Source organism: Acidovorax sp. DMC1 (assembly GCF_056314325.1).
The window spans coordinates 618,384-673,501 of sequence record NZ_JBQUYO010000001.1 but is presented as its reverse complement, the minus strand read 5'-3'; the positions used below and the strand labels follow the sequence as shown (position 1 = coordinate 673,501).

Genomic DNA, 55,118 nt, shown 5'->3' with positions numbered 1-55,118 from the left:
CGTAGCGGGCGAACACCTTGGTCGCCGCCTTCAGGATGTTGTCGCGCGTGGTCTGTGCGGCCTGCTCGCGCACGCCCGTCTTGCGGGCAGAGGCTGCGCGGGGGGACGCGGTCCGGGTCTTGGTGGGAGTGGCAGACATGGCGGGTCCTGGTGGATGACGCGGGCCCCGGGAGTGGAGCCCGCCGGGGATCACTGCTCTGCGAACGCGCGTTCGATCACGAAGTCGCCAGGCTTCGTGGTGTTGCCTTCATTGAAGCCGCGCTCTTCCATCATGTGCTTGAGGTCGCGCAGCATCTCGGGGCTGCCGCAGATCATCACGCGGTCTTCGGCGGGGTTGAGCGCGGGCAGGCCCAGGTCGCGCGCCAGCTGGCCGTTCTCGATGATCGTGGTGACGCGGCCCTGGTGCTTGAAGGCCTCGCGCGTCACGGTGGGGTAGTACTTGAGCTGCTTGCTGACCATCTCGCCCAGGAACTCGTGCTTGGGCAGTTCTTCGGTGATGTAGTCGTGGTAGGCCAGCTCCTTCACCTCGCGCACGCCGTGCACCAGGATGACCTCTTCGAACTTCTCGTACGTCTCGGGGTCGCGGATCAGGCTCAGGAACGGTGCCACGCCCGTGCCGGTGGAGAGCATGTACAGGCGTTTGGCAGGCAGCAGGTAGTCGATCAGCAGGGTGCCCGTGGGCTTTTTGCCGACCACGATGGTGTCACCCACCTTGATGTGCTGCAGGCGCGAGGTCAGCGGGCCGTCGGGCACCTTGATGGACAGGAACTCCAGATGCTCTTCGTAGTTGGGGCTCACGATGCTGTAGGCGCGCAGCAGGGGTTTGCCGTTTTCGCCGCGCAGGCCAATCATCGTGAAATGTCCGTTGGAGAAGCGCAGTGCGGTGTCGCGCGTGGTGGTGAAGGAGAAAAGGCGGTCCGTCCAGTGGTGGACCGTCAGGACGCGTTCGTCAAGAAAGGCGCTCATGGTGCGTTAGATGGAAAAGTTGGAAGCAAATAAGGAATTTGGCTGAAGAGCAGGGCCCCATGCGCTCTACAGCGCAATGTTCAGGCCTGAAAGCTTGTGGCTCACAACCCTCCATTGTTCCGCATCTGGCAAAGCCGCTTTTCTTTTGGTGATTGTGGGTAGCGTGGGCGCCAGCTTTTTGTTGAACTGCAGAAAGATTTCCATGCCTTCGGGCAGGTCGTCTTCGGCATAGATGGCGTTGGCCGGGCACTCCGGAATGCACACCGCGCAGTCGATGCACTCGTCTGGGTCAATGACCAGATATTCCGGCCCCTCCTTGAAGCAATCGACCGGGCACACATCGACGCAGTCGGTGTACTTGCACCGAATGCATGCGTCCGTCACAACGTGCGTCATTTTGGGGCTCCTCGTGCACCGTTTTTGGGGGTGCGAAAACACCATTGCAGAGTCTGTTTGATTCCGCTACATTGACATGAAATGTAGTGTTCACAACATTTAAGTTAAGTGAATGCTACACAAAATGCAAAGCGCGTACAAGCACTTGCAACAATGCAATGAATGGGTCGCCACGATGACTGAACACACCAAGACCGATGGGCTGCCGGGCATGGATGCGCCAGAGTTGCCGCAGGTGCTGGAGCGCGCCCGGCCGCGCAACGAGCGCATGAATGCCGCCAAGGTCGAGTGCAATGCGTGTCCGGTGCTGTGCCAGATTTCCGAAGGCCGCGCAGGCGCTTGCGACCGCTACGCCAACCAGGCGGGCGTGCTGGTGCGGCTGGACCCGGTGGTGTTGCTGCGCAAGACGCTGGAGGCGGGTGAGGCCACGCTGGTGCCGTTTGCGGGCCGCGCCGAGGCTGCAGAAGGTGGAGGGACCGAAGTGGCTCCTGAACCCGCATGGAACGGCGACCTGCTGCTGTCGGAAGAAGTGTTCGTGACAGGCGTGGGCTCATCCACCACCTACCCTGACTACAAGCCTGCGCCCTTCATCGTGGGCTCCCAAACCGACGGCGTGGACATGGTCACAGTGGTCACCGAGGGCATCTTCAGCTACTGCAGCTTCAAGGTGAAGATCGACACCGACCGCTTCCTCGGCTCGGAGCAGGCCAACGTGCGCTGCAAGGGCGAGGTGGTGGGCCATGTGACCACGGCCGAATACGGATCGCAGATGCTGTCGCTGGGTGGTGTGCACCACCTCACGGGCGGCACCAAGAAGGAAGGCCGCATCACCGCCGAGATGATGCAGGCGCTGGGCAACAAGCAGGCGGTGGAGTTCACCATCGACGGTGGCTCGCAGCTTATCATCCAGGCCGGCCGCGCGCCCATCGTCAACGGTGTGGCCGAGCAGCGCATGCGCGTGGGCTGCGGCTCGGCGGCCATCGGCATCTTTGCGCGCCAGTTCTTTGGCCATGCAGACGAGGTGGTGGTGGTGGACGACCACATCACCGGCGTGCTCACCGAGCACCAGGCGGGCCGCTGCCTGGACATGAAGCCCTCGGGCATCCAGATGCGCGGGCGCAAGTCCACGCCGGGCCGCTACTTTCAGGTCGCGAACCCGGGCACCGGCTGGGGCGGCACCGACATTGCCGACCCGCTGTCCATCATCGAGGGCTGGGACGAATCAGTCGCCTGGCCGGGGCTGCGCCTCTTGATGACCTCCACCACCGGAGAGCACGCCTCCTGGTACGTGCTGGACGCGCAACTCCACCCGGTGGAGGCCGAGATGCCCACCGAAGTGCGCCGCATCGTGGACCGCATCGGCGAAAACTGCGAGCCCTCGCTGGCCTCCGTGCTGTTCCTCGGCGGTGCAGGCGGCAGCCTGCGCGCAGGCGTCACCGAGAACCCGGTGCTGCTCACCCGCTCCATCAAGAACGCGCTGGTCAATGTGACCTGTGGCGGTGCCCCGGCCTATGTGTGGCCGGGCGGCGGTATCACCGTGATGGCCGACGTGCTGCGCATGCCCGACAACAGTTTTGGCACCGTGCCCACGCCCGCCATCGTGGCGCCCATCGAGTTCAGCATGCGCCGTGCGGACTACGAAGCGCTGGGCGGGCACATCGAACAGATCCGCAGCCTGCGCGACGTGCTGGAGCGCGGTGCGTGGCACAACGACGGGGCTCCGCAGGCGCGCGTGTGGCAAACCTTGCCCGCGGCCAACCCGTGGCCGCTGGGTCGCCCGCCTCTGCTGGGTTGAGTGGATCGCACCGTGAACGCTTGCCGCAAGCTCCTGTCCGACGGCCGCTGGCATTTTCAGCATGGCCCGATGGACCTCATCCTCCAGGCCGAAGGGGCGCGCGACGCCGTGGCCCTGGCGCACGAGCGTGCGTGGCAGCGTTTTGAAGGGCTGCTGCAGGAGCTGGTGAATGAACTCCCCGGCCTGCGGGCGCCGGTGGGTGCGCACTGCGCGGTGCAGGGCGTGGTGGCGCGTCGCATGTGGGCCGCCTGCAGCCCTTATCGCGCAGGCTTCATCACATCGATGGCGGCGGTGGCGGGCGCGGTGGCGCAGGAGATTCTGGCCTGCTACGAGCAGCCGGGCATAGACCGCGCCTGGGTCAACAACGGCGGCGACATTGCGCTGCACCTGGCGCCCGGCAAGTCGGTCACGGTGGGGGTGTACGCTGACATTGCTGCGCTGAATGCTGCACAGTTGCGCAACGGCCTGGTGCTGGATGGGCAGATCCGCATCGACAGCGCCATGCCGGTGCGCGGTGTGGCCACCAGTGGCTGGCGCGGGCGCAGCCAGTCGCTCGGCATTGCCGACAGCGTGACGGTGCTGGCGCGCACGGCGGCGCAGGCCGATGCAGCGGCAACCATCGTGGCCAACGCGGTGAATGTGGCCGATGCGCGGATTGTCCGCAGGCCCGCGTGGCAGGTGCGGGACGACAGTGACCTGGGTGCCATCCCTGTCACCGTGGATGTCCCTGCCTTGCCCAAAGAGCTGGTGGGCCGGGCCTTGCACCAGGGGCTGCAAAAAGCGCAAGAATTGCAGTCCAGCGGCCTGCTGTGGTTTGCACTGCTGGCGTGCCAGGGGCAGTTTGTGGCGACCTCGGCGCCCCAGGCGCTGGCGGATGCGGTGTGGCCCCGGCATGCAGCGGTGGAATCGGAAGTTGGTTCAGTATTTGCTTAACGAATTGCACAGGTCTACAGAATGATCCAGATACGACGCGTTTTCACCCATCTTGAGGAAATCCGGCACGAATTCGGGCCGGTGGCCGACGTGCCGCTGCTGCGTGGTGCCATCGGTGCGGTGCTGACCAACCCGTTTGCGGGCCGGTACGAGCCCGACATCCTCCCCATGATGGACGCGCTGCAGGATGTGGGGCTGGACATGGCCCAGCGCCTCCTGAAGGCCATGAGCGTGCCCGCCGAGCGCATCGAGACCTATGGCAAGGGTGCCATCGTGGGCGCGGCGGGTGAGCTGGAACACGGCGCGCTGTGGCATGTGCCCGGTGGCTACGCCATGCGCGAACTGCTGGGCTGGAAGGGCGACCGCAACGCCTACGCCAAGGGCCAGGCCGAAGAGAAAACGGGGCAGCCCGCCAACGCGTTGTCCATCGTCCCCTCCACCAAGAAGGTGGGCGGCCCCGGCGCGGCGCTGGATGTGCCGCTGACCCACATCAACGCCAGCTACGTGCGCAGCCATTTCGACGCGATCGAAGTGCGTGTTCCGGGCGCGCCCTCTGCCGATGAGATCGTGTTCATACTCGCCATGACCACGGGCCCGCGCATCCACGCCCGCGTCGGCGGGCTCAAGGCGGCAGACATCAGCCAGTGGAACGGTCTGCGCTGAGCCGCACGCCAGCCCGCACACCCTCGAACAAGACAAGACCCCAAGGAGCCAAAAAATGCCAGCCAAGATTCGAAAGATCATCGTCCAGACCGACGAAGTCCGCGTGGAAATGGGGCGTGATGTTCAGCCCCCGGTGCGCAAGGCGCTGGCCATGGCCGTGATCGAGAACCCCTGCGCAGGCCGCTATGTGGAGAACCTTGACGAACTCATCGCCATCGGTGAGGAGCTGGGCGGCCTTCTGGGCGCTCGCTGCGTGCAGGCCCTGGGCATTGAACCTGGCCAAGCCCAGAGCTACGGCAAGGCCGCCATCGTGGGCGAGGCGGGCGAGCTGGAGCACGCCGCCGCCATCCTGCACCCCAAGCTGGGCGCACCCCTGCGTGTAGCGGTCGAGAAGGGCGCCGCTCTGGTCCCATCCAGCAAGAAAATGGGCGGCCTGGGCACAGCCATCGACGTGCCCCTGGGCCACAAGGACGCCGCCTATGTGCGCAGCCATTTCGACGCCATGGAAGCCCGTGTGGCCGATGCCCCACGAGCCAATGAAATCGTGGTGGCCGTTGTCGTGACGGACAGCGGGCGGCCGTTGCCACGTGTCGGCGGCCTCACGGTCTCTGAAATCAAGGGTGTTGACGGCCTGCGCTGAGCCCGGCGCGCGCACAACACACACCTGTCCTGTCTTACCCCCCGTTCGATCTCTCTCCAACCATCCTTCAGGAGTCTCCCCATGACGATGCGACGAAACCTCATGCGTGCCACGGCTGCGGCTGCATTGGCCCTTACCCTGGCCCCTGTGTTTGCCCAGGGCGTGATCAAGATTGGCGAGGTCAACAGCTACAAGGCACAACCTGCTTTCCTTGAGCCCTACAAGAAGGGCATGGAGCTGGCGGTCGATGAGATCAACGCTGCGGGCGGCGTCAATGGCAAGAAGATCGAACTGATCACGCGCGACGACAATGCCAACCCTGGCGACGCCGTTCGCGTGGCTGAAGAGCTGGTGTCGCGCGAGAAGGTCGATGTGCTGGCGGGCACCTTCCTGTCGAACACCGGCCTGGCGGTGGCCGACTTCGCCAAGCAGAAGAAGTTTTTCTTCCTGGCTGGCGAACCGCTGACCGACAAGATGACCTGGCAAGGTGGCAACCAATACACCTTCCGCCTGCGCCCCGGCACCTACATGCAGGCCGCCATGCTGGTGCCTGAGGCCGCCAAGATGAAGAAAAAGCGCTGGGCCGTGGTCTACCCCAACTACGAATACGGACAGTCTGCCGTGGCGGCGTTCAAGCAACTGCTCAAGGCCGCCCAGCCCGACGTGGAGTTTGTGGCCGAACAAGCCACACCACTGGGTCGGGTAGACGCCGGCAGCGTCGTGCAAGCGCTGTCGGATGCCAAGCCAGACGCTGTCTTCAACGTGCTGTTTGGCGCGGACCTGTCGAAGTTCGTGCGCGAAGGCAACACGCGCGGCCTGTTCAAGGGCATCGAGGTGGTCAGCGTGTTGACGGGCGAGCCCGAATACATGGACCCCCTGAAAGACGAGGCCCCCAACGGCTGGCTGGTGACCGGCTATCCCTGGTATGGCATCAACACCCCCGCACACAAGGCGTTCGAGCAGGCCTACCAGGCCAAGTTCAAGGACTACCCGCGCCTGGGCTCGGTGGTGGGCTACAGCATGATCAAGTCGGCTGCGGCTGGCATTGCGAAGGCCAAGAGCACCGACACCGACAAGCTGGTCGTAGCCTTCAAGGGTCTGCAGGTGGACACCCCATTCGGCAAGATCACCTACCGTCCTGAAGACCACCAGGCCACCATGGGCGCGTTTGTCGGTCGCACCAAGAACGAAGGCGGCAAGGGCGTGATGGTCGACTATGTCTACCTGGATGGCGCCGATGCCAAGTACCAGCCGTCCGCTGCCGACGTGAAGAAGTCACGAAGCGCTGATTGATTCCCTCTGAGGTCTGAGGCGCCTGCCGCGCCTCGGTCCCAGCAGACGCAACCAGCAGTCCGGCACCGTCCGGTTCTGCGGGTGCTGGCTGGTGTTGGCTGGAGCACGGCCGGCTTCTTTCATGGCCTTCGCGCTGGCAACAATGGTGTGAACAGGCCCTACAGGGTGTATCGAACATGAGTTTTTCGGGTTTCATCGTCCAGCTCATCAACGGGTTGGCGAGCGCGTCGTCGCTGTTCCTCGTGGCGGCGGGTCTGTCGCTGATCTTTGGCGTGACGCGCATCGTGAACTTTGCCCATGGCTCGTTCTTCATGGTGGGCATCTACGTCGCGTATTCGCTGGTCGGGCGCCTGAGCGGTGCCCTGGGATTCTGGGTGGCCTTGCCGCTGGCCGCGCTGATCGTTGGTGTGCTGGGGGCGCTGATCGAGGTGGTGCTGCTGCGCCGCATCTACAAGGCACCCGAGCTGTTCCAGCTGCTTGCCACGTTTGCCCTGGTGCTGGTCATCAAAGACGCGGTGCTGTGGCTCTGGGGCCCCGACGAACTGCTGGGCCCGCGCGCGCCGGGCCTCTCGGGGTCCGTGAGCCTGCTGGGGCGGCAGTTCCCCAGCTACGACCTGTTCCTCATCGTGGTCGGTCCGCTGGTGCTGGGCGCCGTCTGGCTGCTGCTCACGCGCACCCGGTTCGGCACGCTGGTGCGTGCCGCCACGCAAGACCGCGAGATGGTGAGCGCCCTGGGCGTCAACCAGGCCTGGTTGTTCACGGCCGTGTTCGCGCTGGGCGCGATGCTGGCCGGACTGGGTGGCGCGCTGCAACTGCCGCGCGAGCCCGCCACGCTGGAGATGGACCTGCACACCATCGGTGCCGCCTTCGTGGTGGTGGTGGTGGGCGGCATGGGTTCCATCCCGGGCGCGTACGCCGCAGCCCTGCTGATCTCCGAGATCAAGGCCATCTGCATCTGGCTGGGTGTGGTTGACGTGTTTGGCCTGAGTGTTTCGTTTTCCAAGCTGACCCTGGTGGTCGATTTTCTGGTGATGGCGGTGGTGCTGGTCTGGCGCCCATGGGGCCTGTTTGGGCGGCCGCAGGCACCCAGCCGCTATGTGGGCATGCAGGAGGAGCCGCTGCGCCGGCCGGGCAAGGCCTACCTGGTGGCGGCCGCGATGCTGGGCCTGCTGCTGGCAGCAGCGCCGGTGCTGACCGCGCAGTCGCCGTACACCACGGTGCTGCTGATTGACCTGCTGATCGCCGCGTTGTTTGCGGGCAGTCTTCACTTCATCATGGGCCCTGCGGGCATGCACTCCTTCGGCCATGCCGCCTACTTCGGGCTGGGCGCCTATGGCGCGGCCCTGTTGGTGCGCTCGCTCGGACTGCCCATGGAGCTCGCACTGGTGGTGGCGCCGCTGGTGGCCGCCGCCGGGGCGTTTGTCTACGGCTGGTTTGCGGTACGGTTGTCGGGTGTGTACCTTGCTATGCTGACGCTGGCCTTTGCCCAGATCACCTGGGCCATCACCTATCAGTGGGACAGTTTCACGGGGGGCAGCAACGGCCTCACAGGCGTGTGGCCTGCGGCCTGGCTGGCAGACAAGCGCATGTACTACTGGCTCACGCTGGCGTTGGTGGGGGCAGGGGTGTGGTGGCTGCGCCGCGTGTTGTTCTCGCCGTTTGGCTATGCGCTGCGCGCAGGCCGCGACTCTGTGCTGCGGGCCGATGCCATCGGCATCGACGTCAAGCGCATGCAGTGGGCGGCGTTTGTGGTGGCGGGCACGGCGGCAGGGTTGGCAGGGGCGCTGTATGCGTTCTCCAAGGGCAGCATTTCGCCAGAGTCGCTGGCCGTGGGCAAGTCGGTGGACGGGCTGGTGATGGTGCTGCTGGGCGGTATCCAGACGCTGGCGGGCCCCGTGGTGGGCGCGGTCACCTTCACCTGGCTGCACGACACCGTGGCGCGCAACACCGACTACTGGCGCGCCATGCTGGGCGCCATCATCCTCATCCTGGTGCTGCTGTTTCCACAGGGTATCGCGGGCACCATCAAGCAGATTTTTGACAACATGCGCAACGCCAAGAACACCAAGGAGGGCACGGCATGAGCCTCCTCAAAGTCACCGGTCTGGGCAAATCGTTTGGCGGCGTCAAGGCGGTGGATGGCATCCACTTCGAACTCGCTGCGGGCGAGCTGCTGGCACTCATCGGCCCCAATGGCGCAGGCAAGTCCACCACCTTCAACATGGTCAACGGTCAGTTGCCCGCTGACGCCGGCTCCATCCAGCTCAACGGCCAGGAGCTGGTGGGCCGCAAGCCGCGCGACATCTGGCGCATGGGCGTAGGCCGCACCTTCCAGATCGCCGAAACCTTTGCATCGCTGACGGTGGTGGAGAACGTGCAGATGGCACTGATTTCCAACGACGGCCTGCTGTTCTCCATGTGGCGCAGGGCTGCCGACCACAAGCGCGAAGAAGCCCTGGCGTTGCTCGACCAGGTAGGCATGAAGTCGCAGGCCGACCGGCCCTGCAGCGTGCTGGCGTATGGCGATGTGAAGCGTGTGGAGCTGGCGATTGCCATGGCCAACTCGCCCAAGCTGCTGCTCATGGACGAGCCCACCGCCGGCATGGCGCCCAAGGAGCGCAACGAGCTGATGGCGCTGACCAAGCAACTGGTGATCGACCGCCATATGGCCGTGCTGTTTACCGAGCACAGCATGGACGTGGTGTTTGCCTATGCCGACCGCATGATCGTGCTGGCGCGCGGGCGCCTGATTGCCGAGGGCAAGCCGCTGGAACTGCGCGACCACCCCAAGGTGCAGGAGGTCTACTTCGGCACCGGCAAAACGTTTGAGAAGAAAGCCGCAGCCCCTGCGGAGGCGGCATGACCATGACGACCCACAACCCCAAAGAACTGCTGCTCCAGGCCAAGGGCCTGCAAGCCTGGTACGGCGCCGCGCAAATCCTGTACGACGTGGACCTGGACGTGCGCCGGGGCGAAGTCGTGGCCCTGATGGGCCGCAACGGTGCGGGCAAATCCACCACGCTCAAGACGCTGATGGGCATGCTGGCCAAGCGCAAGGGCAGCATCCAGTTCATGGGCCGCGACATCTCCAAAACCGACCCGCACGACGCCGCGCGCCTGGGTCTGGGCTTTGTGCCCGAAGACCGCCGCGTGTTCACCGACCTCACGGTGATGGAGAACCTGGAGGTAGGCCGCCAACCCGCCCGCACCTGGCCCGACGGCACGGCTGCCCCGGTGTGGACGCCCGAGCGCTTGTTCAAGCTCTTCCCCAACCTGGGCGAGATGCCCCAGCGCCCTGGCGGCCGCATGAGCGGTGGTGAGCAGCAGATGCTCACCGTGGCCCGCACGCTCATGGGCAACCCCTATCTGGTGCTGCTGGACGAGCCCTCTGAAGGTGTGGCGCCCGTCATCGTGGAGCAGATGGCGCACATGATCCTGGAGCTGAAAGAGCAGGGCGTGAGCATCCTGCTGTCCGAGCAGAACATGCACTTTGCCGAGCTGGTCTCCGACCGCGCCTATGTGCTCGAAAAGGGCCAGATCCGTTACCAGGCCAGCATGGAAGAGCTGGCCGCCAACGAAGAGGTGCGGCGCGCCTACCTCAGCGTGTGAAGCAGAAGTTCCCCGGCCCTGGCCCTACCGGGCCATGGCCGATGTGTCAGTGCGTTCCCAACCGGAGTGTTCACCATGCAAACTGCGCAACGTCGTCGCTTTCTTCTTCAATCGGCCGCGCTCACCGTGGCCGGGGCCAGCTTCCCCGCCAGCTGGGCGGCAGGCAAGATCAAACCCGGTGAGCGAGCGGCGCTCATCGTGGTCGATGTGCAGAACTGTTTTGTCCCTGGCGGCACGCTGCCCGTGGCCAAGGGGGATGAGGTGGTGCCGGTCATCAACCGCATTGCCACAGCGTTTGAAAACGTGGTCGTCACGCAGGACTGGCACACCCAGGGCCACGCCTCTTTTGCCAGTGCTCACGCGGGCAAGAAGCCGTTTGAAACCACCAAGCTGAGTTACGGCCAGCAGGTGCTGTGGCCCGATCATTGCGTGCAGGGCACCGACGATGCCGCCCTGCACAAAGACCTCCAGGTGCCCAAGGCCCAGGTGATCCTGCGCAAGGGCTTTCACCAGCATGTGGACAGCTACTCGGCCTTTGAAGAGGCCGACCGCAAGACCTCCACCGGCCTGGCGGGGTACCTCAAGCAGCGTGGCATCAAGACCGTGTTTGTCACGGGCCTGGCCACTGACTTCTGCGTGGCCTGGACGGCGCTGGACGCCAAACGCCTGGGCTTCGAAACCTATGTGGTCGAAGATGCGACCCGCGCCATCGACCTCAACGGATCGCTCGACGCGGCCTGGAAAAACATGAAGGCCAAGGGTGTCAAACGCATCCAGTCCAGCGACATCGATGTCGCCTGACGGCGCACCGCCCCGGTGCTTCGGCGCCGGGGTTTGACGGATTCACAACACCCCGCAGAAATGGTTGCGCAGCCGCTCCGCTTGCAGGGAAACTTGCGCCTTTGATGTAAGGAGCGTTTCATGAAATGTCGTGGGATGGAGGAGGGCAGCATCGACCGCCGTGTGGTGCTGACGGCCCTGGCCGCCGCTGCTCTGGGGGCCGCGGGCCCGGCGGCTGCCGAGACCGGGGTGACGGACACCCGCATCAAGGTGGGGCAGTCGGCCGTGTTCACCGGTCCGGCCAAGGATTTCGGGGTGGACTACAAGGCGGGCATTGCGCTGGCGTTCGACAAGGTGAACAAGACCGGCGGCGTGCAGGGGCGCACGCTGGAGCTGGTGTCGCACGATGACGCGTACGAGCCCAAGAAGACCGCCGAGAACACGGCCAAGCTCATTGACGAAGACAAGGTCTTCGCCCTGATCGGCTATGTGGCCACCGGCAACCTTATCGCCGCCATGCCCCTGGCAGAGAAGGCGGGCGTGCCCATGTTCGCGCCGCTGGTGGGCACTACCTCGTTTCGCACCACACACAACCGCTACCTGTTCCACGTGCGCGCCAGCTACGAGACCGAGCTGCGCAAGATCGTGGGCCACCTCGCCACGCTGGGCATCAACAACATCGCCGTCATTTACCAGAACAGCGCGTTCGGTAAATCCAACCTCGACACCTGCCTGCAGATCGCCCAGGGCCTGAAGGTCAAGGTGGTCGATTCCGTGCCCATGGAGATCGCCGCCACCGACGCCAAGCCCCAGGTGGCGCAGCTCACCAAGGCCCAGCCGGGCGCAGTGGTGATGATCATGGCGGGCAAGATGGTGGAGGTGTTCCTGCGCGACTACCGGGCGGCGGGCGCGGCGTCGCCGCTGTACACCATCTCGGTGGGCATCACCGACGCACCGGGCTCTGCGCAGCGCCTGAACGGCGGCATCGAAGGGCTGGTCACGGCCAGCATCGTGCCGTCGCCGCAGGCCAGCCGCCTGGCCATCGTGGCCGACTACCGCAAGGACCGCGCGGACGCGGGCGAGAAGATCGACAGCTACACCATGCTGGAGGGCTACATCGCCGCACGCGTGTTTGTGGAAGGTGTCAAACGCGCAGGCAAAGCGCTCACGCGCGAAGGCTTCATCAAGGCCATGGAAGACATGGGCACAACCAAGATCGGCGACTTTCCGCTGGTGTATGGCCCGGGCAACCACAATGGCTCCAACTTTGTGGACCTGGAGATGTACACGCGCAGCGGGTCGCTGCGACGCTGACTGAGAACAACCTACCGAGACATGCACGCGCCCGCTTCACCTTCCCCGGTTGTCGTCAATGGCCAGCCGTGTGCCCTGCCACAGAGCACCTTGGCCAGCGCCACGCTGCTGCACGTGCTGCGCAACGACCTGGCCCTCAACGGCCCCAAATACGGCTGCGGCCTGGGGCAGTGCGGTGCCTGCACGGTGCTGGTCGATGGCATTGCCGCGCGGGCCTGCGTGATCCCGGCGCAGGGCGTGGCAGGCCGTGAGGTGACGACGCTGGAGGGGCTGCCCGGGCGTTGCAGCGTTACCGAGGGACTTCACCCGGTGCAGCAAGCCTTTGTGGATGAACAAGCCGCGCAATGCGGCTATTGCCTCAACGGCATGGTGATGATGGCCGTGGCTTTGCTGGAGCGCAACCCTGACCCCGACGAAGCAGCCGTGCGCCGCGAGCTGTCGGGCAACCTGTGCCGCTGCGGCACGCATGTCGAAATCATCCGCGCTGTACTGCGCGCGGCCCAGCTGATGCGCGAGGCCCAGGCATGAACACGCCTCCATCCCTGCGCGCCCATAGCCCGCTCACCCGCGCCGACTTCCATGCCGCCCAGGGCGTGCTGCTGGTGGTGCGCAACCCACCGCCCGCGCCACCGCCCGTCAAGGGCCAGCCCGCGCTGGTGGCAGGCAACCCGGCCGAGGGCGTGGAGATACTGATCGCCGTGTGGGACGACGGCAGCGTGACCGCGCTCAACGGCCATGTGGACCTGGGCACCGGCATCCGCACCGCGCTCGCACAGATCGTGGCCGAAGAACTCGATGTGCCGCTGGCGCAGGTGAACATGGTGCTGGGCGACACCACCCGCGCGCCCAACCAGGGTGCCACCATCGCGAGTGCATCCATCCAGATCCACGCCAAGCCCCTGCGCACCGCCGCCGCGCAGGCGCGCCACTGGCTGGTGGCGCAGGCCGCAGAGCGGCTGGGCGTGCCGGTGGATCAATTGCAGGTGCGTGCGGGGATCGTGCAGGTCATGGCAGACCCGTCGCGCCACGTGGCCTACGGCGCGCTGCTGGCGGGCGCGCACACCACGCTGGAGCTGGTGGATGCCACGACCACCAAGGCCGTCGCCGACTACACCGTGGTCGGCCAGTCCGTGCCGCGCGTGGACATCCCCGCCAAGGTCAGTGGCGAGCTGGTGTTTGTGCACGACATGCGCGTGCCCGGCATGCTGCACGGCCGCGTGGTGCGCCCGCCGTATGCGGGGGCGGACCATGGCGACTTCATCGGCAACACACTCGAATCGGTGGACCAGCAGTCCATCGCGCACATCCCCGGCATCCGCGCCGTGGTGGTGATCCGCGACTTTGTGGGCATCGTCGCCGAGCGCGAGGAACAGGCCGAGCAGGCGCTGCGCGATTTGAAAGTGCACTGGAAGGACTGGCCCGGCTTCCCGCGCCAGGACAGCACCGAGGCGCTGGAGCAGGCCATCCGCGCCAACCCCGCCACGCAGCGCCGTCTGGTGGACGAAGGCGATGTGGAGGGCGCCCTGGCCGCGCTGTCTGCCAACGGCCGGCCCATGCCGCGCACCTATGTGTGGCCGTACCAGATGCACGGCTCCATCGGCCCATCGTGCGCGGTGGCCGAATGGCGCAGCGATGACAGTACGGGCCGCCCGCGCATGACGGTGTGGGCAGGCACGCAAAACCCCCATGTGCTGCGCGCCGATCTGGCCCGCCTGATGGGGCTGCCCGATGTGGACATCGACCTCATCCGCATGGAGGCCGCAGGCTGCTACGGCCGCAACGGGGCCGACGATGTGGCGGCCGATGCCGCGCTGCTCTCGCGCGCCGTGGGCGCCCCGGTGCGCGTGCAGCTCACGCGCGAGCAGGAGCATTTGTGGGAGCCCAAGGGCACGGCGCAGCTCATGCAGGTGCGCGGTGGGCTCAAGGCCGATGGCACCGTGGCGGCGTATGACTTTGAAACGTCCTACCCCTCCAACGGCGCGCCCACGCTGGCCCTGCTGCTCACCCGCACCATCGAGCCTGTGGCCCAGGCCTACGAGATGGGCGACCGCACCGCGCGCCCGCCCTACCAGTACGACAACCTGCGCGTGGCCGTCAACGACATGCCGCCCATCGTGCGCGCATCGTGGCTGCGGGGCGTGTCGGCCCTGCCCAACTCGTTTGCGCACGAGTCGTATGTGGACGAACTGGCCACGGCGGCAGGTGTGGACCCGGTGCAATTCCGCCTGCAGTTGCTGAACGACCCGCGCGCCGCCGAGCTGGTGCAGGCCACGGCCGAAAAGGCGGGCTGGATTCGCCGCACCGGCCCGCAGCAGCGTGCGCTGGATGGAGATTGGGTGCAAGGCCAGGGCTTTGCCTACGCCCGCTACATCCACAGCAAATGGCCCGGCTTTGGCGCCGCCTGGGCCGCCTGGGTGGCCGATGTGGAGGTCAACAAGAAGACCGGCGAGGTGCATGTGCGCCGCGTGGTCGTGGGGCACGACGCGGGCCTGATGGTCAACCCCGCCGGTGTGGAGCAGCAGGTGCACGGCAACGTGCTGCAGACCACCAGCCGCGCGCTCAAGGAGCAGGTGACGTTCGAGCCCGTCAAGCATGCGGTGGACAACCGCGAATGGGGCAGCTACCCCATCCTGAGCTTTCGCGAAGTGCCCGTCATCGAGGTCATGCACATGCCCCGGCAGGACGATGCGCCACTGGGCTCGGGCGAGTCGTCGTCCGTGCCGGGCACAGCAGCCATTGCCAACGCGATTTTTGATGCGACGGGCGTGCGCTTTCGTGCGCCGCCGTTCACGCCCGAGGTGGTGCGCGCCGGGCTCAACCCCCTGCCTGGTGGCGCGGGCCAGGCGGCCACAGGCAGCACCCCACCCACTGAGCAGGCCGAGGTTTTGCCCACGCTGGAGCTGCCCGCACCCACCGTGCCCGCCAGCGCCACGTGGCCCACCAAACGCAGCCCCTTGGCACGCGCCTTGGCCCTGGTCGCCGGTGGCATCGCCATGGGCGCAGCGTTGCTGGGCTGGCGCCCCTCCATCGCGCCCGTGGTGCAGACGGCGGGCGCGTCGGTCTACAACGCCGCCACCATCGAGCGTGGCCGCCTGCTGGCCGCTGCGGGTGACTGCGCGGTGTGCCACACCGCCCCGGGCGGCACGCCCAACACGGGCGGCCGCGCCATGGAAACGCCGTTCGGCAAGGTCTACACCACCAACCTCACGCCCGACGCCGAGACCGGCATCGGCCAGTGGTCCTTCAGCGCCTTCCAGCGCGCCATGCGCGAAGGCATCTCGCGCGACGGCAAGCACCTGTACCCCGCCTTCCCCTACACCTCGTTCGCCAAGATGAGCGACGACGATCTCACGGCGCTGTACGCCTACCTGATGGCGCAGCCCGCCGTGCGGGCCGAGGTGCCGAAGACCCAGTTGACCTTCCCGTTCAGCGTGCGCCCCCTCATGGCGGGCTGGAACGCGCTGTTCCACGACGCCACGCCGTTCAAGCCAGACCCGCCCCGCCCGCCCGAATGGAACCGGGGCGCTTACCTGGTGCAGGGCGTGGGCCACTGCGGCGCCTGCCACACGCCGCGCAATGCGCTGGGGGCCGAGTTGGGTGGGGCTGCGTTCCTCTCGGGCGCCATGGTCGATGGCTGGGAGGCGCCTGCGCTCACCGGCCTGTCGAAAGCGCCCGTGCCCTGGACGGCCGATGCGCTCTACGCCTACCTGCGCCACGGCCACAGCCCGCAGCACGGCAGCGCCTCGGGCCCCATGGCGCCGGTGGTGCGCGAGCTGGCCCACTTGCCAGACGACGACATCCGCGCCATGGCCAGCTACTTGGCCTCGTTCACCGCTGCGGAAGCCACTACTCAGCCAGCCACACAGCCTGTGTCCGACCCGCAGCGCCGCGCACAAACCGCCGTGGCCCAGGCCGCCGCGCTGGCCCCGCAGCCCGGCCAGGCCCAGCGCCTGTTCGACGGTGCCTGCGCCGCCTGCCACCACGACGGCGACGGCCCCAAACTGCTGGGCGTGAACGTGCCCCTCGCGCTCAACAGCAATCTGCACAGCGACCGGCCCGACAACCTGCTGCAGGTCATCGTGCACGGCATCCGCGAGCCCGCCGCGCGCGACATCGGCTTCATGCCCGGCTTTGGCCACGCGCTCAGCGACGCGCAGATCACCGAGCTGGCGGGCTACATGCGCCAGCGCTACGCCCCCGGCCGCCCGGCGTGGCGCGATGTGCCCGAGGCACTGGCCCGCGTGCGGGCGGGGCCTGCGCATCCTTAGAGCAGCTCTTAGACGGTTCTGACGACCCTCCAAGCCATATCTGGGGGATCGTCAACACGGTTTTGAAGCCTTTTGGTGCTGATGCGCTAGTGGAATATGCGCAATCAGCTATCAAAAATGGAGCAAATGGATCATCCGCAGGCCCCGTGTTCAGCCCGACAATCGCGCTACACCACCGCCCAGACACCATGACACCTGCCGTCCCCTCGCCATCGCACAGCGCCTTGCGCACCACCGACCGGCGCGTGCAGCGCATCGGCGGGGCGGCAACGCTGGCCCTGTGTTGCCTGGCCCTCACGGCCTGTGGGCCGGACGTGCAAGGGTCACCCAAGCCGCCCCCGGCGTTTGGCCCGGTGCAGAGCAGCTGGTTCGGTTGCCCGTCCCTGCAAGGCGTGTACGCCTGGCCGCCGGTCGAGCCTGCGGGTGTGCGGGGCAGCCTGCCGTTTTTTACCGGTTCGGCCGAGATGCAGGTCTGGGTGCAGCAGCAGCGCGGCGAAACCACGCTGCGCACGCGCACCATCAACCGCGCGCACAACGTGCGCACCTCGCTCACCCGGCAGTGGAGCCTGGTCACCTACAGCGGCGCGCAGGCCCGCTGCAGCTCCGGCATGCTCGACCTGGCTCCGCAGACCGCGCCGTCCGGCAATGAGCCCGGGACCTCTGGCAAGCTGCAGGGGTTCCGGCTGGCGCTGCTCAAAGACGGCGGCCTGGCTGTGGGCAAGCGCACGCTCACTACCGGCAACAAGGGCTCGTACTTTTCGTGGGGCGGGCAGTCCTACGGCAGCTACGACGCACCCGATGTGGAGAGCTGGACCTGGTTCAAGCTGGCCCGCACCGCAGCGGGGGACAGCGAGCCGCCGGTCATCGACGCCTACGTGCCCGGGGCCACCTCTCCATAAGCCCCTTGGTTGCAGAGCGGCGCGCGAAAAAAGCCGCGAACTTCCCCGTTTATCGGGCTACCGCCTGCGTTGCCACCTCGGCACAGTGGCATAGGGGCTTGGTCCATGGTGGGGCAGGCCCGGGCGCCCGCCTCTTTGTGTCGTGGCAGGTGCCCATGTCATCGGCCAGCCACGCGGCGGCCGCCCACTGTTGCCGTTCAAGGAGAAGACCATGCCCGCTAGCGAAATTGAAATCCACGCGATCGTGCTGCGACTGCTGCGTGAAGGCTATACCGCCCTGACCGCCGCCCAACGCCGGGTGGTGGACACGTTGATGGCGGTGTGCTGACGCCTGCCTGTGGGCTGTTCGAGGCGTTTTTGAAGCCTTTTGGGCCGGATGCGCTAGTAGAAATTGCCTGAAATGCTATCAAAAATATAGTGATTGCAGCTCGGCCTGCATCGCCTGCGCAATCAGGCGCATGTCGTGGTCGCTGATGGCAAACAGCCCAAAGCGGAACTTGCTGCCCCAGCGCTGGCGGTCGTCCACAAACTCGAAGTCGTCCAGCAGCGGCGCAATTGCCGCCTCACGCGCAGACACATAGGCCACGTCCCGGCGCGAGGGCACAAACCCGCCGCCCATATCAAACGCATACGGAGCGCCTGGCAACACGATGCCGATGGAGACAAACGCCTGCAGCCGGTCCTTGCCTCCCATGGTCACCGTGGGCGCGTAGTAAGCCACACGGTCGCCAGGGCGTATGCGCTGCAGCGGCGCCACCTTGCCATGGCACACCTGCATGTAGCCCGCGCCCGGCGTGTCGCAGCCCCGGCGGGCGTGCTGGGCGCAGGCCACAGCGATCCAGTTGCGGCGGGTGGCGGCTGCAGGGGGCGCTGCCGACACAGGCATGTCGTTGCGCGCAGCCTCGGCTTCCGGCCAAAGGGGGTGTTGCAGCAGGGCGTCGGTCATGAAAAAGCTCCTGGTCAAAGAAGCCACCGATGGTGCGGGCCTGCTGCTGACACCGCAGTGTCAGTACCTTTGCAGCATCCCTGCGCGTAACGCAAAGCCTCAGGCCAGTTGCCCCCACTGCCACAACGCAAACCCTCCCAGCAGCAGGGCCGACGCCCGGTTGATGCGCTGGCGCCAGGCGGGTGTAAAACGCTGCCGCTGGTAGGCAATCGCGCTGGTCAGCAGCAGCCACCAGGCGGCAGAGCCCACCAGCACGCCCGCCACCATCCACAGCGGCGACGGCTGGCTGGGCCGGCCGCCACCCAGCGAGCCAAACACCGCAATGAACGACACGATGGTGGCCGGGTTGGCCAGCGTCAGCGCAAACGTGCCCGCCGCTAGGCCCAGCAGGCCCCGCGCATCGCGCGCGGGGGCGGCGGTGTGGGCCACGGGCGCGTGCCAGGTGCGCAAGGCCAGCACCAGCAACAGTGCGCCGCCGCCCAGCGCCAGCGGCGTCTTGGCTTGCGTCAGCCCATCGATGAGCCAGCGCACGCTGAAAGCGCCCACGGCGCCATACACCGCATCGGCCGCAGCGGCGCCCAGGCCGGTGGCCAGCCCGGCCGCCAGGCCCCGCTCCAGGGTGCGTTGCATGGTCAACAGGCCAATGGGGCCCACAGGGGCCGCGATGAGCACGCCGATGACGGCGGCTTGCAGAAACACGGTGATTGAAGTGAAGTCCATGCACCGATGCTAGGGCGGCGTCTGGCGGTGGAGAATGCAGAAAATTCGGCGAATCCAGAATTGGGTTTCGCTTTTTTCTGTGCCCATCGAGAAAGGCTTGTATGGAAGTCGATGACAAAGCCTGGCGCCTGATCAGCGCGCTGCAGGCCGATGGCCGTGCCTCGCTCAAGGAACTGGCCGAGGCCGTGGGCCTGTCGGTGCCCGCCACGCTGGAGCGCCTGCGCCGCCTGCAAGAGGCGGGCGTGGTGCGTGGCGTGCATGCCGACATCGACCCCACCAAGGTCGGCTACGGCGTGCGCGCCGTGGTGGGCATCAACGTGCCGCAGCCCGGCAAGAAGGCGCTGATCGACAAGCTGCGCCAGTCGCCCCAGGTGCTCGAATGCCACCACGTCAGCGGCAACGACTCGTATGTGATGCAGGTCGTGGCGCGCGACCTGCCCGATCTGGAGCGCTTTCTGAGCGACATCAATGGCTATGGCGAAACACGCACGTCCATCGTGTTCTCCACGCCCATCCCGCTGCGCGGCCTGGCCCGTCCTGAGGCGGGCTGACCCACCCCTCAGAACGTGATCTTTACCGACGCCGCACTGCGTTGCGCGTCGCCATGGAACACGGCCTCGATGTTGTTGCCATCCGGGTCCAGCACAAACGCCGCGTAGTAGCCGGGGTGGTAGGCGCGTTCACCCGGTGCGCCGTTGTCCTTGCCGCCATGGGCCAGGGCCGCCTTGTAGAACGCATCCACCATCGCCCGGTCCTGCGCCTGAAAGGCCAGGTGGTGCCGGCCTGTCAGGTGCCCCTGCGCGGCCACGCTGTCGGCGGTGGAGACAAACAGCTCATCCGCCCAGAAGTAGTCCTCGGCCGTACCGCCCATGGGCACGTTCAGTGCGTCGAACACGGCCGCGTAGAACCTGCGGCTGGCGGCGAGGTCGCGCACGACGAGCTGGATGTGGTCGATCAGCCGGCCTCGGTGCAGTTCCTGTGTTTCCATGGGGGCTCCTTTTGGTGAGAGGGATCGGTGCCAGGGCTCAATCGGGCGCATGCAGCCCGACACGGTTGCCATCCAGGTCATGGATGTGCGCAAAGAACCCCATGCCCGGCGGCAGCGCCTGGCGCGGCAGGGCCACGCGGCCACCTTGGGCCACCGCGCGCTCCAGCGCTGCGTCGAGCGAGGGCGATGCGTCCAGGTACACCAGCGTGCCGTTGCCCGACACCTGGGGCGCCGTGGGGCCCATCATCAGCGCACCGCCCGCGCCATCGGCTTCGGGGTCGTAGGCAAACACGGCGCCTTCGCTCGGGCCCATGTTCTCGCGGCGCATGGGCTGGCCCAGCACGGCCTCGTAAAAGGCCTGGGCGCGGTCCAGCTGGGTGGTGGGGATTTCAAACCAGGCGATGGCGTTTTTCATGAAAGGCTCCTTGTCGTTTAACGGGTGATGGAAAGAAAGAAGCCCCGATGGTGAGCGGGGGCTGCTGACAGCGGCGTGTCAGCAGCCTGTCACGCACCGTCACATCGCCGTGGCGGGCGCCGATGCTGCCACCTGCGCCCGAAACGCACGCGGCGACAGCCCCGCATCGCGCGTGAAGGCGCGGGTGAAGTACGCCGGGTCGGCATAGCCCAGCGTGTAGGCAATGGTGGCCACGCCCAGGTGCGTGTAGGCCAGGTTGCGCCGCGCCTCGCGCATCAGCCGTGCCTCAATCAGCCGCTGGGCCGACACGCCCGTGGCAGCCCGCGCCAGGCGGCTCAGGTGCGTGGGCGACACGGCCAGCGCCCGCGCGTAGTCGGCCACCTGCCAGTGCTCCAGAAAATGCGCATCGATCAGCGCCTCCAGCCGCTGCACCAGGCTGGACTCTGGCGCCGCCGCGTCCCCCGGGCTGTGTTCTTCCATCGCGCGCGCCACCCAGCCCAGCAGCGTGGCGCTCAGGCCCCGCAGCACCAGCGCACGCGCCTTGGCGCGGCCCGAGAACTCCTGCCACACCTGGCCCATGGCCTGGTGCAGCTCTGGCGGCGCAGGCGCCACAGCGGGCCGCGCCAGGTCGCGTCGCACATCGCCCACGCGCACAAAAATCTCGTCCATCAGTTCATCGGCCAGCGTGGCCACCCAGCCCTGCGTGTGCTGCGTAAAGCGAAACGCGTGCACATGCCCCTGCGGCACGTTGATGAGCGCACCGGCAAACAGCGGCACCCGCTCGCCATCCAGGTGCGCCATGCCCCCGCCCGACGTGATCAGCAGCACCTGGTGCAGCCGCGTGTGCCGGTGCGGCGCCAGCTCCCAGTCGTGCAGCGCCGACCGCTCGGCAATCGTCTCGCAGTGCAGCACATCGGGCAGGTGCTGCGACTCGCCGAACAGGCTGTACGAGTGGATGGTTCCGATGTTCGAAAAGTGCATGTTCTGGCTCCATCCGTCCATTCAACGCGGCGACTGTGCCACGTATCTTTGGGTGGTCGTTTTGACCCATGTCATCAACCCAACAGAGCGGCTCACACAACTCAGCGAAGCGCCCTGGCCAGGCGTCCTGCCGCAGACAGTACAAGTAGTACGGCAAGGCGGGACAACAACGCCAGGGGAGTTTTGTGAGTCGCTCGCCACAAAGGAGACACCATGAAAACCCAGGTTTGCATCATCGGCGGAGGCCCCTCGGGCCTCATGCTCTCGCAGCTCTTGCACCTCAAGGGCATCGACACCATCGTGCTGGAGCGCCAAAGCCGTGAATACGTGCTGGGCCGCATCCGCGCCGGCGTGCTGGAGCATGGCTTTGCCGCACTCATGCGCGAGGCCCAGTGCGGCGAGCGCATGGACAAGGAAGGCGAGATCCACGACGGCTTCATCATTGCCCACGACGGCAAGATGGACCGGGTCGATTTGCACAAGTACAGCGGCGGCAGCTCCGTAGTGGTCTACGGCCAGACCGAGCTGACACGCGACCTATACGAAGCGCGCGACCGCATGAACGGCATCGTCATCCACAACGCCGAAGACGTGCAGCCGCACGACCTCAAAAGCGCCAACCCGTATGTGACCTACCGCAGCGGCGACGAGGTGGTGCGCATCGACTGCGACTTCGTCATCGGCGCCGACGGCTTCCACGGCGTGAGCCGCAAGTCCATCCCCCGCGATGTCCTCAAGGAGTATGAAAAGGTCTACCCCTTCGGCTGGCTGGGCGTGCTCTCGCGCACCAAGCCCGTCTCGCCCGAGCTGATCTACGCCAAACACGAGCGCGGCTTTGCGCTGTGCTCGCTGCGCTCGCAGGTGCTGAGCCGCTACTACATCCAGGTGCCGCTGACCGACACCGTGGAAGACTGGTCTGACGAAGCCTTCTGGGCCGAGCTGAAGCGCCGCCTGCCCGCCGAGGTGGCCGCCCAACTCATCACCGGCCCCTCCATCGAAAAGTCCATCGCTCCCCTGCGCTCCTTTGTGGCAGAGCCCATGCGCTATGGCAACCTGTTCCTGGCCGGCGACGCCGCCCACATCGTGCCGCCCACCGGCGCACGGGGCCTGAACAGCGCTGCATCGGACATCTACTACCTGTACCACGCCATGGTCGCTCACTACAAAGATGGCGACAGCACCGGCCTCGACAAATACTCCGAGAAGGCTTTGGCCCGCGTGTGGAAGGCCCAGCGCTTCTCGTGGTGGATGACAACCATGCTGCACACCTTCCCCGAGTCGCTGGCCTACGACCAGAAGCTGCAGGACACGGATCTGGCGTACCTGTTCTCGTCGGAGAAGGCGCTGGGGTCGCTGGCGGAGAATTATGTGGGGTTGCCGTTCTGAGCGCCCGGCAGTAGCACTGCTACCCAATCAAAGGCCTGCATGGGGTTCTCTCATGCAGGCCTTTTTTGTATGTGCCCGGTCAGCGTTGTGTGCAAGCGGTGCTCCGTCTGCTCACGCGGCGCGCCCTACGGCCTGCGCACTGCGGCCCCCTTGCGGGACCCAATGACAAAGCCGCTTTCCATGCAACCGCCCTGCACGGCAATCGCCATCTGCTACGCAAAATTTAGGCGGAACTGATGCTTACGCCCGCATACCAGGCCCGATAGCATCACACCAAGTTTTCAGATCATGTGCCCCGTGCTGTCGATGTGTGATTCGACGATGGCTTGAACACGATGAAGCTGCCGACGCAGCGTTTTGAGGCAGTGCACTTGACGTTAGTGGGTGCCCATCAACAACCAGGAAAGCCATCAACAATGGATTGGGTCCCCATAGTCTTTATCACCTTCAAGGTGCTCGTGTTTGGCACCTGCATGTTCTACGCCATCAAGTGGCACCACGACCAAGGGAAGAAGGCGAAAGAAGAAACCAGCAGATTGCAGACACCGGCTGAACGCACGCCGGGCACGGCGGAGTAGGCAGCTAACGCCCTGCGATGGTCTGCGGTGCATCAGACTTCTAACTGCCTGCACCACACCGTTGTGGTCCGCTACCAGAATGGCGAAAGTACCGGGCGCTACAAATACCGGAGAAGACCCTGGCCCCGCACTAAAAGAGGTCGTCGAGGCCCACAATGCGGAAGTTTTGCGGGTGCAGAAGGCTGGCCGTTTTGCTCTTCACATGAACATCCCCGCTGCACTGAACATATTGCTTTGTGTCATGAGCGATAACAGCGATGTGGTAGTCGTCCTTGCCAAGCTCAATCCGTACCTTTCTATTCAGATCGTCAAACTGAGTGTCTAGCGTGATCGTGCCTGCCTCATCCTCTTTCGGTTTGCTGAGCTTCGTTACGTACCCAGTCAATGTTCGGCCCGTCAAGACGTAGTCATCCTTGAAGTACCCGGAGGCCTTCTCAAGTATCTCGACTTGAGGGGCATCAAACTTGAAGGTGCGAGTCTCCGTTTCGAACATTGAACCTTCTGATGGGCTCACCTTAACTTCGAAGGCCCTGTTCCTCTTGATGCCACTGAAGCCTAGAAGGGCGTCACACATATTTGCGCTTGCCCCCTGAACGATGGTGGTCTCGAATTCCCGCAAGCTCCCAGTTTCCCGATATCGTTCACTAGCCTTTTCAAGAGCTTCCAGGCCGGTGACGAGGTTTAGAGTGACAGCCTTCGCAAGCGGAATTGAGTCCGCTTCTACTGGTGCCATCTTGCCTCCCTGAACTGGCGCGATGACGTTGACGACGTAGCTTCCGATTTCCGTCTGTCCAAGCAGCAAAGTGTCCACGTACTCCTTCGCATCAGGAGCTGGCTTGCCGGTGAAATGCTTACGTTTAGCGAAGATTGATTGTGCGGCCGCAGAAAGCAAGTCCTTGGCCTTGGTGATCAGTAGAACCCCGTCGTTAATCGGTATCGTGCCGTCGTCAGTATCAGCATGGATGACGCGAACGGTTATGACGTTCGCGAACATTCGTCCAATGTCGCTGATGACATCAAGCACCCCGCGCCGTTCAAAAGAGGCGACGGCTGCCAGTGCATCGCGAAGGCGCGGAACATAGTCCTTTACGGAGCGCGAAAGCGGGAGTACAACTTCCGCGTCAAGGTCATCCTGTCGGTTCCAGATGGTCGCCACGCTGCGAAGCTTGCCAGTTTGAACCCAATGCGCATTGCGCAGATACGCCTCCAGTTGTTCAGGCGAGACCTCCTTAGAGCGCTTGACGATTTCAGTCACAGCCACTCCCCCTCGCTGGCGCGATCCATCATGTTCAGCAGCGTGTCGCTTGTCAGGCGCTGATCAAGGGGAACCTCGACAGTGACACTGTGCTCGTTGTCGGTGGGACCATAGTCCCGAAGTGAAACCCAGTAGCAGTTGTTGAAGAGGGCTATGTAGCCGTCGTTATGCTCGATCCATCGGGCTGTGTCCGCTGGCACAAGCAAAACCGCGAGATAGCGGGGCGTGATCACATCGTCACCGCGCAAGTCGTCATAGTTCTTTCGAGGTAGCGGGAACTTAATCACACCGTCCCGTATAAGGTCTTGCGATGTGCACTTCAGCTGAAGCTGGATCTGTGGATTCCGAAACCTTCTCCCTCTGTAACCGACACTCTGGAAAAGGACGTCCACGCTGTCGTTGTCCACACGAAGGTCTCCGCGATTGATCCCGGCGTGGGCGGCCAACGCGGACAGGTATGCGTAGTTGAATTCCTCTTTCTGCTTTTTTGGATCCATACGTCTGACACCCCGCCCTTCTTATCTCGTCATGCTACACGCGAATGCATCCGAACAAGTCTGTAGCTACATGCAGCCTTGCCTTGTCTTGGCGCAGGCGGAAAGGCCCTAAATCCCCTTTTAGCTTTCGCCAGTTGCGGTGGCGCGATATCTTGGGCCGTGCGAACTTCGCAACCATTCACCAGCATCTGTCACAGCACCCTCACATCACACGTCTTGAGAGCAGGAGGTCGATATCGCCCTCTGCTCAACATTCAATGTGAAGGAACTGCTGTATGAATCGCGCTGTCTGGTTCAACGTATCGCCCGAGGGTGCCAAAGCCATCGGGACGCTGCACCACTTCGTCACCCAGGGCACGGGCCTGCCCAGCTTGCTGACGCACCTGGTCTTCCTGCGCGTGTCGCAGATCAACGGGTGCGCGCACTGCATCGACATCCACACGCGTGACCTGCTGGCCGAAGGCATGTCGGTGGAGAAGTTGGTGCTCGTCCCCGTGTGGCATGAGGCGGCGTATCTGTTCTCCGAGCAGGAGCGCGCTGCGCTGGCCTGGGCCGAGGAGGTGACGCGCGTGAGCGAGACCCATGCCTCTGATGAGGCCTATGCGGCCGCGCTGGCCGTGTTTGGCGAGAAGGACCTGGTGGACCTGACGCTCACGATTGCCACCATGAATGCCATCAACCGCATGGGCGTCAGCTTTCGCATGAAGCCTCGCGCCAAGGCGTAAAAGGAAAAAAAGAAGCCCGGCTTGCGCCGGGCTTCCCGCTTTTCAAGCGTTGAACTGATTACTTACAGCTGAAACTGCTTGCGCTTTCCACATCCCCCGTGCCGTTGTAGCGTGCCACCTTGGGGTACACGCACAGCGGCCGGGTGCGGTTGGCGGACCAGCTGGCGGGCAGTTCGGCGTTGACCACATTGGCGCCTGCGCCGCGCACTTTCGCCGTCACACTGTCGGGTGCCTTGCCTTGTTCCACCCAGGCGACCAGCGGGGCCAGCATGTCGAACTGGTCGGTGGCGGGGCCGCCTGAGCAGTGGTTCATGCCAGGCACCAGGAACAGGCGGGCAAAGGCGTCGGCCTTGCCGCTGTGGTTGGCCTGCAGGCGGTCCATCCAGTTGGCGGTGTCCATGGGCGAGAACACGCCGTCGGCCACGCCGTGGAAGACGATCATCTTGGCGCCCCGGTTCTTCAGGGCGCTCAGGTCGGCTTCGTTGGGTGGGGTCATGTACGACCAGGGCGACTCGGTGTAGGTGGTGTTGGTGGCGAACATCTTGGGGTAGTCCGTCTCCATGCTGAAGTTCAGCGCGTACTGCATGCCGGGGATGGCGGTGAACGCTGCCACGGTGGATGGGGGCGAGGTGAAGATGAAGGCCACCGCACCGGCGTCACGCGTGGCGGGCGCGCCAAAGTGCCACGATGCAAAGTTGGCGCCCGCAACGCCGGGGTCCCACCAAGTGCCGGTGTACAGCGCCTCGCCCTTGCTGTTCTTGGGGCCGGCAAAGATGCTGGCCAGCACGCCCTTTTGCTCGCTGGTGATGCAGCTGCCGTCGCGCGCGCCGGTGCAGGTGGGCACGTCGGTTTGCAGGTTGAAGGCGGCCTGGCAGGCGGCCACGTCGTTGACCTGGCCGTCGGCCACGCCGTCCAGTGCGTCGCACTTGGCGACGATCTTGCTGCTGATGAGCTTGAACTCGGCCGGGCTCACGGCGGTGGTCAGGTCGGGCAGGCCGGTGGTGGCGTCTTTGGTGGACACCTTGGCGTATTGCTGGGCCTTCCACAGCTGGGTGGTGGCGGCCTTGGGCAGGTGAAAGCCGGGGTTGCCCGCCAGGATTCCGTCGTATTGGTCGGCATAGCGCGATGCGCCCACCATGGCGTGGCGGCCGCCGTTGGAGCAGCCGGCCAGGTACGAGCGGTCGGGCGCCTTGCCGTAGGCGCTCTTGATGAGGTTCTTGGCCATGGGGGTGAGGGTGCCCACGGCCTGGTAGCCGTAGTCCAGCCGGGCCTGCGGGTCCACGCCAAAGAAGGGCGTGGGTGCGCCATGGCCTGCGTCAGAGCTGAGCACTGCAAAGCCTTGCACCAGGCCGGGTGCCACGGGTGCGGCGCCGCTCACCGAACCCAGCGCGGTGACCACGCTACCGTCCAGGCCGCCGTTGGCCTGGTGCAGAAAGCGGCCGTTCCACTCCACGGGCAGGCGCATTTCAAAACCAATGGCGTAGCTGGCGCCGTCCACGGGGCCGGTGCGCTCTTTCATCTTGCCTTTGACGAGGCAGTGCGCGGGCGCCTGGGTGGTCACGCCCTGCAGCGTCAGCGGGCCGGCGGGCACCTGCTCGGCCGAGGTGATGCGCGTGTCGGGCAACGCCAGGCTGCTGGCCAGCGTGGCGCACGACTGCAGGGTGGCCGGTGTGGCCGCGGAGAGCTGGGGCAGGGCGGCATCGGACGAGCCGCCGCAGCCCATGAGCAAGGCGGCGGCTGCGGCCGAGAGTGCCAGGGGGTGGTGGGCACGCATCCGGTTTCTTCTCATCTTCAAGCGCATGGTGTTGTCTCCAGTGGTTTTTTTGAGGCGCAAGGAACCCCGCAACGTGGCCTCAACACGCTGTGGGTGGGAGATGGATGAAGCTTGTGTTTTGCTACTGAATCAGGAGCTGCCAGTGCATATGAATCATGCGCTTGCGGCCTCCTGCGGCCTGAATTCAAACGCCTGGGCAATGCGCTGGCGCAGGATGGTGGTGCGCAGATCGAACTCGGGCAGCACCCACTGGGCGAAGGCCTGGGCGGGTGTGGTCCAGCGGTCTGTGGTGGCCGTGGATTGTTCCGCGCGGTGGGGGCGGGCGGCGCCGATCTGGGCCCAGGCCCATTCCAGCAGCACCAGCGCCACGGCGCGCAGGTAGTCGTCGGCCACCCAGTAGGGCAGTTCGGGGTCGGACTGGGCGGCAATCGCCAGGGTCTGCGTGATCTCCACCAGGGCATGGCGGCGTGCGCTGGCAGCGGCGCTGGGGGCTGCGCCGGGCAGTGTGGTCAGCAGCGTTGCCAGGCCCTGGCCGCCATCGGCCAGCACCTTGCGCACCAGCAGATCGATGGCCTGGATCTCGTTGGTGCCCTCGTAGATCATGGCCACGCGCGCGTCGCGCACGATCTGCTCGATGCCCCATTCACGTACATAGCCGTGGCCGCCAAACACCTGCAGGCAGGCGCTGGCGCCGTGAAAGGCCTGGTCGGTGAGTGCCGCCTTGAGCACGGGCGTGACCAGCGCGCACCAGCGCTGCGCAGCGGCGCGTTCACCCGCGTCGGTGCTGTGCTTGGCCACATCGAGCTGCAGGGCCGTGTGGTAGGCCAGCACGCGGCCGCCGTCGATCCACGCGCGCTGCGTGTGCAGGATGCGGCGGATGGCGGGGTGGTCTTGAATGAGGCTGGTGTCCTTGGCGCCGGGGGCGCGCATCTGGCGGCGCTCGGCGGCGTAGGCGCTGGCCTTTTGCCACGCGGCCTCCAGCAGGCCAATGCCTTGCAGGCCCACGTGCAGGCGGGCGGCGTTCATCATCACGAACATGGCGTTCAGGCCCTTGTTGGGCTCGCCCACCAGCCAGCCAGTGGCGTCGTCAAAGCGCATCACGCAGGTGGGGCTGCCGTGCAGGCCCATCTTTTCTTCGATGCGTTCGCAGACCACGGCGTTGCGTGTTCCATCCTGAAGCACCTTGGGCACCAGGAACAGCGACAGGCCCTTGGGCCCCGCCGGTGCATCGGGCAGGCGTGCCAGCACCAGGTGCACGATGTTGTCCGTCAGGTCGTGTTCGCCGCCGGAGATAAAAATCTTGCTGCCGTTCACCCGCGCGCTGCCGTCGGGCTGGGGCACACCGCGTGTGCGCACCATTCCCAGGTCGCTGCCGGCGTGGGCTTCGGTCAGGCACATGGTGGCCAGCCATTCGCCGGTGGCGACCTTCTCCAGGTACTGCGCCTTGAGTTCGTCGCTGGCGTGGTGCTTGATGCATTCGTACGCGCCGTGCAGCAGGCCGGGCGCCATGGTCCAGCCGTGGTTGGCACCGGCCAGCCATTCAAACAGCACACACTCCAGCACCGCAGGCAGGCCCTGGCCGCCATCGTCGGGCGCGCAAGACAGCGACGGCCAGCCCGCTTGCCAGAAGGCCTGGTACGCATCGCGAAAACCTGCGGGGGTGTGCACGCGTCCACCGTCAAAGCGGCAGCCTTCTTCGTCGCCGCTGCGCTGCAGCGGGGCGATGGCGCTGTCCACAAACTTGGCCGCCTCGTCGAGCACCTGAGCCGCCAGGTCGCCGTCGGTATCCGCAAACGGCGCCAGGCCCTGCCAGCGCGCGGGCGCCTTCAGCACGGTGGTCAGCAGGTGCTGGATGTCGGCAAGGGTCTGGCGGGCTTGCATGGTTTGCTCTCTTATTGGTAGCTGTTTGCGCTTGATGGTTGGGCGCTAGCGGCTGTTTCTTCTATTTTTTGCCATGCGGCGGCCCGGACTGGGGTGCCAGTCCGGAGCTGCGGCGCAGGAGGAATTAAGACTCTGCGGTGAAGCCGATCTTCTTGATCAGCGGACCCCAGCTGTCGTACTCGGCCTTTTGCCAGCGGGCCTGTTCTTCAGGGGTGGAGCCATGGGGCATCAGGCCCACGATGGCCAGGCTGTCGATGACCGACTTTTCCTTCAGCGCGGCGTTGATGGCGGCGTTGGCCGCAGCGATCACCGGCTTGGGCGTGGCGGCTGGGGCGTAGAAGCCGAACCATTCTTCGGTGGTCAGCTCAGGGAAGCCTTGTTCGGCAAACGTCGGTACGTCGGGCACGTACTGCGAGCGCTTGGGGCCCGAGGTGGCCAGGATGCGCAGCTTGCCGGCCTTGTAGTTGGCGATGAAGTCACCGTGTGGCGTGAACATGGCCGCCACCTGGCCGCCCACCACGTCCGTCACGCCGGGGATGGAGCCACGGTAGGGCACGTGGCGCAGGTCCACACCGCTGTTGATGCCCAGCAGCGCGCCCAGGAAGTGGGGCGTGGAGCCCGCACCGGGCGAGCCGTAGCTGGCGTCCTTGGGATTGGCCTTGGCCCAGGCCAGGAAGTCCTTCACCGTCTTGACGCTGGCGGGCACCATGGGGCCCACGGCCAGGCCGTGGTGCATGATGGCCGCGATCGACACAGGCGCGAAGTCCTTGTCGGTGTAGTTCATCTTGCTGTAAATGTGCGGGTAGTTGGCCAGGGCCGATACCTGCGCCACGGCCAGCACCGAGCCGTCGGCGGGCGCAGCTTTGAGCGTCTCCAGCGCAATGCGGCCGCCTGCGCCGGGCTTGTTTTCCACCACGCCAGGGTTCTTGCTGAACGCGCTGCCGGCCCATTTCTCGGCCACGCGGCGGGCCACGGTGTCGCCCGAGCTGCCGGCGGGGAAGCCGAAATACACTTTCACCTGGTCCACCTGGGCGTTGGCGGCAAAGGGGTGGAAGGCGCCCAGCGCGGCGCTGGCGCCAAGGGCCTGAACAAATTGACGGCGGGTGGTGGTCATGCTGATGTCTCCTGGTGTGTGTCTGACGGAAATCTCGGGGGTCAAGCTGGAGCGCTTTCGCGCCCTCTTGTTATTGATGGGTTGATGTGGGGCGCTCTTTGTTTACCGGGGCGCCATGCGCAGGGCGCCATCCAGGCGAATGACTTCGCCGTTCAGGTGGCCGTTGGTCACGATATGGCAAGCCAGCTGGGCAAACTCTTCGGGTTTGCCCAGGCGTGGCGGGAAGGGGATGCTGGCCGCCAGCGACTGTTGCACGGCTTCGGGCAGCTCCTTCATCAGCGGCGTGGCAAACAGGCCGGGCGCCACGGTGCACACGCGGATGGCGTGCTGCGCCAGGTCGCGCGCCATGGGCAGCGTCATGCCGGCCAGGCCCGCCTTGGAGGCGCTGTAGGCCTGCTGGCCTACCTGGCCGTCAAAGGCCGCGACCGATGCGGTGAACATCATCACGCCACGCTCGCCGTTGTCCAGCACGGGCAGCTTGCTGCAGGCGGCGGCAAACAGGCGGCTCACGTTGTAGCTGCCAATGAGGTTGATGTTGATCACGCGCACGAAGTCTTCGAGTGGTGCGGCGCTGCCGTCGCGCTGCACCACGCGCTTGGCGCTGCCGATACCGGCCACGTTCATGAGGATGCGGGCGGGGCCGTGGGCGGCAGCGGCCTTCTCCAGCGCGGCGGTCACGCTGGCGGCGTCTGTGATGTCGCAGGGGCACGCTACGCCGCCAATGTCTGCGGCGACCTTTTCGGCCAGCTCGGCGTTGCGGTCGAGCACGGCCACCTTGGCACCCAGGCGGGCCAGTTCGCGTGCGGTGGCCTCGCCGAGGCCCGATGCGCCGCCGGTCACGAGGGCGGCTTGTCCTTGAATCTGCATGGTGGGTCTGTCCTGTTCGGGGTGGGGTTCAGGCGCCGGGCTTGAGGATGCCCGGTGCCGTGTCGTCGTGCAAGGCCGTGACGAGCGCATCGCGGTGCTTGAGCACGGCGCGCTGGTTGACGGAGCCCTTGTCGGTGATCTCGCCCTTGTCGATGGACGGCGGCTCGGCCATCAGCAGCGCGCGGGCCACGCGGCTGGCGCTGCCGGTGGCCTCGCGGGCCAGCCCGTCCAGCACGGCTTCGATGCGCTGGCGCACGGCGGGGTGGGCCACCACGTCGGCCCAGGGGGCATCGGGGCTCAGGCCGGCGACTTCGCGGCAGGCGGGGGAGGGGAACAGCAGGGCGCCGACTTCCTTCATGTTCAGGCCGGTGAGCACCACGTCCTGGATGTAAGGCGCGCCCGCCACGATGATCTTGGCGCGCATGGGGCCCACGCTCACGAAGGTGCCGGTGGAGAGCTTGAAGTCTTCGGCAATGCGGCCGTCAAACGCCAGGCCGCGGTGGATGTTGTTCTCGTCGATCCACTTCACGGCGTCGCCGGTGCACAGGTAGCCTTCGTCGTCAAACGCATCGCGCGTTGCGGCGTCGGAGCGCCAGTAGCCGGGCGTGACGTTGGGGCCGCGGTAGCGCACCTCGGTCTTGCCGTCCACCTCCACCAGCTTGAGCACCATGCCAGGCACGGGCGCGCCGATGTGGCCGGAGCGCACGTCGGGGCTGTTGCAGAACATGGCCGAGGGGGCGGATTCCGTCATCCCCAGGCCCGTGCACATCACGATGCGCTCGCCAATGGCGGCCTCTTGCGTGGCGTGCAGGCTGTCCCACACAGGCTGGGCCAGGCCAGCGCCCGAGTAGAAGAACAGGCGCACGCGCGACAGCAGGTTGGCGCGCAGCTGGGCGTCGGTCTTCATGGCCTCGGCAATCATTTCAAAGCCGGTGGGCACGTTGAAGTACACCGTGGGTGCGATCTCGCGCAGGTTGCGCAGGGTCTCGCCAATCAGCGCGGCCGTCGGCTTGCCGTCGTCGATGTACAGCGTGCCGCCATGCATCATCGTGAGGCCGAAGTTGTGGTTGCTGCCGAAGGTGTGGTTCCACGGCAGCCAGTCCACCAGCACGGGCGGGGCCTCGGCCAGCACGGGCAGCGACAGCGAGATCTGCTGCAGGTTGGCGCACCACATGCGCTGGGTGTTGATGACCGGCTTGGGCATCTTGGTGGAGCCGCTGGTGAACAGGAACTTCACGATGGTGCCGGGGCCGGTGGCGTGCATGGCCGCGTCCACCGCCGGGGTGGCGGGGGTGTGGCGCAGGCTCTGGAAGGTGCCGGCCTTGCGGCCCTCCAGCGCGCCCTGGGCCAGGATCACTTCGACATCGGCCGCCACGGTGGCCGCAATGGCCTTGCCGTAGCGCGCGCCGTCGGCGGCAAACACCAAGCCGGGGGTGAGGGTGTCGATGACGTGGCGCAGCTTGTCGTAGTCCTGGCTCACGGTGGCGTAGGCGGGCGACACGGGGCAGTAGGGAACACCGGCGTAGATGCAGCCCAGCGCCAGCAGGGCGTGCTCGACGGTGTTCTCGCTCAGCACCACCACCGGGCGCTCTGCGTTCAGGCCCCGGTCCAGCAGGGCCTGGCCGATGCTGCGCGCGGCGTCGAGCGCCTGGGCGTAGCTCACATGCTGCCAGTCACCCGTCTTGCCACCGGGCAGCTGTTCGCGGCGTGCCAGAAAGCTGTGGTCGGGCGTGGTCTCCGCCCAGTGCACCAGGTAGTCCGTCACGCGGCGGGCAAAGGCGCCCAGGGGCAGGTCCGCCTGCAGGTAACGCACGCCCGGTGCACCGTCACGCAGGCTGACGCGGGTCACGCCGAAGGTCACGGGGCGGTAGCGGGCCGGGGCGAGGGGGGTGGAGAGGTCGCTCATAGGGGGTTCCAGCAGGGGCAAGGGGTGACTGGGGGCGGGCTCAGTCCTTGCGGACCTTGGCGGCGCGGCCTTCCAGGAAGTCGGCGAGGCGGGACTTGGCTTCGGGTGCGCTCTGGGCGATGGCCGCCATCATGGCTTCGGTGAAGAAGCCCTGGTCGGCAGGCTGCTCGGAAATGCGGGGCAGGGCGTGCATCAGCGCGTAGTTGGTCAGCGGGGCGTTCTGCGCCACGCGCACGGCCAGCTCGAAGGCCTTGGCAAAGGCCTGGCCTTCGGGTACGAGGTATTGCGCAAAGCCGACCTTCTCGCCGTCCTGTGCGTTGTAGACGCGGCCGGTGAGCATCATGTCCGTCATGCGCGCAGCGCCGATGAGCTTGGGGATGCGCACCGCGCCGCCGCCGCCCACGAAGATGCCGCGCGAGCCCTCGGGCAGCGCGTAGAAGGTGGATTCGTCAGCCACGCGGATGTGGCAGGCGCTGGCCAGCTCCAGCCCGCCGCCCACCACGGCGCCATGCAGCGCAGCGATGACCGGCACGGGGCCGTACTGCACGCGCTCCAGCGCGGCGTGCCACATGCGCGAGTGGTGCAGGCCCTGGCCGGCGTCACGCTCTTTCAGCTCCGACAGGTCCAGACCGGCGCAGAAATGGGGGCCGTCGCCATCAATGACAGCGGCGCGCACGGTGCTGGGCATTTTCTCGAACAGGTCGCGCAGCGCGAGGATCAGGCCGTCGTTCAGCGCGTTGCGCTTGGCCGCGCGGGTCAGGCGGATCACGGCCACTTCCTGGTGGTCGCCGCGCAGCTCGAAATGGATGTCTGGATGGGTCATAGAGGCTTTCGTGTTGGTTGAATTGTGGTTATAGTTCATAACCAATTCAAGCAAGCCAAGCCCGTTTTTTATTGGTGTTTACCCTTGATCTGCGTCACGCGCCGTGGCGCATGCTGGGGGTTTGACGCCGCACCGGCGGGCGCCAACCCAGGAGACACGCATGGACCACGCCAATCTGATCGCCATCGACATCCACACCCACGCCGAGGTGAGCTGCTGGAACCCGTTTGACAACTACGGCGAGGAATACGACCGCGCCGCCGACAAGTACTTCAAGAACGGCCGCCGCCCCACCATCGCCGAGACGGTGGCCTACTACCGCGAGCAGAAAATTGGCCTGGTGATGTTCACCGTGGACGCCGAGTCCAAGATGGGCCGCCGCCGCATCCCCAACGAAGAGATCGCCGAGGCCGCCAAGGCCAACAGCGACATGATGACGGCCTTCGCCAGCATCGACCCCCACAAGGGCAAGATGGGCGCGCGCGAAGCCCGCCGCCTAATCGAGGAGTTCGGCATCAAGGGCTTCAAGTTCCACCCCACGGTGCAGGCCTACCACCCCTACGACAAAATGGCCTGGCCCATCTACGAGGTGATCGCCGAGTACGGCATGCCCGCCATCTTCCACACCGGCCACAGCGGCATTGGCAGCGGCATGCGCTGCGGCGGCGGCCTGCGGCTGGAGTACAGCAACCCCATGCACCTGGACGATGTGGCCATCGACTTCCCCGACATGCAGATCGTGATGGCCCACCCCAGCTTTCCATGGCAGGACGAGGCACTGAGCGTGGCCACGCACAAGCCCAATGTCTGGATCGACCTGTCGGGCTGGAGCCCCAAGTATTTTCCGAAGCAGCTGGTGCAGTACGCCAACACGCTGCTGAAGGACCGCGTGCTGTTCGGCAGCGACTACCCGCTGATCACGCCCGAGCGCTGGATGAAGGACTTCCAGGAAGCGGGCTTCAAGCCCGAGGTGATGCCTGGCATTCTGAAGGGTAACGCGGTGCGCTTGCTGGGGCTGGACAAGGCCCAGGCAGCACCGGCACCGGCCGCCTGACGCACCGCCATGGGCGGTGGCTGCCCGCTCAGTCGTAGACTTTTTGCAGCAGCCGGATCAGCGTCTTGCGCTCGGCCGCCGTCAGGCGGTGGGTGGCGTCTTCTTCCAGTTGCGCGGCCGTCTGCTCGGCCTGCGCCGTCAGTTCCACCCCGGCGGGCGTCAGGTGCACGCCCATGGCGCGCCCATCGCTCGGGTGTGGGCGGCGTTCGATCAGGCCGCGCCGCTCCAGCGCCGCAATCAAGCCCACCATGTTGGGCGGCAGCACGCTGAGTGTGGCGCACAGCTGGCGCGAGGTGATGCCCGGGTTGTGCGCCACCAGCGACAGCACCGAGAAATCCACCACCTTCAGGTCGTACACGGCCATGCGTTCCATGAACACGGCAATGATGGACAGCGCCGCGCGCCGCGTGTTGTAGCCCACCAGCGTGCGCAAAAAGCCGGTGTCCACGGGCTCGCTGGCGGGCGCTGCGGTGTCGGCGGGGGCGGGAACCGAGGGGGACTTCTTGGAGGAACGGACGCTGGACATGGGGGGAGATTGTGCCGGGCGCCCGGGCCCCTGCTACCGGCGCGCAGCGCCCAGCAGGTGCTGTGGGCCCTCTTTTTGATCGAAATCAGCCACAGGCGCTAGTGAAACATGCGCCAGGTGCTATCAATTTGATATCTGCCCGCACCACCGCTCCGCTTGGGCGTGCCACGCCGCCAGCGCCACTCACGCCGGGCTGCGCAGCACGCGGCGGTATTGCACAGCCTCGGCTACATGGCTGACCTCGGTGGTCGGCGCGCTCGCCAGGTCGGCGATGGTGCGCGCCACCTTCAGCGCCCGGTGCGTGCTGCGGGCCGACCAGCCCAGGCGCGCGGCAGCGGTGTTGAGGAACTTGGCAGCCGCATCATCCAGGTGCAGGTGGGCGTCGATGGCCTGGCCCTGCAGCGCCTGGTTGGTGCAGCCCTGGCGCGCCAGGGCCAGGGCGCGGGCCTGCTCCACCCGGGCGCGGATGCTGGCAGTGGACTCGCCCGCAGCCGCCTGCACCAGCTGCTCGGCGGGCAGGGCGGGCACCTCGACATGCAGGTCGATGCGGTCCAGCAGCGGGCCGCTGAGCTTGGCCTGGTAGCGGTGCACCTGGTCGGGCGTGCAGCGGCAGGCGCGCTGCGTGGAGCCCAGAAAGCCGCAGGGGCACGGATTCATCGCCGCAATCATCTGGAACCGGGCCGGAAACTCCGCGCGTTGCGCCGCCCGGGCGATGGTGATGTGGCCGGTCTCCAGCGGCTCGCGCAGTGCCTCCAGCGCAGCGCGGGGGAATTCGGGCAGTTCATCGAGGAAGAGCACGCCCTGGTGGGCCAGCGAGATCTCGCCCGGCCGGGGGGGCGAGCCACCGCCCACCAGCGCCACCGCGCTGGCCGTGTGGTGGGGCTGGCCCGTGGGGCGCACGCCAAAGGTCTCGGGCCTGAAGCGGCCCGCCAGGCTGGCAATGGCGGCGCTCTCCAGCGCCTCGTCCACCGTCATCGCCGGCAGCAGCCCGGCAAAACGCTGCGCCAGCATCGACTTGCCCGAGCCCGGTGGCCCGGCCATCAGCACGCTGTGGCCCCCGGCCGCTGCAATCTCCAGCGCCCGCTTGGCACCGGCCTGGCCCTTTACATCGGCCATGTCGGGCCCGGTGGTGCTGGCGGCGAGCGCGGTGGCCTGCAGGCGCGTCCAGCCGTCGTTGGCCACGTCGGCATTGCCGCCGGCCGTGCTGCCGGGTGGCAGGAACGCGCGCACCACATCCAGCAGGTGGCGGGCACGCACCACGCGCGCGGCGGGTACCAGGGCGGCTTCTTCGGCGCTGCCGGGCGGCAGCACCAGCTGGGCATCGATCTGCTGCGTCTGCAGCGCCAGGCTGGTGGCCAGCGCGCCGCGCACGGGGCGCAGCTCGCCCGACAGCGACAGCTCGCCTGCAAACTCGTAGCCTGCCAGGCGGCTGGCGTCCACCTGACCGCTGGCGGCGAGGATGCCCAGGGCGATGGGCAGGTCAAAGCGGCCCGAGTCCTTGGGCAAATCCGCAGGCGCGAGGTTGACGGTAATGCGCTTGTTGGTCGGGAACTCCAGCCCTGCGTTCTGCAGCGCCGAGCGCACGCGTTCGCGGGCTTCTTTCACCTCCACCTCGGCCAGCCCGACCAGCGTGAAGCTGGGCAAACCGTTGGCCAGATGCACTTCGACGGTGACTGCAGGCGCCTGCAGCCCCAGAAGGGCGCGGCTTTGCACCAAAGCAAGACTCATGAAGCGATTTCTCCCCAGATGGGTGCGTTTTGTGGGTTTTTAGCGCGGCCTGCGGGGCGCCTGCACCAGTTGAGTGCGGCGCTCCGAGCGCGGTCACCGCCACTGTACTGGGGATTGTTGTAACGCAACGCAACCGTGCGGCACTCTCTGCACCTTGGCGTGGCACGGTCCGTGCTTAAAGCGCTTGTCCCTACTTTGTCCAACCGGAGGAAACATGACCCGCGCCATCATCAAGACCCTGGGCGTTGCCCTTGTTGCAACCCTTCCCATGCTGGCCAGCGCCCAGCTCACCGCCAACGTCAGCCTGACCACGAACTACAAGTTCCGCGGCCAGGACCAGGACACGTCCAAGGTCAAGACCGTCAAGCCTGCACTGCAAGGCGGCTTTGACTACACCTTCGGCGAAACCGGCTTCTACGTGGGCAACTGGAACTCCAGCGTCAACTGGCTGTCCGGCAACTCGCTCGAATCCGACCTGTACGGCGGCTACAAGTTCAAGGCCGGCGATGTGGACCTGGACGTGGGCCTGCTGACCTACATCTACCCCGGCAACAGCGCGGGCAACACCACCGAAGTCTATGGCGCTGCCACCTTCGGCCCGGTGACGGCCAAGTACTCGCACACCCTGTCCAAGGACTACTTTGCCTACGCCGGTCCTGGCATGAAGGGCCGCAACACTGGCTACCTGAACCTGGCGTTTGCCCAGGAAGTGGCCCCCAGCACCACGCTGAAGGCATCGGTCGGTTTCACCCGCTTTGGTGGTGACATCACCGCCCCCAACTTCATGGATTACAGCCTGGGCGGCTCGTACGACTTCGGCGGCGGCGTGTCCCTCGGCGCTGCCGTGGTCGGCGCCACCAAGAAGGCCTTCTACGGCCCGGTCAACAAGTCGCGCGTGATCGTCACGCTCACCAAAACCCTGTAAGTCTCAATGGGCGCCGGTGGCGCCCATTCCGGAGGATCTGAAAATGAAAATGGTGACAGCCATCATCAAGCCCTTCAAGCTCGACGAAGTGCGCGAAGCGCTCTCCGACATCGGCGTGCAAGGCATCACGGTGACCGAAGTCAAAGGCTTTGGCCGCCAAAAGGGCCACACCGAGCTGTACCGCGGTGCAGAGTACGTGGTGGACTTTCTCCCCAAGGTCAAGATCGAGGCCGCTGTGGCCGACGACCTGGTGGACCGCGTGATCGAGTCCATCGAGACCGCAGCGCGCACCGGCAAGATCGGTGACGGCAAGATTTTCGTGACCCACCTGGAGCAGGTGGTGCGCATCCGCACTGGCGAAACCGGCAAGGAAGCCCTGTAAGGGCGAGGCCGCATCCCATCCAAGAAGAGAAACGCCATGAAAAAACTGCTTGCTTCCTTCATTCTGGGGCTGAGTCTGCTATCCGGCGGATCGGCTGTCCTCGCCCAGGCGCCCGCCACGGCAGAGGCCTCGGCACCCGCTGCGGCGGCACCTGCGGCCGAAGCCGCTGCCCCTGCAGCAGCCGCTGCACCGGCTGCTGCTGCCGCCGCTGCGCCTGCAGCGCCGGCCGCCGAAGCGCCTGCCCCCGTCCCCAACAAGGGTGACACCGCGTGGATGATGACCTCCACCATCCTCGTGATCCTGATGGTCCTGCCCGGCCTGGCACTGTTCTACGGCGGCCTGGTGCGCAGCAAGAACATGCTGTCCGTGCTGATGCAGGTGATGGTCACGTTCTCGCTGATCGTGGTGCTGTGGTTCATCTACGGCTACAGCCTGGCCTTCACTGAAGGCGGTGCCTTCATCGGTGGTTTTGACCGGCTGTTCATGAAGGGCATCTGGGACAACGCGGCGGGCACGTTTGCCAACGCGGCCACGTTCAGCAAGGGCATCGTGATTCCGGAAGTGGTGTTTGCCGCCTTCCAGGCCACGTTCGCCGGCATCACCTGCGCCCTGATCGTCGGTGCGTTTGCGGAGCGCATCAAGTTCAGCGCCGTTATGCTGTTCATGGTTCTGTGGTTCACGTTCAGCTACCTGCCGATCGCCCACATGGTGTGGTTCTGGATGGGTCCTGATGCCTACGCCTCCAAGGAAGTGGCCGACGCCATGACCAGCAAGGCCGGCCAGATCTGGCAGTGGGGTGCTCTGGACTTCGCTGGCGGTACCGTGGTGCACATCAACGCCGCTGTGGCGGGCCTGGTGGGCGCGTTCATGGTGGGCAAGCGCATTGGTTACGGCAAGGAAGCCATGGCGCCTCACAGCCTGACACTGACCATGGTCGGTGCCTCGCTGCTGTGGGTGGGCTGGTTCGGCTTCAACGCCGGCTCTGCCCTGGAAGCCAACGGCTTCGCTGCCCTGGCCTTCATCAACACGCTGGTGGCCACTGCCGCTGCCGTGCTGGCATGGTGCATGGGTGAAGCGCTGATGCGCGGCAAGGCTTCGATGCTGGGCGCAGCGTCGGGTGCCGTGGCGGGCCTCGTGGCCATCACGCCTGCGGCCGGCAACGTCGGTATCGGCGGTGCGCTGGTCATCGGTCTGGTGGGTGGTTTTGCCTGCCTGTGGGGTGTCAACGGCCTCAAGAAGCTGCTGGGTGCAGACGACTCGCTCGACGTGTTCGGCGTGCACGGCATCGGCGGTATCGTGGGTGCACTGCTGACTGGCGTGTTCAACGCCCCTGGCCTGGGTGGCCCTGGCTACGTGGCCGACTGGGTGACCGCCACCATGGTGACCTCTGCCGACTACTCCATCGCTGCTCAGGTGTGGACACAGGCCAAGGCCGTGCTGCTGACCATCGTGTGGTCGGGCGTGGTGTCCTTCGTGGCCTACAAGGTGGTTGACCTGACGGTGGGCCTGCGTGTCTCGGAAGAAGACGAACGCGAAGGTCTGGACATCACCTCGCACGGCGAAACAGCGTACAACCGCTGATCACCCTGCGCCCCACGCGCTGCGGTGTCTGGTGGCACCGTGGCGTCGCAATAAGAACAAGCGAGTTACTCCTCTGGTTATTTCAGCCCGCCGACCACCGGCGGGCTTTTTTCGTACCGGTGGGTAGCGAGCGCGTGGGGGTGTGGGACTGGCGGGGACAAGCGCGCCTCGTGGCATCCGCCAGTCCTTTGCACACCCGCTGTTCAAAAAATTCACGCTCCTCCCCTGCCGTGTGGCCTACTGCTGCCGCTACGATGCATGGATGGACTTCTCCCTCGCCCCTATCACTGAGCGCGTGCGCGCTGCCGCCGCCGACCAGACCCCGTTGCGCATCCGTGGCGGGGGCACCAAGGACTTCCATGGCCTGGCGCTGCACGGCGAGGTGCTGGACACCCGGGTGCTGCGCGGCATCGTGAGCTATGAGCCCAGCGAACTGGTCGTCACCGTCCGCGCTGGCACCCCGCTGGCCGAGCTGGAGGCCGTGCTGGCCGAACAAGGCCAGTGCCTGCCCTTTGAACCCCCGCATTTCGCTAAGACCCCTGCAGACGCCGCCAGCGTGGGCGGCATGGTGGCGGCCGGCCTGTCGGGCCCGGCCCGCGCCAGTGTGGGCGCCGTACGCGACTACCTTCTGGGCGTGACGCTGCTCAACGGCAAGGCCGAGCTGCTGACCTTTGGCGGCCAGGTGATGAAGAACGTGGCGGGCTATGACGTTGCGCGCCTCATGGCCGGTGCCTGGGGCACGCTGGGCCTGCTGACGGAGGTGAGCCTCAAGGTGCTGCCCGTGGCGCTCGGCGAGGCCACGCTCCGGTTTGAGGGCATCAACCAGGCCGACGCCCTGCGCAAGCTGCACGCCTGGGGCGGCCAGCCGCTACCGCTCAACGCCAGCTGCTGGGTACAAGATGAGGGCGTAGGCACCCTGTATGTGCGCCTGCGCGGCGCCGTGGCGGCGGTGGAGGCCGCGTGCAAGACCATGGGCGGCACGCGCATGGACAACGCCACCGTGGCCGCCGATTGGACCGCATGCCGCGAGCAGACCCTGCCGTGGTTCACCGACCGGGCCACGCGCACCGACCACGCCCTGTGGCGCCTGTCCGTGCCCGCTACCGCGCCGGTGCTGGCCTTGCCCGGTGGTGCGCAGCCGCTGGTGGAATGGCACGGGGCGCTGCGCTGGGTGCAGGCCCCCGAGTCCGCAGGCGACGCGCTGCGCGAAGCCGCCCGTGCAGTGGGTGGGAGTGCTTCTGTTTTTATAGCTGCTGAGGCAAATAAAACCGGCGCTAGCGGCGCTTTTGACCTGCAATCCAAGGCGCTGGAGCAAATCCACTCCCGCCTCAAGCACAGCTTCGACCCCGCAGGCATTTTCAACCCCGGCCGCATGGCGCGGGCCTGGTAGGCAGGGCGACACAGCCATCCTTGCCATCCACGCTTCCTTGCCCATGCGACGCCTTTTTCACCTCACCGGACACCACCGCACGGTTGCGAGCAACCAAGTGCTGGGCCTGCTGCTGGCGTTTAACGCCGGGGCGGTGAACGCGGGCGGCTTTCTGGTCGTGCACCTCTACACCTCGCACATGACGGGTTTCCTGTCGTCGCTGGCCGACAACCTGGTGCTGGGGCAGATGAAGCTGGTGCTGGGCGCCGTGGGCGCGCTGTGGGCCTTCATGTCGGGGGCGGGCACCACGGCCATCATGGTCAACTGGGCGCGCCAGCGCAAGCTGCGTAGCACCTACGCGCTGCCGCTGCTGCTGGAGTCCGTGCTCATGCTGCTGTTTGGCCTGGTGGGCGCCATCACCCTCAGCTGGCCCACGCCGTTTGCGGTGCCGCTCACGGTGCTGCTGCTGTCCTTCATCATGGGGCTGCAGAACGCCACGGTGACCAAGATGTCCTCGTCCCAGATCCGCACCACCCACATGACCGGCGTGGTGACCGACCTGGGCATCGAGATGGGCAAGGCGCTCTACTGGAACCGCACCGGCACCGCGCCCGAGTCGCAGGTGCGCGCCAACCAGGCGCGGCTGCGGCTGTTTGCCGGGCTCGTGGGCATGTTCCTGGTGGGGGGCATTGCGGGTGCGGCGGGCTTCAAGCATGTGGGCTTTGTGTTCGTGGTGCCGCTGGCGCTGGTGCTGCTGGCCCTGTCGCTGCCCCCGCTGTGGGCCGACCGCGCCCGGCTGCGCCAGCCCTGGCGCAAGGTGCTGGCGCTGCAGACGCCGCACGATGTGCCGCAGGACCCGCCGACAGCGCGCTGAACCAGCCCCCTCTTTTTTGTTCCTTCGCCCAGGCATGCCCCATGCAAACCCAGCTCTCCCCTGAATACCGTGCCCGCGCCGATGGCCTGGAGGCCGAATCCATCCTGCGCAAATGTGTGCACTGCGGCTTTTGCACTGCCACCTGCCCCACCTACCAGCTGCTGGGCGACGAGCTGGACGGCCCGCGCGGCCGCATCTACCTCATCAAGCAAGTGCTTGAAGGCGCCGAGCCCACGCGCAAGACCCAGATGCACCTGGACCGGTGCCTCACCTGCCGCAACTGCGAAAGCACCTGCCCCAGCGGCGTGCAATACGGCCACCTGGTCGATATTGGCCGCAAGATCGTCGATGAAAAAGTGCCCCGCCCCGTGGGCGAAAAAGCCCTGCGCTGGGCGTTGAAGGAGGGCCTGCCCTCGCCCCTGTTCGCCCCCGCCATGAAGGCCGGGCAAATGGTGCGCGGCCTGCTGCCCGAGTCGCTCAAGGCCAAGGTGCCCGCACCGCAGGACGCTGGCGCCTGGCCCACGCGCGGACATGCGCGCAAGGTGCTCATGCTGGCGGGCTGCGTACAACCGGCCATGATGCCCAACATCAACACGGCCACCGCCCGCGTGCTCGACGCCGTGGGCATCCAGACCGTGATCGCGCCCAAGGCGGGCTGCTGCGGCGCCGTCAAGTTCCACCTCAACGACCAGGCCGGCGGCATGGCCGAGATGCGCGCCAACATCGACGCCTGGTGGCCCCTGGTCGAAGCGGGTGGGGTCGAGGCCATCGTCATGAACGCCTCGGGCTGCGGCGTCACCGTCAAGGAATACGGCCACATCCTGAAGGACGACCCACAGTACGCAGCCAAGGCCGAACGCATCAGCGCCCTCACTCGCGACCTGTCCGAGTTGCTGCCTGCCCTGCTGCCCGAGCTGGCCACCAAGCTGCAGGGCCGCGTGAACCAGCCGGACACCTTGTACGCCTACCACCCCCCTTGCACCCTTCAGCACGGGCAAAAACTGCGCGGCGGGGTCGAGGCACACCTGAACCAGCTGGGCTTCAAGCTGCGCACCGCGCGCAACGATGCCCACCTGTGCTGCGGCTCGGCCGGAACGTATTCGGTGCTCAACCCCGACCTGTCGTACCAGCTGCGCGACCGCAAGCTCGGCGTGCTCGGCGAAGCCTTCGGCAACCAGCCGCCCGACATGATCCTGTCTGCCAACATCGGCTGCATCACCCACCTGCAAAGTGGCACGGGAACGCCCGTGCGGCACTGGGTGGAGGTGCTGGACGAGGCGCTATTGGGGCCGTGACCTCGCAGCCTCGCGGTTGGCTGTGTGACCAGCCGCTACCATGGCGCCCCAAACAGCTTAGAAAGGGGAGGCCATGCGCTTCGAGGGGACGCTCACTCGGTGGAACGACGACCGGGGTTTTGGCTTCATCACGCCCATCCCGGCAGGCCAGGATGTGTTCGTGCACATCTCGGCATTTGCGCGCGACGGCCTGCGGCCGCAGCTGAATGAAACGCTGAGTTTTGAAATCTCCCTGAACCAAGACTGCAAGAAGCAGGCGGTTCGAGTGCGCCGAGACCGGCCCGCTGCCGCTTCGCCCACTGCGGCCCCGTCCCGGGCGCGCCGCGACATCGGCCGCGAACCCTCTGAGCCCCGGGGGCTGCCCATGCGCATCGTTGTCTTTGTGGTGGCCTGCGCGCTGTTGGCGGCGGCCTACTGGCATTTTGACCGGCGTACGCAGCGGGCTGCAGCGGTCCGTGCTGAAGCGGCGGCGCAGGCGCTGGAGACACCGCAGCAGCACGCCCCCGCTGCCCCGGCGCAACCGTTGGCCACCTCGTATCGCTGTGACGGTCGCCAACACTGCTCACAGATGACATCGTGCTCCGAAGCCAAGTTCTTCCTGCAGAACTGCCCTGGGACCAAGATGGACGGGAATGGCGACTGGGTTCCGTGCGAGCAGCAGTGGTGTACCCATCCACTGGCAAAGTAGCGCGTCCCCAGGGCTGTTTGGCGCCCGCAACGCCAACACTGGCATGATCGAGGGTTTTGCCGCCCTCCATTTGCCCCCGAACTGCATTGCCATGACCGACTCCGTGTCTACACAAGAACAACCCCACGCAGCCCCTGCCAGCGCCCCCGCCGCGCCTGTGGTGACCGAGGCTGCCGTGGCCGTGACAACCACCGAGTCCCCAGCAGCGCCTGCTGCCGAAGCCGGTGCGCCTCAGCCGCAGCGCAAGGGCGGGTCCCGCCGTGGTGGCCGCAACCGCCGCAAGCCCGAGGGGCGCCAGGCGCCTGAAGGAGCGGCCGAAGGCAGCCCCCAAGCCGCAGCACCCGGTGCCGCCCCGCGCGCACCCCAGCGCGTGCACCCTGCGCTGGAGCAGCTCGCAGCGCTGTACCCCCACCTGTTTGGCGCGGTGTTCCGCCCGCTCAAGCGCGGCATCTTCCAGGACATCCTGGCCGCCCACCCTGAGCTGTTCGAGCGCGAGGCGCTCAAGGTGGCGCTAGGCCTGCACACCCGCTCCACCCGCTATCTGCAAAGCGTGGCGGCGGGTGACAAGCGGCACGACCTGCAGGGGCACCCCGTGGAAGACATGGCCTCCGAGCATGTGCACCATGCGCTGCTGGAGGTGTACCGCCGCAAGAAGGCACGCGCCACCGAAGACCTGCTGCCCAAGCTGCGCAACCGCATGATGGCCGCGTTCGAGGCCTCGGGCCTCACGCGCGAGGCCTACACCAGGCTGGTGTTGAGCCGCGACGATGCCGCCAACGCCATCCTGGAAGAGACCTTTGCCGAATGGTCGGCCCGCAACGCCAAGGACGAAGCCCTGCTGCGTGCCTTTGAGGCCAGCGGCCAGACGCTGGAGGCCTTTGCCGACATGTACGGCATGGTGCCCCGCACCGTGGGGCAGCAGCTGGAGCGCGCCCGCCGGAGGGCGGCTGCTGCAGCCGCAGCGGCTTCGGCTGCGCCCGCTGTGCAGGCGGACAGCGCCTCTACCGCAGCCTGACCGGCTGTGCCCTGTGGGGGCTGCGCAATGCTCCCCAGGCCTTCTCTCGCCACCACCCCCTGGCGCTGCTTCCGTCACCTTGTCGTGAGTCCTGACATGGATCTGAAGCGCGCCCTTGTCTGCGCCAGCGTGTGTCACGTTCCGTGACAACGCTGCCGGCAGGCTACTGACACCATGTTGTCAGCAGTCGGGCTGCAACATGCCGGGCCCAACACAGAGAGAGAGGAGCTCGACCATGACAACCACCCCCACCCGCACTGCGGTGGCTGCGTTCCACGTTGTAGGACTGACGGTACGCACCTGCAACCGCGACGAGATGGACCCCGCCACCGCCCGCATCGGCGCCCTGTGGGACCGCTTTTTCAGCCAGAGCTGGGAGCGCACACTGCCCGGCCGTGGCGAGGAGGGCCGCATCTTCGGCGTCTACAGCGGCTACGAATCCGACGAACACGGCGCCTTTGACGTCACCGCCGGCGTGGCCGTGCCGCCACCCGTTGCCCCGGTGCCGGGGGCCGTGCAGATCGCGGTGCAGGCGGGCGACTATCTGGTGTTCCACGGCCACGGCACAATGCCGCAGATGGTGATCGATGCCTGGGGCGAGGTCTGGCGCTACTTTGCGGCCCATCCGCAGTTGCCCCGGCGATTCGGCACCGATTTCGAGCTGTATGAAGGCCCGGACCGCGTGGCCATCCATATCGGCATCGCCCCCGGTGCGCCTCGTGCGTGACCCCATCAAACCAGGAGCCTCACCCATGAACACATCTGCCGCCGCCCTGACGTTCTACACCCATCCCATGTCCCGAGGCCGCACCGCGCGCTGGATGCTGGAAGAGTGTGGTGTGCCCTACGACACCGTGCTGCTCGAATACGGTACCACCATGAAGGCCCCCGACTACCTGGCCATCAACCCCATGGGCAAGGTGCCTGCACTGCGGCACGGGCAGGCGGTGGTCACCGAGGTGGCGGCCATCTGCGCCTATCTGGCCGACCTGTTCCCCGACAAATCGCTGGCCCCGGCTGTGGGCACGCCTGCACGCGCTGCGTACTACCGCTGGTTGTTCTTTTGCGCCGGCCCTCTGGAAAGCGCCGCCACTGCCAAGGCGCTGAACCTGCTGGCACCCGCCGAACGCGCGGCCATGGTGGGCTACGGCAGTTACGCCGATGTGATGAATACCCTGGAGCAGGCCGTGAGCCAGGGGCCGTACCTCTGCGGCGACCATTTCACCGCAGTGGACCTGTATGTGGGCGCGCACCTGATCTGGGGCATGCAGTTCGGCACCATCGAACGCCGCCCGGCGTTCGAGCGGTATGCGCAGCCGTTCATGCAGCGCCCCGCATTCGTGCGCGCATCCCAGATCGACGACGCACTGGTGCAGCAGAGCAAAGGCCATGGCTGAGTTTTGCGACCTGATACGGCCCAAGCGGTCGGCGGCAGTTCGCCCCCGGGGCTACGTTCATGCGCCGCGCTGACCGCCTGTTCCAGATCGTCCAGCTCATCCGGGGGCGGCGCTTGTCCACTGCCGCCTTCCTGGCCGAGCGGCTCGAAGTCTCGGCCCGCACCATCTACCGCGACGTGGCGGACCTCCAGCACCAGGGCGTGCCCATTGAGGGCGAAGCCGGTGTCGGCTACCGCCTGGGCGCGGGCTTTGACCTGCCGCCGCTGATGTTCAGCCAGGGCGAAGCCAATGCCCTGGTGGCGGCGGCACGCCTGGCCCAGGCCTGGCTGGACGCCGGGCTGGCCCGCGAGGTGGAGATGGCGCTGGGCAAGATCCTGTCCGTGCTGCCCCCGGCGGCACGGGTCGCGGCCGAGGCGCAGGCGCTGTACGCGCCCTCGGTGGGGCTCGACCCCCGCGTGCAGTCCCACCTGCAGGCACTGCGCGAGGCGGTGCACAGCCGCCACATGGTGCAGATCGACTACGCCGACGTGCACGGCCGCCCCAGCCTGCGCCGCCTGCGGCCGCTGGGCTGCTTTTACTGGGGCAAGGTCTGGACGCTGTCGGCCTGGTGCGAGCTGCGCAATGACTTCCGTGGCTTTCGCATCGACCGCATCGTGGACCTGGTGGTGCTCGAAGAGCAGTTCCGTCAGGAGCCTGGGAAGACCCTGGCCGACCTGCTGCGCAAGGTCGAGGCCGAGATGGCCGAGGGCCCACCCGAATGGGGGGGCGCGAAAACACCGGGGCTCAATGCCTGAGCAGTGCGCGCTCAACCCATGCGGGAGGGCGCCAGCCCGTCGCGGTACCGGCGGCTGCACGGCACGCTGCTCCCATCCTTCATCACCAAACGCGCGTCGCCGCTGTCCAGCGGTTCGATGACGGCAATGACATCCAGGTTGACGGCGTAGCTGCGGTGCACGCGCACAAAACGCGCAGGGTCCAACTGCGTGAGGAAGTCGGTGAGCGTGGAGCGCAGCAGGTAGTCGTGCCCGTTCACATGCAGTCCCACATAGTTGGCTTGGGCCTGCAGCCAGGCGATATCGCCCGCAGCGATCAGGAACTCGCGGCGCAGCTTGCGCACTAGGAAGCGCTCGGGGCGCTGCGCGGGCGGTGATGGGGGGGCGAGCGGATCGTCCGGCGCGGTGGCATCCGGGGCCGGGGCGTGCTCCTGGAGTGCAGGCGGGGAGGGGGGCTCGGGCGCATCCAGCACGCGGGCCTCGCCCTGCAGGCGCAGCAGCAAAAAGCGGTAACTCACCAGCGCACACACCGTGAGTGTGTAACTGCGCACATCCTTCAGGTATTCGTACCCCCACTGCGCCCACCAGCCGGGCGGCTGGTAGTGCTCGCCCAGCGCTGCATAGCCCGCGTAGCGCAGCGCCCACATGCCTGCCAGGTGCATGGTGCAATACACCGCGCTGGCCAGCACATGCCAAGGCAGGTGCCGCCGCAGCGTGCCCCAGCGCAGCACAAAGCGCTGCTCGAAAGCCACCACGGCCGGGATCAGCGCCGCCACCACCAGCGCGCTCGTCAGCTCCCACAGCAGGGGCTCCCACGCGGCCACGGCCTGCCCAGCGCTGCGCAGTTCGATCCGGGTCACCACGGTGTTGAAGGCCGCCTGCACCAGCAGCACCACGGCCCAAAAACAGACCTCAGCACGGCGCCGCAGGGCGCGGTCGTGGGGGTAGCGGTCGATCCAGGCGGGCGCGGCGGGGGCGGTCATGGGGGCAAGTGTAGGCAGGGCTGGGCTGCTGTGGCTCCGGGACGGCTGCGATTCGTCCCGGCCGCCCACCGCTGGTCCCAAAGGCCCCCCAACTCGTCCCCTGTTCGTGTGGCGCGCAGGGGCAGGGCCGCAGCATCAGCCCCTGTGTTCCTTTTGCATTTGTGATGCCATGCCTTTGTCCTCCTGTGCCTCCACCCCCGTCCGCCGCCATGACATCGACGCGCTGCGGGCGCTGGCCTTTGCCCTGGTTATCCTGTACCACGTGGCCATGTACTACGTGGCCGAATGGCACTGGCACCTCAAAAGCCCGTACGCTGCGGAATGGCTGCAGGCGCCCATGCGGGCACTCAATCTCTGGCGCATGGACTTGGTATTCCTGATCTCTGGCCTCGCCTTCGGGTTCGTGCGGCGGGGGCAGCCGGTGGCGGGGCTGGTGCGGCTGCGCAGCCTGCGCCTGCTGGTGCCGCTGGCCTTCGGCATGGCGGTCATCGTGCCCTACCAGCCGTACGCGCAGGGCGTGGCCAACGGGCTCATCGCACCGGGCTTCGGTGCGTTTCTGCTGCGCTACTACAGCGGCAGCACCTGGCCGCCGGGCGCGTTCGATGGCTGGCATGCGGGCGTCACCTGGAACCACCTGTGGTACCTGGCCTACCTGTGGGTCTACACCGTGGTGCTGGCCGTGCTGCTGCCTCTGGCCGAATCTACGGCCGGGCAGCGTGTGCGCCGGGCGTTCACCGGTCTGCGGGGCGCGGCGCTGGTCGGGGTGCCCGTGCTGCCGCTGGCGCTGTACTCGGTGCTCTTGTGGCCGCATTTCCCCCCCACGCACGATTTGATCCACGACGCCTGGCTGCACGCGGTGTACTTCACGGTGTTCGTCTACGGCTACTGGATCGGGCTGGATACCGGTCTATGGGCGGAATTCGTGCGCCTGCGCTGGCGTGCCTTCGTTTTGGCGGTGGTGCTGCTGGTTTGTTACCTGGGGCTGCTGGGAGCGGCACAGCAACACGGTTTGCGCGCTGCTCGCCTGCCCCTGCGCGTGCTGGCCGACGGGTACCTGTGGACGGTGCTGCTGGCCATCCTGGGCTGGGCGCACCACTGCCTCAACCGGCCCTGGCCCTGGCTGCGCTGGGCCAACGAGTCGGTCTACCCCTGGTACCTGCTGCACCAGACGGCCATCGTCGTGCTGGCAGTCTGGCTGGCGCCCGCGCAACTGGGGCCCGTGCGGGAGCCGCTGGCTCTGGTCGTTGGGACGGTGGTGCTGTGCTGGGCGCTGACGGCGGTGGTGCGGCGCGTGTGGTGGTTGCGGCCGCTGTTCGGTTTGCCGGGTGTGCGAGGGCAGACTGTGCCCCGTGCGGGAGTCGCCCTGCGGGCACGGGCCCAGCCCCCGATGGGCTGACACAATCCTGGCATGACCGTTCGTGCTCCGGTATCCCTGTTGCCGCTTCTGCGGCCCGCCACCGACGCGGACTGCACGCCCCTGGCCCGCGTCTGGCGCCGGGCCTGGTGCTCCGCCAATCCTGCCGTGGCGTCGGTAGCCCCGCCCGACCATTGGGAGGCGCGGGTCCGCGCGGAGTTCGGCCCGCCGTGTGTAACGCTGGTGCGTGCCGAAGGCCCCGAGGTCACGGCGTTCCTGGTGCTGGACCCGGCCCAGGCCCATGTGCACCAACTGTTTGTGGACCCCGACTGGCAGGGCCAGGGCGTGGGGGCCGAACTGGTGCAACAGGTGCATCGCCTGTGCCCCGTTGGCTGGACCTTGCATGTGGCGACCGCCAACAGCGGTGCGAGGCGCTTTTATGCCCGCCACGGCTTGGTGGAAGGGCTGGTGGACACCCATCCGGTGACGGGCCGGGAGCGGGTGTCATGCCGGTGGCTGCCTACCCTGGCGGTTGCCGCAGACTGAACAGGTCAGTGATTCAGGCGGCCAGCGCCGCCTCAATATCCCCCGCCAGCTTCTTCGGTGCATCCTGCGGCGCATAGCGACGGATCACCTGGCCGTCCTTGCCGACGAGGAACTTGGTGAAGTTCCACTTGATGGCCTTGCTGCCCAGCAGGCCCGGGGCTTCGGCGGTAAGCCACTGGTACAGGGGCGAGGCGTTGGTGCCGTTCACGTCGATCTTGGCCATCATCGGAAAGCTCACGCCATAGTTGAGCTGGCAGAAGCTGGCGATCTCGTCGTTGCTGCCGGGGTCCTGGGCGCCAAACTGGTTGCAGGGGAAGCCCAGCACGACGAGGCCTTGGTCCGCGTATTCTTTGTGCAGTTCTTCCAGTCCGCCGAACTGGGGCGTGAAGCCGCAGGCGCTGGCGGTGTTCACGATGAGCAGTACCTTGCCCCGGTATTGGGACAGGGGCACGGACTGGCCGTTCATCTGAAGGGCTTCAAAGTCGTAGATGCTGGTGGGCATGCGGGTTCTCCGGGTGGGGATGACGGGCCATCGTAGCCCCAGCTGCAGAGGCCTGTGTGCCTGCGGGTCAATCCATCAATGAGGGCCCGCAGCGCCCGGTCGGCGGAACTGCAGCGCGGCCAGCAGCGATGCCAGCAGGATCAGCGCCCCGCCCAGCACGGTGCGCGTGTTCAGCGTGGCCGCGCCCAGCAGAGCCGATGACACGCTGGCGAACATCACCTCCGAGAGCATCACCAGCGCCGTGGTGCCTGCCGCGAGCCGCGCAGCGCCAAACTGCAACGCCCAGTTGCCCAGCATGAGCACGCCCGCCAGCAGCAGGCCGGTAACGATCCAGGTGGCGTTGGCGGCTGGGAAGGGCTCCACCACGCCCACTTGCAGGCCAATGCAGGCCACGGCCAGCGCCATGAGCATGCAGCCGCCAAACATCGCAAACATGCGCGCGGGCCCCGGCACGGTGTGCAGGCGGCGCAGTGTGACGTTGGTGAGTGCAAACATGAACCCGCCCAGCAGCGCCAGAGCGTCGGCCAGCGACAGGTTTTGCAGCAGGCGCGATGCAGGCGCGCCCTCGGGCAGCAGCACCAGCACCACACCCGTGAAGGCCAGCGCCAGGCGCAGCAGTGCCGCAGGGGTAGGGCGCTCGCCCAGGATGCGCCAGGCCAGCAGCACGGCCCAGGCGGGCATCAGATAGAACAGCAGGATCACGCGCACAACATCGCCAATGGTCACGGCCCAGTTGAAGGCCACGTTGTTCAGCCCCGAGGCCAGCGCCAGCAGCCACAGCTGCGGATGCGCTCGCACCTGCTGCAGGATGCCGGGGCGCCACGCCAGCAGGGCCAGCAGCACCACCGCATACATGCAGGCCGTGGCCCACAAGGGGTGCAGCCCCGCCTGGTGCATGTGCTGGAACGGCCACCACGCCAGGCCCCAGACAAAGGCGTTGAACAGAAGGGCGGCGAAAGGGAGTGGAGAGTGCATTGAAGGCAAAAAAGGCGGTAGCGCTAGTGGAATATGCGCTGATAGCTATAAATTATGTAGCAAATGGTTCCATGCTGCACAGCCGTTAACACTGGCACGCTTCAAGGCCCGTGCAGTCGTGGAGCTGGCTTTGCCAGGCCACTGGGTGCGTCCCCTTCCCGCGCAGCGAGAGAGGGGGAAGACGCGCAGCGGCTCAGGGGGAGCCTTCCATAGCTCCAGACCACCGGGTGCGTCCCCCTCGGGGGAAGCGGCGAAGCCGCACAGGGGGCTTCGCAATCAGGAGTCAATGGTGCGTATCGTGCCGCGCGATGTCCAGCAGGTGGTTCACTTCGTCGCGGTGGTTCACGCAGTTGCGCTGGTGCCAGCGGCGGATGACCCACATGATGCCCGCCACCACGAGCCCGAAGGTGGTGATGGCGCCAAACACCGACAGGCCTAGCTTGAGCGACAGGCTGTAGAACGCCCCCAGTCCCAGGATGCACGCCTGCTCGTTGAAGTTCTGCACGGCAATCGACCGGCCCGCACCCATCAGGTTGTGGCCCCGGTGCTGCAGCAGTGCGTTCATGGGCACCACCAGGTAGCCACCCAGGCCACCCAGCACGATGAGGAAGGGGATGGCCAGCCAGATGTTGCTGATGAACACCATCAGGATCAGCAGCAGCCCCATCGCAATGCCCAGCGGGATCACGCGGGTGGCCATGTCCAGGCGCATGCGCATCGAGGCCACCACGGCACCCACGGCGGTGCCGATGGCCACCACACCCGTGAGGGCCGAGGCCTGCGTGGTGTTGTAGCCCAGGGCCACGGCGGCCCAGGCCAGCACGATGAACTTGAGGTTGCCACCGGCGCCCCAGAACAGGGTGGTGGTGGCCAGCGAGATCTGGCCCAGCTTGTCGCGCCACAGGCGGCTGTTGCAGGCCCAGAAGTCGGGCAGCAGGTTGAGGGTGTTGGCCAGCACGCTGCGCGAGGGGTCGGCGCGCAGGGGGCGCATCTCGACGCCCGTGTGCGGGATGCGGGTGTTGAACCACGCGGCCAGGGCATACACGGCGATCAGCGCGGCAATGGCGGCCTCGGCGGGCGTGTCCACGCCGGTGTCGATCAGCGGAAAGTCAAAGCCCAGCAGCAGGCCCGACAACTGCTGCCCCACCAGCTGGCCGCCAAACAGCACACCCAGGATGATCGATGCAATCGTCAGGCCCTCGATCCAGCCGTTGGCCTTCACGAGTTGCGACGCGGGCAGCAGCTCGGTCAGGATGCCGTACTTGGCGGGCGAGTAGGCCGCAGCCCCCAGGCCGACGACGGCATAGGCGATCAGCGGGTGGGAGCCGAATAGCATCATCAGGCAGCCCGCCACCTTGATGGCGTTGCTGACGAACATGACCTTGCCCTTGGGCAGCGCATCGGCAAAGGCGCCGACGAAGGGTGCCAGCACCACATAGAACAATGCGAACATGGGCACCAGGGCCGCGCGCTGCCACTCGGGGGCGCCTCCGGTGCGCAAGAGTTCCACAGCGGCTACGAAGAGTGCGTTGTCGGCCAGCGAGCTGAAAAACTGCGCCGACATGATGGTGTAAAAACCGCGCTTCATCGAATGGCTGGTGAGAGCATCAGTTGGGCTGATGCCCTGGTAAATGTGAGGAATCGTAGCGAGGGACAGGCGGTTATATCACGCGGATAAACGGCCACAGTGCCAGAATCCGGCGCTGGTCCCCCGGTAAATCCCTCGCTTCATCAGGTCTGTCCCATGCCCCGTCCCATTGCTGCCACCATCCACACCACCGCCCTGCACCACAACCTGGAGCGCGTGCGCCGGTCGGTGCCCGACGCCAAGGTCTGGGCGGTGGTCAAGGCCAATGCCTACGGCCATGGCATCGAGCGGGTGTACGAAGGCCTGCGCGGCGCCGACGGCTTTGCGCTGCTGGACCTGGCCGAGGCCGAGCGCGTGCGCCACCTGGGTTGGCGCGGGCCCATCCTGCTGCTCGAAGGCGTGTTCGAGCCGCGCGACCTGGAGCTGTGCTCGCGCCTGGGCCTGTGGCACGCGGTGCACTGCGACGAGCAGATCGACATGCTGGCCGCCCACAAGACGCAGGTGCCGCACCGGGTGTTCCTCAAGATGAACTCGGGCATGAACCGCCTGGGCTTCACGCCCGAGCGCTACCGCGCCGCGTGGGCCCGGCTCAATGCGCTGCCGCAGGTGGAAGAGATTTCGTTCATGACCCACTTCAGCGACGCCGACGGCCCGCGTGGCATTGCGCACCAGATGGCGGCCTTCAACGCCGCCGCGCAGGACTTGCCCGGCGAGCGCAGCCTGAGCAACAGCGCGGCCACACTGCGCCACGCGCAGGATGCGGGCGTGCGTGCCGACTGGGTGCGTGCTGGCATCGTGGTGTACGGCAGCGCCCCCGACTTCCCCGAGCACAACGCTGACCACTGGGGGTTGCAACCCACCATGACGCTGTCCACCCGCCTCATCGCCACGCAGCAGCTGCAGGCGGGCGACACCGTGGGCTATGGCTCGCGCTTCACGGCCGACGGCCCGCTCACCATCGGCATCGCCGCCTGTGGCTACGCGGACGGCTACCCGCGCCACTGCGACACCGGCACGCCGGTGCTGGTGAACGGCGTGCGCACGCGCCTGGTGGGTCGGGTGAGCATGGACATGGTGACTGTGGACCTCACGCCCTTGCAGCAAGCGGGCGTGGAAGCAGGCTTTGGCAGCGAGGTCACGCTGTGGGGCCG

At 66.6% G+C, this 55,118-nt stretch carries 54 protein-coding genes (2 of these 54 cut by a window edge); 32 read left to right on the top strand and 22 right to left on the bottom strand.

Going from position 1 to position 55,118, the window contains the following annotated elements; translation table 11 throughout:
* The 3 genes from ACT531_RS03170 to fdxA form a co-directional block, all read right to left on the bottom strand.
* A protein-coding gene (locus ACT531_RS03170; RefSeq protein WP_476016435.1) for a TetR/AcrR family transcriptional regulator crosses the window boundary here: on the bottom strand, positions 1-139 show its beginning. The gene continues 578 nt to the left of window position 1, outside the view; only the first 139 of its 717 coding nucleotides appear in the window; the start codon lies at positions 137-139; its stop codon lies beyond the left edge, outside the window.
* Positions 140-189: 50 nt separating this feature from the next.
* A complete protein-coding gene (locus tag ACT531_RS03165) occupies positions 190-966 on the bottom strand; it encodes a ferredoxin--NADP reductase (protein ID WP_015012048.1) in 777 nt (258 codons plus the stop codon).
* A gap of 66 nt (positions 967-1,032) precedes the next feature.
* A complete protein-coding gene (fdxA, locus tag ACT531_RS03160; RefSeq protein WP_056057161.1) occupies positions 1,033-1,362 on the bottom strand; it encodes a ferredoxin FdxA in 330 nt (109 codons plus the stop codon).
* Between the two features lie 175 nt (positions 1,363-1,537).
* On the opposite strand from fdxA, the gene ACT531_RS03155 reads away from it, so the two are divergent.
* The 13 genes from ACT531_RS03155 to ACT531_RS03095 all read left to right on the top strand — a co-directional run bounded on the left by ACT531_RS03155 (position 1,538) and on the right by ACT531_RS03095 (position 17,556).
* The gene (locus ACT531_RS03155; protein ID WP_476016434.1) at positions 1,538-3,157 is read left to right on the top strand and encodes a 6-hydroxynicotinate reductase; all 1,620 of its coding nucleotides are present in this window, start codon (positions 1,538-1,540) and stop codon (positions 3,155-3,157) included.
* 12 nt (positions 3,158-3,169) lie between these two features.
* Positions 3,170-4,090 carry a UPF0280 family protein gene (locus tag ACT531_RS03150; RefSeq protein WP_291443303.1) on the top strand — a complete coding sequence of 307 codons (921 nt, stop codon included), beginning with the start codon at positions 3,170-3,172 and terminating at the stop codon, positions 4,088-4,090.
* A gap of 21 nt (positions 4,091-4,111) precedes the next feature.
* A complete protein-coding gene (locus ACT531_RS03145) occupies positions 4,112-4,753 on the top strand; it encodes an amino acid synthesis family protein (protein ID WP_291443301.1) in 642 nt (213 codons plus the stop codon).
* Between the two features lie 55 nt (positions 4,754-4,808).
* Positions 4,809-5,393, top strand: coding sequence for an amino acid synthesis family protein (locus ACT531_RS03140; RefSeq protein WP_291443299.1), 585 nt, complete (start codon positions 4,809-4,811; stop codon positions 5,391-5,393).
* Positions 5,394-5,474: 81 nt separating this feature from the next.
* Positions 5,475-6,686, top strand: coding sequence for an ABC transporter substrate-binding protein (locus ACT531_RS03135; RefSeq protein WP_108497032.1), 1,212 nt, complete (start codon positions 5,475-5,477; stop codon positions 6,684-6,686).
* Between the two features lie 176 nt (positions 6,687-6,862).
* Positions 6,863-8,770, top strand: coding sequence for an ABC transporter permease (locus tag ACT531_RS03130; RefSeq protein WP_476016433.1), 1,908 nt, complete (start codon positions 6,863-6,865; stop codon positions 8,768-8,770).
* The gene (locus ACT531_RS03125) at positions 8,767-9,549 is read left to right on the top strand and encodes an ABC transporter ATP-binding protein (RefSeq protein WP_476016432.1); all 783 of its coding nucleotides are present in this window, start codon (positions 8,767-8,769) and stop codon (positions 9,547-9,549) included. The genes ACT531_RS03130 and ACT531_RS03125 overlap by 4 nt, the downstream gene beginning before the upstream one ends.
* 2 nt (positions 9,550-9,551) lie before the next feature.
* Positions 9,552-10,295 carry an ABC transporter ATP-binding protein gene (locus ACT531_RS03120; RefSeq protein WP_116750242.1) on the top strand — a complete coding sequence of 248 codons (744 nt, stop codon included), beginning with the start codon at positions 9,552-9,554 and terminating at the stop codon, positions 10,293-10,295.
* Between the two features lie 75 nt (positions 10,296-10,370).
* Entirely contained in the window at positions 10,371-11,096 is a 726-nt protein-coding gene (gene pncA / locus ACT531_RS03115) for a bifunctional nicotinamidase/pyrazinamidase (protein WP_056057733.1), read from the top strand.
* 120 nt (positions 11,097-11,216) lie between these two features.
* Positions 11,217-12,389: an ABC transporter substrate-binding protein gene (locus tag ACT531_RS03110; protein ID WP_476016431.1), complete on the top strand. Its 1,173-nt coding sequence runs from the start codon at positions 11,217-11,219 to the stop codon at positions 12,387-12,389.
* A gap of 21 nt (positions 12,390-12,410) precedes the next feature.
* Complete coding sequence (locus ACT531_RS03105; protein ID WP_015012059.1) at positions 12,411-12,917, top strand: (2Fe-2S)-binding protein; 507 nt, start codon at positions 12,411-12,413, stop codon at positions 12,915-12,917.
* Entirely contained in the window at positions 12,914-16,657 is a 3,744-nt protein-coding gene (locus ACT531_RS03100) for a molybdopterin cofactor-binding domain-containing protein (protein WP_476016430.1), read from the top strand. Before ACT531_RS03105 ends, ACT531_RS03100 begins: the two co-directional genes overlap by 4 nt.
* A gap of 188 nt (positions 16,658-16,845) precedes the next feature.
* The gene (locus ACT531_RS03095; protein ID WP_476016429.1) at positions 16,846-17,556 is read left to right on the top strand and encodes a hypothetical protein; all 711 of its coding nucleotides are present in this window, start codon (positions 16,846-16,848) and stop codon (positions 17,554-17,556) included.
* A 406-nt stretch (positions 17,557-17,962) separates the two neighbouring features.
* Here the strand turns inward: ACT531_RS03095 and ACT531_RS03090 are convergent, their stop codons facing one another.
* Both ACT531_RS03090 and ACT531_RS03085 read right to left on the bottom strand, forming a co-directional pair.
* Positions 17,963-18,502 (bottom strand): EVE domain-containing protein, encoded by a 540-nt coding sequence (locus ACT531_RS03090; RefSeq protein ID WP_476016428.1) that lies wholly within the window; start codon positions 18,500-18,502, stop codon positions 17,963-17,965.
* A 99-nt stretch (positions 18,503-18,601) separates the two neighbouring features.
* A complete protein-coding gene (locus ACT531_RS03085) occupies positions 18,602-19,222 on the bottom strand; it encodes a LysE family transporter (RefSeq protein ID WP_295944648.1) in 621 nt (206 codons plus the stop codon).
* A gap of 101 nt (positions 19,223-19,323) precedes the next feature.
* Between ACT531_RS03085 and ACT531_RS03080 the strand changes: the two genes are divergently transcribed.
* Positions 19,324-19,773 carry an Lrp/AsnC family transcriptional regulator gene (locus tag ACT531_RS03080; protein WP_476016427.1) on the top strand — a complete coding sequence of 150 codons (450 nt, stop codon included), beginning with the start codon at positions 19,324-19,326 and terminating at the stop codon, positions 19,771-19,773.
* A gap of 8 nt (positions 19,774-19,781) precedes the next feature.
* Here ACT531_RS03080 and ACT531_RS03075 read toward each other — a convergent pair whose 3' ends face one another.
* The 3 genes from ACT531_RS03075 to ACT531_RS03065 all read right to left on the bottom strand — a co-directional run bounded on the left by ACT531_RS03075 (position 19,782) and on the right by ACT531_RS03065 (position 21,606).
* A complete protein-coding gene (locus ACT531_RS03075) occupies positions 19,782-20,210 on the bottom strand; it encodes a VOC family protein (RefSeq protein ID WP_476016426.1) in 429 nt (142 codons plus the stop codon).
* Positions 20,211-20,247: 37 nt separating this feature from the next.
* Complete coding sequence (locus ACT531_RS03070; RefSeq protein WP_056742240.1) at positions 20,248-20,625, bottom strand: VOC family protein; 378 nt, start codon at positions 20,623-20,625, stop codon at positions 20,248-20,250.
* Between the two features lie 99 nt (positions 20,626-20,724).
* The gene (locus ACT531_RS03065; protein WP_476016425.1) at positions 20,725-21,606 is read right to left on the bottom strand and encodes a helix-turn-helix domain-containing protein; all 882 of its coding nucleotides are present in this window, start codon (positions 21,604-21,606) and stop codon (positions 20,725-20,727) included.
* A gap of 213 nt (positions 21,607-21,819) precedes the next feature.
* Between ACT531_RS03065 and pobA the strand changes: the two genes are divergently transcribed.
* Positions 21,820-22,992, top strand: coding sequence for a 4-hydroxybenzoate 3-monooxygenase (gene pobA, locus ACT531_RS03060; protein WP_476016424.1), 1,173 nt, complete (start codon positions 21,820-21,822; stop codon positions 22,990-22,992).
* A 335-nt stretch (positions 22,993-23,327) separates the two neighbouring features.
* Positions 23,328-23,570, top strand: a complete 243-nt coding sequence (locus ACT531_RS03055) for a hypothetical protein (protein ID WP_476016626.1) — start codon at positions 23,328-23,330, stop codon at positions 23,568-23,570.
* Between the two features lie 130 nt (positions 23,571-23,700).
* Here the strand turns inward: ACT531_RS03055 and ACT531_RS03050 are convergent, their stop codons facing one another.
* Positions 23,701-24,825 (bottom strand): hypothetical protein, encoded by a 1,125-nt coding sequence (locus ACT531_RS03050; RefSeq protein WP_476016423.1) that lies wholly within the window; start codon positions 24,823-24,825, stop codon positions 23,701-23,703.
* Positions 24,822-25,322, bottom strand: a complete 501-nt coding sequence (locus ACT531_RS03045; RefSeq protein WP_476016422.1) for a DUF4365 domain-containing protein — start codon at positions 25,320-25,322, stop codon at positions 24,822-24,824. The genes ACT531_RS03050 and ACT531_RS03045 overlap by 4 nt, the downstream gene beginning before the upstream one ends.
* 275 nt (positions 25,323-25,597) lie before the next feature.
* Here ACT531_RS03045 and ACT531_RS03040 point away from each other — a divergent pair, with 275 nt between their 5' ends.
* Complete coding sequence (locus tag ACT531_RS03040) at positions 25,598-26,047, top strand: carboxymuconolactone decarboxylase family protein (protein WP_099731542.1); 450 nt, start codon at positions 25,598-25,600, stop codon at positions 26,045-26,047.
* Positions 26,048-26,105: 58 nt separating this feature from the next.
* On the opposite strand, the gene ACT531_RS03035 is transcribed toward ACT531_RS03040, so the two are convergent.
* The 6 genes from ACT531_RS03035 to ACT531_RS03010 all read right to left on the bottom strand — a co-directional run bounded on the left by ACT531_RS03035 (position 26,106) and on the right by ACT531_RS03010 (position 34,412).
* Positions 26,106-27,821 (bottom strand): tannase/feruloyl esterase family alpha/beta hydrolase, encoded by a 1,716-nt coding sequence (locus ACT531_RS03035; RefSeq protein WP_476016421.1) that lies wholly within the window; start codon positions 27,819-27,821, stop codon positions 26,106-26,108.
* A 153-nt stretch (positions 27,822-27,974) separates the two neighbouring features.
* Positions 27,975-29,702, bottom strand: coding sequence for an acyl-CoA dehydrogenase family protein (locus tag ACT531_RS03030; protein WP_476016420.1), 1,728 nt, complete (start codon positions 29,700-29,702; stop codon positions 27,975-27,977).
* 124 nt (positions 29,703-29,826) lie between these two features.
* Positions 29,827-30,816: a Bug family tripartite tricarboxylate transporter substrate binding protein gene (locus tag ACT531_RS03025; protein ID WP_209816568.1), complete on the bottom strand. Its 990-nt coding sequence runs from the start codon at positions 30,814-30,816 to the stop codon at positions 29,827-29,829.
* 102 nt (positions 30,817-30,918) lie between these two features.
* A complete protein-coding gene (locus ACT531_RS03020; protein ID WP_476016419.1) occupies positions 30,919-31,683 on the bottom strand; it encodes an SDR family NAD(P)-dependent oxidoreductase in 765 nt (254 codons plus the stop codon).
* Positions 31,684-31,711: 28 nt separating this feature from the next.
* A complete protein-coding gene (locus tag ACT531_RS03015) occupies positions 31,712-33,589 on the bottom strand; it encodes a feruloyl-CoA synthase (RefSeq protein ID WP_476016418.1) in 1,878 nt (625 codons plus the stop codon).
* 40 nt (positions 33,590-33,629) lie between these two features.
* A complete protein-coding gene (locus tag ACT531_RS03010; protein WP_060984553.1) occupies positions 33,630-34,412 on the bottom strand; it encodes a crotonase/enoyl-CoA hydratase family protein in 783 nt (260 codons plus the stop codon).
* A gap of 160 nt (positions 34,413-34,572) precedes the next feature.
* On the opposite strand from ACT531_RS03010, the gene ACT531_RS03005 reads away from it, so the two are divergent.
* Entirely contained in the window at positions 34,573-35,466 is an 894-nt protein-coding gene (locus ACT531_RS03005; RefSeq protein ID WP_476016417.1) for an amidohydrolase family protein, read from the top strand.
* A gap of 28 nt (positions 35,467-35,494) precedes the next feature.
* Here ACT531_RS03005 and ACT531_RS03000 read toward each other — a convergent pair whose 3' ends face one another.
* Both ACT531_RS03000 and ACT531_RS02995 read right to left on the bottom strand, forming a co-directional pair.
* Positions 35,495-35,992: a MarR family winged helix-turn-helix transcriptional regulator gene (locus ACT531_RS03000; RefSeq protein WP_110960490.1), complete on the bottom strand. Its 498-nt coding sequence runs from the start codon at positions 35,990-35,992 to the stop codon at positions 35,495-35,497.
* Between the two features lie 183 nt (positions 35,993-36,175).
* On the bottom strand, positions 36,176-37,720 hold the full coding sequence (locus tag ACT531_RS02995) for a YifB family Mg chelatase-like AAA ATPase (protein ID WP_476016416.1): 1,545 nt from the start codon (positions 37,718-37,720) through the stop codon (positions 36,176-36,178).
* A 214-nt stretch (positions 37,721-37,934) separates the two neighbouring features.
* On the opposite strand from ACT531_RS02995, the gene ACT531_RS02990 reads away from it, so the two are divergent.
* The 11 genes from ACT531_RS02990 to ACT531_RS02940 all read left to right on the top strand — a co-directional run bounded on the left by ACT531_RS02990 (position 37,935) and on the right by ACT531_RS02940 (position 48,040).
* Positions 37,935-38,645, top strand: a complete 711-nt coding sequence (locus tag ACT531_RS02990; RefSeq protein ID WP_476016415.1) for a TorF family putative porin — start codon at positions 37,935-37,937, stop codon at positions 38,643-38,645.
* Positions 38,646-38,688: 43 nt separating this feature from the next.
* Entirely contained in the window at positions 38,689-39,027 is a 339-nt protein-coding gene (gene glnK, locus ACT531_RS02985; RefSeq protein ID WP_015012094.1) for a P-II family nitrogen regulator, read from the top strand.
* A 36-nt stretch (positions 39,028-39,063) separates the two neighbouring features.
* A complete protein-coding gene (gene amt / locus ACT531_RS02980; protein ID WP_209816562.1) occupies positions 39,064-40,608 on the top strand; it encodes an ammonium transporter in 1,545 nt (514 codons plus the stop codon).
* A gap of 262 nt (positions 40,609-40,870) precedes the next feature.
* Positions 40,871-41,998 (top strand): glycolate oxidase subunit GlcE, encoded by a 1,128-nt coding sequence (glcE, locus tag ACT531_RS02975; RefSeq protein WP_476016414.1) that lies wholly within the window; start codon positions 40,871-40,873, stop codon positions 41,996-41,998.
* A gap of 43 nt (positions 41,999-42,041) precedes the next feature.
* Positions 42,042-42,851, top strand: a complete 810-nt coding sequence (locus tag ACT531_RS02970; RefSeq protein WP_476016413.1) for a YoaK family protein — start codon at positions 42,042-42,044, stop codon at positions 42,849-42,851.
* A gap of 41 nt (positions 42,852-42,892) precedes the next feature.
* On the top strand, positions 42,893-44,146 hold the full coding sequence (glcF, locus tag ACT531_RS02965) for a glycolate oxidase subunit GlcF (RefSeq protein ID WP_476016412.1): 1,254 nt from the start codon (positions 42,893-42,895) through the stop codon (positions 44,144-44,146).
* A gap of 73 nt (positions 44,147-44,219) precedes the next feature.
* Positions 44,220-44,834: a cold shock domain-containing protein gene (locus ACT531_RS02960; RefSeq protein ID WP_476016411.1), complete on the top strand. Its 615-nt coding sequence runs from the start codon at positions 44,220-44,222 to the stop codon at positions 44,832-44,834.
* 91 nt (positions 44,835-44,925) lie between these two features.
* Complete coding sequence (locus ACT531_RS02955; RefSeq protein WP_476016410.1) at positions 44,926-45,849, top strand: ProQ/FINO family protein; 924 nt, start codon at positions 44,926-44,928, stop codon at positions 45,847-45,849.
* 235 nt (positions 45,850-46,084) lie between these two features.
* Positions 46,085-46,576, top strand: a complete 492-nt coding sequence (locus ACT531_RS02950) for a GyrI-like domain-containing protein (protein ID WP_309827429.1) — start codon at positions 46,085-46,087, stop codon at positions 46,574-46,576.
* A gap of 25 nt (positions 46,577-46,601) precedes the next feature.
* Positions 46,602-47,246: a glutathione S-transferase family protein gene (locus tag ACT531_RS02945; RefSeq protein WP_060987030.1), complete on the top strand. Its 645-nt coding sequence runs from the start codon at positions 46,602-46,604 to the stop codon at positions 47,244-47,246.
* Between the two features lie 59 nt (positions 47,247-47,305).
* The gene (locus tag ACT531_RS02940; RefSeq protein WP_309827427.1) at positions 47,306-48,040 is read left to right on the top strand and encodes a helix-turn-helix transcriptional regulator; all 735 of its coding nucleotides are present in this window, start codon (positions 47,306-47,308) and stop codon (positions 48,038-48,040) included.
* An 11-nt stretch (positions 48,041-48,051) separates the two neighbouring features.
* Here the strand turns inward: ACT531_RS02940 and ACT531_RS02935 are convergent, their stop codons facing one another.
* Positions 48,052-49,002, bottom strand: coding sequence for a LytTR family DNA-binding domain-containing protein (locus ACT531_RS02935; protein WP_476016409.1), 951 nt, complete (start codon positions 49,000-49,002; stop codon positions 48,052-48,054).
* 169 nt (positions 49,003-49,171) lie between these two features.
* On the opposite strand from ACT531_RS02935, the gene ACT531_RS02930 reads away from it, so the two are divergent.
* Both ACT531_RS02930 and ACT531_RS02925 read left to right on the top strand, forming a co-directional pair.
* Entirely contained in the window at positions 49,172-50,398 is a 1,227-nt protein-coding gene (locus ACT531_RS02930; RefSeq protein ID WP_476016408.1) for an acyltransferase family protein, read from the top strand.
* Between the two features lie 12 nt (positions 50,399-50,410).
* Positions 50,411-50,902 carry a GNAT family N-acetyltransferase gene (locus ACT531_RS02925; protein ID WP_476016407.1) on the top strand — a complete coding sequence of 164 codons (492 nt, stop codon included), beginning with the start codon at positions 50,411-50,413 and terminating at the stop codon, positions 50,900-50,902.
* 13 nt (positions 50,903-50,915) lie between these two features.
* Here the strand turns inward: ACT531_RS02925 and ACT531_RS02920 are convergent, their stop codons facing one another.
* The 3 genes from ACT531_RS02920 to lplT form a co-directional block, all read right to left on the bottom strand.
* A complete protein-coding gene (locus ACT531_RS02920; protein WP_476016406.1) occupies positions 50,916-51,404 on the bottom strand; it encodes a glutathione peroxidase in 489 nt (162 codons plus the stop codon).
* A 75-nt stretch (positions 51,405-51,479) separates the two neighbouring features.
* Positions 51,480-52,379, bottom strand: coding sequence for a DMT family transporter (locus ACT531_RS02915; protein WP_060985776.1), 900 nt, complete (start codon positions 52,377-52,379; stop codon positions 51,480-51,482).
* 283 nt (positions 52,380-52,662) lie between these two features.
* Positions 52,663-53,967: a lysophospholipid transporter LplT gene (gene lplT, locus ACT531_RS02910; protein WP_060985777.1), complete on the bottom strand. Its 1,305-nt coding sequence runs from the start codon at positions 53,965-53,967 to the stop codon at positions 52,663-52,665.
* 156 nt (positions 53,968-54,123) lie between these two features.
* Here lplT and alr point away from each other — a divergent pair, with 156 nt between their 5' ends.
* Positions 54,124-55,118, top strand: partial view of an alanine racemase gene (gene alr / locus ACT531_RS02905; RefSeq protein ID WP_476016405.1) — the 5' portion only. The gene runs 121 nt beyond the window's last position; 995 of the gene's 1,116 nt are visible here — the first part of the coding sequence; its start codon is at positions 54,124-54,126; its stop codon lies off the right edge, out of view.

What these genes read in the sequence shown, in the direction of transcription:
- ACT531_RS03165 (WP_015012048.1), bottom strand. Translation starts at nt 966, where the DNA reads ATGAGCGCCTTTCTTGACGAACGCGTCCTGACGGTCCACCACTGGACG.
- fdxA (WP_056057161.1), bottom strand. Translation starts at nt 1,362, where the DNA reads ATGACGCACGTTGTGACGGACGCATGCATTCGGTGCAAGTACACCGAC.
- ACT531_RS03155 (WP_476016434.1), top strand. Translation starts at nt 1,538, where the DNA reads ATGACTGAACACACCAAGACCGATGGGCTGCCGGGCATGGATGCGCCA.
- ACT531_RS03145 (WP_291443301.1), top strand. Translation starts at nt 4,112, where the DNA reads ATGATCCAGATACGACGCGTTTTCACCCATCTTGAGGAAATCCGGCAC.
- ACT531_RS03140 (WP_291443299.1), top strand. Translation starts at nt 4,809, where the DNA reads ATGCCAGCCAAGATTCGAAAGATCATCGTCCAGACCGACGAAGTCCGC.
- ACT531_RS03135 (WP_108497032.1), top strand. Translation starts at nt 5,475, where the DNA reads ATGACGATGCGACGAAACCTCATGCGTGCCACGGCTGCGGCTGCATTG.
- ACT531_RS03130 (WP_476016433.1), top strand. Translation starts at nt 6,863, where the DNA reads ATGAGTTTTTCGGGTTTCATCGTCCAGCTCATCAACGGGTTGGCGAGC.
- ACT531_RS03125 (WP_476016432.1), top strand. Translation starts at nt 8,767, where the DNA reads ATGAGCCTCCTCAAAGTCACCGGTCTGGGCAAATCGTTTGGCGGCGTC.
- ACT531_RS03120 (WP_116750242.1), top strand. Translation starts at nt 9,552, where the DNA reads ATGACGACCCACAACCCCAAAGAACTGCTGCTCCAGGCCAAGGGCCTG.
- pncA (WP_056057733.1), top strand. Translation starts at nt 10,371, where the DNA reads ATGCAAACTGCGCAACGTCGTCGCTTTCTTCTTCAATCGGCCGCGCTC.
- ACT531_RS03110 (WP_476016431.1), top strand. Translation starts at nt 11,217, where the DNA reads ATGAAATGTCGTGGGATGGAGGAGGGCAGCATCGACCGCCGTGTGGTG.
- ACT531_RS03105 (WP_015012059.1), top strand. Translation starts at nt 12,411, where the DNA reads ATGCACGCGCCCGCTTCACCTTCCCCGGTTGTCGTCAATGGCCAGCCG.
- ACT531_RS03100 (WP_476016430.1), top strand. Translation starts at nt 12,914, where the DNA reads ATGAACACGCCTCCATCCCTGCGCGCCCATAGCCCGCTCACCCGCGCC.
- ACT531_RS03095 (WP_476016429.1), top strand. Translation starts at nt 16,846, where the DNA reads ATGACACCTGCCGTCCCCTCGCCATCGCACAGCGCCTTGCGCACCACC.
- ACT531_RS03090 (WP_476016428.1), bottom strand. Translation starts at nt 18,502, where the DNA reads ATGACCGACGCCCTGCTGCAACACCCCCTTTGGCCGGAAGCCGAGGCT.
- ACT531_RS03085 (WP_295944648.1), bottom strand. Translation starts at nt 19,222, where the DNA reads ATGGACTTCACTTCAATCACCGTGTTTCTGCAAGCCGCCGTCATCGGC.
- ACT531_RS03080 (WP_476016427.1), top strand. Translation starts at nt 19,324, where the DNA reads ATGGAAGTCGATGACAAAGCCTGGCGCCTGATCAGCGCGCTGCAGGCC.
- ACT531_RS03075 (WP_476016426.1), bottom strand. Translation starts at nt 20,210, where the DNA reads ATGGAAACACAGGAACTGCACCGAGGCCGGCTGATCGACCACATCCAG.
- ACT531_RS03070 (WP_056742240.1), bottom strand. Translation starts at nt 20,625, where the DNA reads ATGAAAAACGCCATCGCCTGGTTTGAAATCCCCACCACCCAGCTGGAC.
- ACT531_RS03065 (WP_476016425.1), bottom strand. Translation starts at nt 21,606, where the DNA reads ATGCACTTTTCGAACATCGGAACCATCCACTCGTACAGCCTGTTCGGC.
- pobA (WP_476016424.1), top strand. Translation starts at nt 21,820, where the DNA reads ATGAAAACCCAGGTTTGCATCATCGGCGGAGGCCCCTCGGGCCTCATG.
- ACT531_RS03055 (WP_476016626.1), top strand. Translation starts at nt 23,328, where the DNA reads ATGAAGCTGCCGACGCAGCGTTTTGAGGCAGTGCACTTGACGTTAGTG.
- ACT531_RS03045 (WP_476016422.1), bottom strand. Translation starts at nt 25,322, where the DNA reads ATGGATCCAAAAAAGCAGAAAGAGGAATTCAACTACGCATACCTGTCC.
- ACT531_RS03040 (WP_099731542.1), top strand. Translation starts at nt 25,598, where the DNA reads ATGAATCGCGCTGTCTGGTTCAACGTATCGCCCGAGGGTGCCAAAGCC.
- ACT531_RS03035 (WP_476016421.1), bottom strand. Translation starts at nt 27,821, where the DNA reads ATGCGTGCCCACCACCCCCTGGCACTCTCGGCCGCAGCCGCCGCCTTG.
- ACT531_RS03030 (WP_476016420.1), bottom strand. Translation starts at nt 29,702, where the DNA reads ATGCAAGCCCGCCAGACCCTTGCCGACATCCAGCACCTGCTGACCACC.
- ACT531_RS03025 (WP_209816568.1), bottom strand. Translation starts at nt 30,816, where the DNA reads ATGACCACCACCCGCCGTCAATTTGTTCAGGCCCTTGGCGCCAGCGCC.
- ACT531_RS03020 (WP_476016419.1), bottom strand. Translation starts at nt 31,683, where the DNA reads ATGCAGATTCAAGGACAAGCCGCCCTCGTGACCGGCGGCGCATCGGGC.
- ACT531_RS03015 (WP_476016418.1), bottom strand. Translation starts at nt 33,589, where the DNA reads ATGAGCGACCTCTCCACCCCCCTCGCCCCGGCCCGCTACCGCCCCGTG.
- ACT531_RS03010 (WP_060984553.1), bottom strand. Translation starts at nt 34,412, where the DNA reads ATGACCCATCCAGACATCCATTTCGAGCTGCGCGGCGACCACCAGGAA.
- ACT531_RS03005 (WP_476016417.1), top strand. Translation starts at nt 34,573, where the DNA reads ATGGACCACGCCAATCTGATCGCCATCGACATCCACACCCACGCCGAG.
- ACT531_RS03000 (WP_110960490.1), bottom strand. Translation starts at nt 35,992, where the DNA reads ATGTCCAGCGTCCGTTCCTCCAAGAAGTCCCCCTCGGTTCCCGCCCCC.
- ACT531_RS02995 (WP_476016416.1), bottom strand. Translation starts at nt 37,720, where the DNA reads ATGAGTCTTGCTTTGGTGCAAAGCCGCGCCCTTCTGGGGCTGCAGGCG.
- ACT531_RS02990 (WP_476016415.1), top strand. Translation starts at nt 37,935, where the DNA reads ATGACCCGCGCCATCATCAAGACCCTGGGCGTTGCCCTTGTTGCAACC.
- glnK (WP_015012094.1), top strand. Translation starts at nt 38,689, where the DNA reads ATGAAAATGGTGACAGCCATCATCAAGCCCTTCAAGCTCGACGAAGTG.
- amt (WP_209816562.1), top strand. Translation starts at nt 39,064, where the DNA reads ATGAAAAAACTGCTTGCTTCCTTCATTCTGGGGCTGAGTCTGCTATCC.
- glcE (WP_476016414.1), top strand. Translation starts at nt 40,871, where the DNA reads ATGGACTTCTCCCTCGCCCCTATCACTGAGCGCGTGCGCGCTGCCGCC.
- ACT531_RS02970 (WP_476016413.1), top strand. Translation starts at nt 42,042, where the DNA reads ATGCGACGCCTTTTTCACCTCACCGGACACCACCGCACGGTTGCGAGC.
- glcF (WP_476016412.1), top strand. Translation starts at nt 42,893, where the DNA reads ATGCAAACCCAGCTCTCCCCTGAATACCGTGCCCGCGCCGATGGCCTG.
- ACT531_RS02960 (WP_476016411.1), top strand. Translation starts at nt 44,220, where the DNA reads ATGCGCTTCGAGGGGACGCTCACTCGGTGGAACGACGACCGGGGTTTT.
- ACT531_RS02955 (WP_476016410.1), top strand. Translation starts at nt 44,926, where the DNA reads ATGACCGACTCCGTGTCTACACAAGAACAACCCCACGCAGCCCCTGCC.
- ACT531_RS02950 (WP_309827429.1), top strand. Translation starts at nt 46,085, where the DNA reads ATGACAACCACCCCCACCCGCACTGCGGTGGCTGCGTTCCACGTTGTA.
- ACT531_RS02945 (WP_060987030.1), top strand. Translation starts at nt 46,602, where the DNA reads ATGAACACATCTGCCGCCGCCCTGACGTTCTACACCCATCCCATGTCC.
- ACT531_RS02940 (WP_309827427.1), top strand. Translation starts at nt 47,306, where the DNA reads ATGCGCCGCGCTGACCGCCTGTTCCAGATCGTCCAGCTCATCCGGGGG.
- ACT531_RS02935 (WP_476016409.1), bottom strand. Translation starts at nt 49,002, where the DNA reads ATGACCGCCCCCGCCGCGCCCGCCTGGATCGACCGCTACCCCCACGAC.
- ACT531_RS02930 (WP_476016408.1), top strand. Translation starts at nt 49,172, where the DNA reads ATGCCTTTGTCCTCCTGTGCCTCCACCCCCGTCCGCCGCCATGACATC.
- ACT531_RS02925 (WP_476016407.1), top strand. Translation starts at nt 50,411, where the DNA reads ATGACCGTTCGTGCTCCGGTATCCCTGTTGCCGCTTCTGCGGCCCGCC.
- ACT531_RS02920 (WP_476016406.1), bottom strand. Translation starts at nt 51,404, where the DNA reads ATGCCCACCAGCATCTACGACTTTGAAGCCCTTCAGATGAACGGCCAG.
- ACT531_RS02915 (WP_060985776.1), bottom strand. Translation starts at nt 52,379, where the DNA reads ATGCACTCTCCACTCCCTTTCGCCGCCCTTCTGTTCAACGCCTTTGTC.
- lplT (WP_060985777.1), bottom strand. Translation starts at nt 53,967, where the DNA reads ATGAAGCGCGGTTTTTACACCATCATGTCGGCGCAGTTTTTCAGCTCG.